This window comes from Micromonospora sp. WMMD754, assembly GCF_049315235.1.
Lineage (GTDB): Bacteria > Actinomycetota > Actinomycetes > Mycobacteriales > Micromonosporaceae > Micromonospora > Micromonospora sediminicola.
Window position 1 is genome coordinate 6,571,583 of record NZ_CP186058.1, and the last position, 57,671, is coordinate 6,629,253.

A 57,671-nucleotide genomic window follows, 5' to 3' on the forward strand; every position below is an offset into this window, starting at 1 on the left:
TGGCGAACGAGACCAGCCCCAGGTTGTAGCTCTCCGGCAGCTCGCCGACGAACTGCTTCGCGGCCTCCTGCGCGGCCTCCAGTCGGTTCGGCGCCACGTCGTCGGCCTGCATGGACAGAGACACGTCGATGGCGAGCATCACGGTGGCCCGTTCCAGCGGCTCCCGGGTGTCGATCGCCGGCCGGGCCAGCCCGGTGGCCAGCACCAGCAGGCAGAGCAGGAACGCGGTGGCCGCGGCGTGCCGCCGCCAGCCGAGCCCCTTGGGCGCCAGCGTGCGCAGCAGGTCGACGTTGGTGAAGCGCAGCGCGTACTGCCGGCGGTGCAGCTGCCGCCAGACGTACGCGGCGGCGAGGGCGAGCACCGGCAGCACGGCCAGCAGCCACCACGGTTGCAGAAATCGGATCATCGGGTCGTCCCTCGGGTACGGGCGTGCCGCTGCGCGGCGACGAAACGCACCATGTCCAGCAGCCAGTCTCGGTCGGTACGCAGGCGCAGGTGGGCCGCGCCGGCGGCGCGCAGCTCGGCGGCGATCGCCCCGCGCTGGGCGGCCGCCGCCTCGGCGTAGCGGCGGCGCAGCCCCGGGTCGGCGGTCTGCACCTCGTGCAGCTCCCCGCTCTCCGGGTCGACGACCGGCAGCACGCCCACGTCGGGCAGTTCCAGTTCACGCGGGTCGACGATCTCGACGGCCAGCACGTCGTGCCGGACCCGCAGCTTGCGCAGCGGCCGACCCCACTGCTGCGGCGGGGACAGGAAGTCGGAGATCACCACCGCGACGCCCCGCCGGCGCGGCGGCCGGTTGAGCATGTCCACCAGCGCGCCGAGGTCGCTGCGGCCGGGCTGGATCTCGGTGCCGGCGACCGCCCGCAGCAGGCCCTGCGCCTCCTTCCGCCCGGCCCGGGCGGGCAGCCGGTGCAGCGAGCCCGGCCCGGCGGGTGGAGAGGCGCCCCGCCACCGGCCGGGCGTCGCCGGCGCCCCGGTGCCGACCACCGCGCCGATCCGGTTGCCGCCGCGCACGGTGAGGTGGGCCAGCGCGGCCACCGCGGCGACCGCCACGTCCCGCTTGAGCCACCGCCCGGTGCCGAAGTCGAGGCTGGCCGACAGGTCGACCGCCAGCCAGGTCTCCAGCTCGCGGTCCGCCACCGTACGCCGCACGTGCGGCATGGTGGTGCGGGCGGTGACCGGCCAGTCCATCCGGCGGACGTCGTCGCCGGGGCGGTACTCCCGGGACTCCCCCGCCTCGCTGCCCGGGCCGGGCAGCAGGCCGGCGTAGTCGCCCTGGAGCAGCCCGTCCAGTTTGCGGGTGACCATGAGCTGCAGCCGGGCCAGCACGGCGCCCGAGCGGTCGCCGGTGGCCGGCAGCCGGGTGGGCGGGGTCACGGCCGCTGCCCGGGCCAACCGTTGTGCGGCACGGCCACCGGTGGTGGCGTGGCCTGCTGGCGGGGCGCGACCGCCGGCAGCGGAATGGTCGACATCACCCGGTGCACGATGTGGTCGGCCGGCACGTCGTCGGCGAGCGCGTCGTAGCTGAGCACCAGCCGGTGGCGCAGGATGTCCGGCGCGATGTCCTGCACGTCCTGCGGCAGCGCGTAGTCCCGGCCGCGCAGCAGCGCCAGCGCGCGGGTGGCCCGGACCAGGCCGAGCGAGGCACGCGGGCTGGCGCCGTACTGGATGAGCTGGGCCACGTCGGGCATGCCGTGCTCGGCCGGGGCGCGGGTGGCGAGCACCAGCCGGACCGCGTAGTCGACCAGCGCGTTGTGCACGAAGACCTGGTCGGCCTTGTGCTGCAGGGCGATCAGGTCCGGGGTGTCGAACACCCGGGTCGGCTCCGGCGGCGCCACGCCCATCCGGTAGACGATCTCGCGCTCCTCGGCGTCGGTGGGGTAACCCACCACGATCTTCATGAGGAAGCGGTCCCGCTGCGCCTCGGGCAGCGGGTAGACGCCCTCCTGCTCGATCGGGTTCTGGGTGGCCATCACCAGGAACGGGTCGGGCACCCGGTGACTCTCGCCGCCGATGGAGACCTGCCGCTCGCTCATCACCTCCAGCAGCGCCGACTGGACCTTGGCCGGCGCGCGGTTGATCTCGTCGGCGAGCAGGAAGTTGACGAAGACCGGGCCCAGCTCGACGTCGAACTTCTCGCTGGACTGCCGGTAGATCCGGGTGCCCATGATGTCGGCGGGCACCAGGTCCGGGGTGAACTGCACCCGGGCGAAGGAACCGCCGACCACCCGGGCGAGCGTCTCCACGGCGAGCGTCTTGGCCACCCCGGGCACGCCCTCCAGCAGGCAGTGCCCGCGGGCCAGCAGCGCGACGAACATCCGCTCGACCATCCGGTCCTGGCCGACGATCACCCGTTTGATCTCGAACAGCGCCCGCTCCAGCAGCGTGGCGTCCTGCGCCGGCGTGGTGGTCGCCGCCGGCGGCGGCGCGTCCGGCTCCGCCTCGGTCGGGTGCGGCACGTCGGGCGTGGTCGGCTGGGCCACCGGTCCTCCACAGCTGGGTCGTCGTCGTGGCGTGGTGCGCATTAAGACTGTCATGCCTTGCTGAGAGCCGAGGGCGGGAGAGGCACGATTCCGCCGCGCCGTCCCACCGCGCGGAAAACGCTGAACACGGGTGGACAACAAGGGGTCCGGCGTGTGTACGATTCACCCCGTCGCCGGGCGGCTCCCCCCGTGGCCGCCCGGCGCTCAAACTCCCGGCGTGCGGCCCTAGACTCGCCCCGGTGACGACTCCCATCCCGGACCAGGCGCTGATCTGCTCGGCGCGGGGATGTCGCGCCCCCGCGGTGTTCCAACTGCGCTGGCACAATCCCCGGCTGCACGCCCCCGAGCGGCGCAAGACCTGGCTGGCCTGCCCGGCGCACCGCGCCTCGCTCGGTGACTTCCTCGACGCGCGCGGCTTCCTGCGCGAGGTGGTGCCGCTGCCGGAATCGCCTACGCTCGAATCGTGAACGAGCAGACCGTCCGACCACCCGCCGTCCGCCGCCACGGCGGGTCCGCCCGGTGAACGGTGCCGACCGCGCCGGCCCGCCGCCCACTCCGCCCGGGCCGCTGGAGCCCTGGCCGGAGACGGTCCGCTGGCAGCCGATCTCCCGCGACCTGATCTGGGTGGAGCTGATCCGGCTCGGCATCCTGCTGGCCGTGGCGCTGGTGGTGCTCGGCGTGATCTGGGCCGTCGCCGGGCACTGGCTGCTCGGCGCCGCGATCGGCGTGGCGCTGCTGCTGTCCGCGTGGCGCGCGGTCACCATCGTGCGCGCGGTCCGCGCCTGGGGGTACGCCGAACGCGACGACGACCTGCTCGTCCGGCACGGGCTGCTGGTCCGCCGGCTCTCCATCGTGCCGTACTCCCGGATGCAGTTCGTCGACGTGAGCGCGGGTCCGCTGGAGCGCGCCTTCGACCTGGCCACGGTGCAGCTGCACACCGCCGCGGCGGCCAGCGACGCCCGGGTGCCCGGCCTGCGCCCGGCCGAGGCGTCCCGGCTGCGGGACCGGTTGACCGCGTTGGGCGAGGACCGGGCGGAGGGCCTGTGAGCGGGCGGAGCGAGCCGGAGTCCGGCGGCGCTCCCCCGCCCCGGGAGGACCGGCCCGCCGATGCGGAGCCGACGACGAACGGACACCCCTGGCCGCCCGCGACCGGCTACGGCCCGCCCGCCCCGCCGCCGGGCCACGAACCACCGCCGGGCCACGAACCACCGCCCGGTCACGGACCGCAACCGGGGTACGGGCCGCCACACCCGGGGTACGGGCCGCCACACCCGGGGTACGCGGCGCGACCGGCTGCCGGGCCCTGGGCCGCGCCGGCCGCGCCCCCGCCCGGCCCGTGGGGTCCGCCGGCCGGCGGCGAGGAGCCGCGGCAGCGCCTGCACCCGTTGAGCCCCGCCGTGCACGGCGCGAAGTCACTGGTCGTGGTGATCGCCGGGCTCTCCTGGTCGACGCTGTCCCGGGTCGGGTTCGGCTGGTTCGCCGCGCTCGTCGCGGTCTTCGTCCTCGGCGCCACCGTGCTGTCGGTGATCAGCTGGTGGAACACCGGCTACCACGTGGTGGGCCGGGAGCTGCGGGTGTACGAGGGGCTGCTGTGGCGGCGCACCCGGGCCATCCCGCTGGAGCGGTTGCAGGCGGTCGAGGTGGTACGGCCGTTGCTGGCCCAGCTCACCGGCCTGGCGGAGCTGCGGCTGGAGGTGGTCGGCGGGGGCAAGACCGAGGCGCCGCTGGCCTATCTCAGCGTGGCCGAGGCCACCGCGCTGCGGCAGCGGCTGCTCGCCGTGGCCGGTCGCGCGCCGGCGTCCGTGCCCGCCGATCCGGCCACGCCGCCGGCGCCCGCTCCGGCCGGCCGCCGGCTGCACGCCGTGCGCAACCAGGACCTGCTGGTCAGCCAACTGCTCACGCCGCAGGCGTTCCTGCTGCCGTTCGGCCTGGCGTTCGTGGTGGCGCAGTTCCTGTCCGAGGGTTCCTGGTCGTTCATCGCGGTGGCCAGCACGCTGACCGCGATGGCCGGTGTGCTGCTCCAGCCGATCCGCCGGGTGCTCGACGACTGGAGCTTCCGGCTGGACCGCGACGACGGCACCCTGCGGGTGCACAACGGGCTGCTGGAGACGCGGATGCAGACCGTGCCGCTGCACCGGGTGCAGACCGTCGGGGTGACCTGGCCGCTGCTCTGGCGGGTCAAGGGCTGGCTGCGGCTGCGGCTGGAGGTGGCCGGCTACTCGGCCGGTGAGCCGGACGACCGCAACCGCCCGGACCGGCTGCTCCCGGTCGGTGACACCGGCACCGGCGAGCTGGTCGTGGCCGAGGTGCTGCCCGGCGTACGGCTGGGGGCGTTGCCCGCCACGCCGCCGCCCCCGCGGGCCCGCTGGCTGCGCCCGCTGAGCCGGGCGGCGGTCGGCGCCGGCCTCGACGACGAGGTCTTCGTGGCCCGCTCCGGGCTGCTGACCCGCCGGCTGACGCTGGTCCCGTACGCCCGGATCCAGAGCGTGCGGGTCACCCAGGGCCCGGCACAGCGCCGGCTACGGCTGGCCACCGTGCACGCCGACACCGCCGGCGGGGCCGGCGCGGCGGCGGTCGACCGGGACCTGACCGACGCCTGGGAGTTGGCGGCCGAGTTGACCGCGCGGGCGCGCCACGCGCGCCGGGCGGCGTAGGGAAGGGCCGCCCGGAGGACGGTCAGCGACGTTCGGCGGGAACGGCGTCCCGGTCGGCCCCGGGTGTGGCGTCGGGGCCGGCGGCGGGCGCGGTGACGCCGGTCACGGCGGTCGGGGTCCCGTCCCGGCGGGACCGTCGGGCCCGCCACCAGCGCTCGGCCAGGCCGACGACCAGGAACGTCATCCCCACGTACGCCCAACCGACCAGCACGTCGATCAGGTAGTGCTCGCCGCTGTACATCAGGGTGAACGTCATGGCCAGCGGGTACGCCAGCATCAGCGGCCACCACCGCCGGCGCACCGAGCGCAGGAAGAACAGCACCACGAACAGCGCGAACGCGGTGTGCAGCGACGGCATGGCGGCCACCGGGTTGGAGGCGATCTGCCCGGCGTTGAGCAGGTTGCCCGCGCCGTGCATGCCGATCTCCTTCCACCCCCGGGTGGAGATCCGCGCCACCTCGGTGAGCAGCCCGTTCTGCGCCGCCCACCACGGCGGCGCGGCCGGGTAGGCGAAGTAGGTGACCAGGCCGGCCGCGCAGAGGAAACCCCACCGCGACATGTACGCGATCCAGCGCCCCCGGTTGCGCATCCACAGCACGGCGGCGGCGGCGAGCGTCGCCACGAAGTGGGAGAAGTAGATCCAGCTCACCAGGACGTCCCACCAGCGCACCTGGTCCGGGTCGTAGAGGTGCTGCTGGAGCCAGATCGTCGGCACCTCGCCGCCGGTGACCCACCCGGTCAGGAAGCGGTCGGCGACGATCAGCTCCATGGCGTGCGGCGTGGCGCCGTTGTCGGCGAACCCGCGGGACAGGTTGTACGCGGCGAGCAGCAGCACCACCGGGATCCAGTCCCGGGCGAAGCGCAGGTGGCTGCGCCACGGCCGGGCCGAGTTCCAGGCGACCGTGCCGGCCCAGATCCACAGGAACGCGTACGCCGGGTCGGTGGGCAGGCCGATGGCGAGCCACGCGGCCACGAAGGCGATGCCCCAGACGGTCATCGCGATCACACGACGACGCCCGCCGTCGGGGGACGCGGTCGGTCCGGCGGGGGCGGGGGGCGGGGGATCTGTCAGCACGGCCATCGCGGACAAGGTTAACGGCGGGCGACCGGCGGACCGACGCCGACCGTCGGTGGGCCGGCCCGGAGCGGGGTCGGCGGGGGGCCCGGACGCCGGACGGTCCGCCGTCGGCTGCACTAGGCTCGGCCGCATGCAGGAGCAGCCGGAGTCGCCGTTCGCGCCGGGCCTGACCGCCCGCGTCGAGCTGACCGTGACCGACGCCGACACCGCCCGGGCGCTCGGCTCGGGGGACGTGCCGGTGCTCGGCACCCCCCGGGTGCTGGCGCTGGCCGAGGCGGCCACGGTGGCGGCCCTGGCGCCCCGGATGCCGGCCGGGTCCACCACCGTCGGAGTCCGGGTCGAGCTGGAGCACCGCGCGGCCACCCCGGTCGGGCGGTCCGTGTCGGCCCACGCCGAGCTGGTCAAGGTCGACGGGCGCCGGCTGGTCTTCGAGGTGACCGTGACCGACGGCCACACGGTCGCCGCGCAGGGGCGCGTCGAGCGGGCGTTGGTCGACCGGCAGCGCTTCGTCGAGCGGGCCGTCGGCGCGTCATGACCGCTCGCTTCGAGGAGATCGCCGCCGGCGTGCACCTGCTGCGCGAGCCCCTGCTGCGGGTCAACGTGGTGCTGGTGGTGGGCGACGGAGCCGCGCTGCTGGTGGACACGCTCTCCACCGCCGGGCAGGCCCGCGAGCTGGCCACGGCCGCCCGGGCGGTGACCCCGCACCCGTGGACGATCGTCAACACCCACCACCACTTCGACCACTGCTTCGGCAACGTCACGCTGGCCGCCGAGCCGGGCACCGAGGTGTACGCGCACGCCCAGGCGGTGGCGGTGCTACGGGACCACCCCGACGCGCTGCGCCGGGCGGCGTACGAGGAGATGCGCGCCGAGCAGCCGGCACTCGCCGACGAGCTGGCGCGCACCGAGCTGGCGACGCCGACGCACGCGGTGCACGAGCAGACCGTGCTGGACGTGGGCGGGCGGCGGGTGCTGCTGCGCCACCCCGGGCACGGGCACACCGACGCCGACCTGGTGGTGCACGTGCCGGACGCGGACGTCCTGGTGGCCGGTGACCTGGTGGAGCAGAGCGGGCCGCCGGCCTTCGAGGAGTCGTACCCGTTGCAGTGGCCGGACGCGGTGGCCGACCTGCTGCGGCTGACCACGCCGGCCACGGTGGTGGTGCCGGGCCACGGTGAGCCGGTCGACGCGGACTTCGTACGCGAGCAGCACGCCCGGCTCGCGCGGCAGGCGTGGCTGATCCGGGCCGGGCACACCGGCAGCGCCCCGCCGGAGCGGGTGGCGGCCGAGTCGCCGTTCGGGGCCCGGCCCGGCCTGATCGCGGCCCGCCGCGGTTACGCCGAACTCGACGGCACCGCCTGAGCACGCGGCCGGCGACGGCCGGCCGGTGCGGCGGCGGCCGGTCGGTGCGGCGGCGGCCGGTCGGTGCGGCGGCGGCCGGTCGGTGCGGCGGCGGTTGGTGCGGCGGCGGTCGCGGGTCAGGGGCGGTTGCGCAGGGCGGTGAGCAGCGCGTCGAGGTGCGGGGCGGCGGCCAGGACGGCCGAGCGGGCCGCGGGATCCACCTCGGCGAGGGACTCGGTCAGCAGCGCGGCGCGGTGGACCTCGTAGTCGGCCATCCGCCGGCGGGCCGCCTCGGTGACGTGCAGGCGGACCACCCGGCGGTCGGCGGGGTCGCGCTCGCGGGCCAGCAGCCCGGCGTCGGTGAGGTCGCGCACCAGCGTGCTGACCGTGTTCGGCGCGGTGCCGAGCCGGCGGGCCACCTCCTTGCCGCTGATGCCCGGGGCGGCCCGCACCAGCAGGAGCAGCTCCACCTGGGCCTCGGGCAGCGGCTCCCGAGCGGCGCGGGCGACGGTCCGGCGGCGCAGCAGCCGGTGCAGCTCCCCGAGCACGGCGCCGAAGCGCGCGATCTCCTCGTCGGTCGCCACGGAGTCACCTGCTTCACATCGCAATAGTTCTGACTACAGAGATAAGGTTACCCGGAACGCACCAGATCCAGGGGGAACCTCCGTGAGCCAGACCGTGCGGGCCACCGCGCGCCCGACCGTCGACCGGCCCGCCGCGGCCGGCGGCGGCATCACCCTGCTGGTGCTGCTCGGCACGCTCACCGCGATCGGCCCGCTCTCGCTGGACATGTACCTGCCGGCGTTCCCGGCGATGACCCGCGAGCTCGGCGCCGACCAGGCCGGCATCCAACTCTCCCTGACCACCTGCCTGGTCGGCCTGGCGCTGGGCCAACTCGTCACCGGTCCGCTCAGCGACCGCTGGGGACGGCGCCGTCCCGTGCTGATCGGCGTGGTCGCGTACGCCGTGCTCGCGCTGGCCTGCGCCGCGGCGCCGAACGCTCCCCTGCTGGCCGCCGCGCGGTTCGTCCAGGGCGTGGCCGGCGGCATGGGCGTGGTGGTCGCCCGCGCGGTGGTCCGGGACCTCTACTCCGGTCGGGACGCCGCGAAGTACTTCTCCCGACTCACCCTGGTCTTCGGCGTGGCGCCGGTGGCCGCGCCCAGCGTGGGCAGCCTGGTGCTCCGGTTCGGCTCCTGGCGGGCCGTCTTCGTCGCCCTGGCCGTCATCGGCGCGTTGCTCGCCGTCGCGGTGGCGCTGCGGCTGCCGGAAACCCTGCCGGTGCAGCGCCGCAGCACCGGCGGCCTGGCCGCCACCGCGCGCACCATGCGGTCGCTGGCCGCCGACCGGGTCTACCTCGGGTACGCGCTGACCCAGGGCTTCGCGTTCGCCGGGCTGTTCGCGTACATCTCGGGGTCGTCGTTCGTGTTCCAGGACGTCTTCGGCGTCTCCGCCACGGTGTTCAGCGTGATCTTCGGGGTGAACGCGCTCGCCCTGGTCGCCACCGGGCAGCTCAACGCCCGGCTGCTCGACCGGTTCAGTCCGCGCCGGCTGCTGGTCACCACGCTGGTGGTCGGCCTGGTCACGGCGGCCGGCGTGCTGACCGGCGCACTCGCCGGCAGCCTGGCGGTGACGGCGGTGGCGCTGTTCGCCTTCGTCGGCTCGCTGGGCATGGTGATGCCGAACAGCACCGCGCTGGCGCTGGACGCGCACGCCCGCCACGCCGGGACCGCCGCCGCGCTGATGGGTGGCGTCCAGTCGGTGGTCGGCGCGCTCGCCGCACCCCTGGTCGGTCTCGGCGGCGAGGGCAGCGCCCTCCCCATGGCCACCGTCCTGGCCGGCGCCGCCACCCTCTCCCTGACGGCGGTCCTCACCCTCACCCGCCCCCGCTGACCTCCGCCGCCCGAGGGCCGGTGTGTTAACAGGGGGCCCCTCCTCTACCGGAGGCGTTAAGAAGGGGCCCCTCCTTTCACGCGAAGCGGGCGGTGACGGCGGGGCGGGTGGGCATGGCGGTGGCGCCGCCGGGCGACTCGCACACCAGCCCGGCCACCCGTAGCGCGAACGCCACCCGCTCCCGCCAGCCGAGCGCGTCGGCCGGTTCGCCGGCGGCGAGCAGCTCGGCCACGAGCGCGCCCATCACCGAGTCGCCGGCGCCGGTGGCGTCCACCGCCTCGACCTTCGGGGCGGGCACGCGCACCACGTCGTCGGCGGCGGCGACCAGGGCGCCGTCCGCGCCGAGCGTGACCACGACGGTGGTCGCGCCCAGTTCCCGCAGGTACGCCGCGACGCCCGCGACCGGCTCGTGCGGGTAGAGCACCCGGGCGTCGGCGCTGCTGAGCTTGACCAGGTGTGCCCCGGCGGCGAACTCCGCGACCACCCCGCGCAGCCGGTCCAGCGCGTCGGGCGCGGTGAGCAGGCTGGGGCGGACGTTCGGGTCGAACACCCGCAGGCCGCCCGCGATCGCCCAGGCGCGGCGGGCGGCGGCCAGCACCGGCGGGTCGAGCAGCACGATCGAGCCGCAGTAGAGCACGTCGGCGCCCTCGACCAGCGCCACGTCCAGGTCGTCCGGGCCGAGCAGGGCGTACGAGCGGGGCTCGCCGTAGAAGCGGAACTCCGGCTCCGGACCGGCGAAGGTGGCCACCGCCAGCGCGGTCGGGGCGGGCACGGTCACCGCGCCGGCCACGCCCACGCCGGCCCCGGTGAGGAAGGCCCGGATCCGTCCGGCCAGCGCGTCGTCGCCGAGCGAGCCGACGAACTGCACGTCCCCGCCGAGCCGGGCGACCGCCACCGCCACGTTGAGCGGCCCGCCGCCGACCGCCTGCCGGTAGACGGGTTCCCCGTCGTGCTCGGCGTCGAGCAGGTCGACAAGCGCCTCGCCGAGCACCACCGCGTACCCCATCCTGGCTCCTCTCCTCGTCCTCCCCCGATCCTGGCGCATGCCGGGATCCGGCGCGACGGGACCCGGGCATCGACCAGCGGCTATTGCATACGGCGGCCGGACGTGATGGGATGGCGCTGCCGGGAGGGCGCGGTGGGCTGCCGCGCCGCCGGGTCGAGCCGACGCGAGGGCACCCACGGTCCGTGGCACGGACCGCAGGCGGTGCGCGTCCCCCGACGGTTCCGGCCGCACGCCGACCGCCGGGCGCGGGCACCGCGATCGTCGCATCCGCTCGTCGCAGCGGGGCGGGCCGAGAGCAGGTCGCGCTCCGCCAGTCAGGAGATCCCCGTGCACCGATCCCGTACGGCCGCGCTGGTCACCGCGGCCCTCACCCTGGCCCTGGGCGCGTTCGCCCTGGCCTCCCACTCCGATCCGGCCGCCGCGCACGGCGCGGCCATGACGCCGGGCGCCCGGACCTACCTGTGCTGGAAGGACGGCCTCTCCGGCACCGGGGAGATCCGGCCGAACAACCCCGCCTGCTCCGCCGCGGTCGCCCAGAACGGGGCGAACTCGCTCTACAACTGGTTCAGCGTGCTGCGCTCGGACGCGGGCGGACGCACCGTCGGGTTCATTCCCGACGGCAAGCTGTGCAGCGGTGGGAACCCGAACTTCAGCGGCTACGACGCGGCGCGCAACGACTGGCCGATCACGCACCTGACGGCCGGGCGGTCGATGGAGTTCCGCTACAGCAACTGGGCCCACCACCCGGGCACGTTCTACTTCTACGTCACCAAGGACAGCTGGAGCCCGACCCGCCCGCTGGCCTGGAGCGACCTGGAGGAGCAGCCGTTCCTGCAGGTGACCAACCCGCCGCAGCGCGGCGCGGTCGGCACCAACGACGGGCACTACTACTTCACCGGCAACCTGCCGACCAACAAGAGCGGCCGGCACATCATCTACTCGCGCTGGGTCCGCTCGGACAGCCAGGAGAACTTCTTCGGCTGCTCCGACGTGACGTTCGACGGCGGCAACGGCGAGGTGACCGGGATCGGTTCGGGCGGCGGCACGCCGACGCCCACGCCGACCACCCCGACGCCCACGCCCACCACCCCGACGCCCACGCCCACCACGCCGACGCCCACGCCCACCTCGACGCCGACCATGCCGGCGGGCACCTGCATGGCGGTGTACAAGGTGGTCAGCGCCTGGCAGGGCGGCTTCCAGGGCGAGGTCATGATCATGAACCACAGCACCCGGACGTACGCCGGGTGGACCGCGAACTGGACCTGGCCGAGCGGCCAGACCATCAACCAGGTGTGGAACGGCACGTTGAGCGGCAGCGGGGCGTCGGTGACGGTCACCAACGCCGCCTACAACGGCAGCGTCCCACCGGAGGGCACCACCACGTTCGGCTTCACCGCGAACACCTCCGGCACCAACACCCTGCCGACGGTCACCTGCACCGGTCGGTGACCCCGCACCGGTAAGGGCCCCCGGGGGAACACCCCGGGGGCCCTTCACCGCGTACGGGTCAGCGCACCATGCTGCCGACGACCGGCTTGGTGAGCAGCGCGGACTGGTTGCGCTGGATGCCCGGATCGAGCGTCTTCGCCACGAAGATCGCGTGCCAGATGCAGAAGATCAGCACGGTCCACACCTTGCGGGAGTGGTCGGCCTCCTCCCGCTTGTGCTCGTCCAGCAGCCGCAGCGCGTACGACAGGTCGACCAGGTCGCCCGCTCCGGAGGTGGACAGCACGTGCCGGGCCCACTCGTACATCTCGCCGCGCAGCCACACCCGGGTCGGGGTGGGGAAGCCCAGCTTCTTGCGGTTGACGATGGCCGGCGGCACCACGCCCTGCAGCGCCTGGCGCATGGCGTACTTGGTGGCCTCGGAGCGCGGCGGCAGCTTCAGGTCGACCGGGATGCCGGCGGCGACGTTGAACACCTCCCGGTCCAGGAACGGCACCCGGACCTCCAGCGAGTGCGCCATCGAGATCCGGTCGGCCTTGACCAGGATGTCGCCGCGCAGCCAGGTGTAGAGGTCGACGTACTGCATCTTGGTGACGTCGTCCAGCTCGGTGCACTCGGCGTAGATCGGCGCGGTGACGTCGGTGTAGCGCACCGAGGGGTCGTAGCGACGCAGCAGGTGCTGCTTCTCCTCCTCGGTGAACATCCGCGCGTTGCCGTAGTAGCGCTGCTCGATCGGGGTGGTGCCGCGCTCCAGGAAGCTCTTGCCCTTGACCCCCTGCGGGATGGCCTTGGAGACCGCCCGCAGCCCCTTCTGCACGCCGTCCGGCAGGCCGTTGACGGAGCTGAGCGAGAGCGGCTCGCGGTAGATCGTGTAGCCGCCGAAGAACTCGTCCGCGCCCTCGCCGGAGAGCACCACCGTGACGTGCTCGGCGGCCTTCTTCGCCACGAAGTAGAGCGGCACCAGGGCCGGGTCGGCGACCGGGTCGTCCAGGTGCCAGACGATCTTCGGCAGCGCGTCGATCATGTCCTGCGGCCCGATCTTGGTCGGGATGGTGGTCACGTCGAGGTGCCGGGCCGAGTCCTGGGCCACGTCGATCTCGGAGTAGCCGGGCACGTCGTAGCCGACGGTGAAGGTGAGGATGTTCGGGTTGAACTCGCGGGCCAGCGCCACCACCGCGGTCGAGTCGATGCCGCTGGACAGGAACGAGCCGACCGGCACGTCCGAGCGCATGTGCATCCGGACGCTCTCGCGCAGCGTCTCCCGGATCTCGTGGTAGAGCTTCTGCTCGTCGGAGACGGGCGCCGGACGGAACACCGGCCGGTACCAGCGGCGCACCTCGATCCGGCCGCCCGGGGTCCAGGTGAGGTACTCCCCCGACCCGATCCGGCTGATCCCCTTGTGCAGCGTGCCCGGCTCCGGGACGTACTGCAGGGTCAGGTAGTGGCTCAGGTTGGCGGTGTCGATGCCGGCGTCGCCCTGGTAGGCGGAGTGCGCGAACGGCAGCAGCGCCTTCTTCTCCGAGGCCAGGTAGAGGCCGTCCTGAGTCTCCAGGTAGTGCAGCGGCTTGATGCCGAAGTAGTCCCGGGCGCCGAAGGCCCGCCGCTCCTGCCGGTCCCAGATCACGAACGCGAACATGCCGCGCAGCTTGGTGAGCACCTGCTCACCCCAGTAGTGGTAGCCGGCGACGATCACCTCGCCGTCGCCGTTCGTGGCGAACTGGGCCCCGTGGTCGCGGATCAGCTCGTCCCGCAGCTCGATGTAGTTGTAGATCTCGCCGTTGAAGGTGAGCAGGTAGCGGCCGCCGGCGTAGGGCAGGGGCTCGTGGCTGAGCGCCACGTCGATGATGGCCAGGCGCTTGTGCGCGAACACGCCGTCCGCGTACCGGCCGGAGGCGTCGCCGACCACCTCGACCCCGGTCTCGTCCGGGCCACGGTGGTGCAGGCACTCCAGTGCGCCGGCGATGTGGTCGCGGTGGGCGGCGGCGTCGCCGCGCGCGCTGAAGAAGGCCAGGAGTCCGCACATGGGGGCCATCTTTCCACGCGCCGGAAGCCACCGTCGCGGCACCGCAGGCACCTCCCGCTCCCGTGCGCGCGGTACCGTCTGGACCAGCGACGAGGCGCAGGGAGGGCGGATCATGGCCGAGGAGCGGACGCAGCAGGGCAAGCCGGCGGACGGCACGGAGTCGCACGACCCGGACTTCCCGGAGGCGTTCCTGTCGTTCATGCGGCAGGGCTGGCGGGACACCGAGCTGTCGGTCACCCCGAGGCCCGAGGTGCCCAACCACGCCAAGCGACGGGCCGCGCTGGCCGAGGCCTTCCCGGGCGAGACGCTGGTCATCCCCACCGGCACCGAGAAGGTACGCGCCAACGACACCGACCACCGGTTCCGGCCGGGCAGCGACTTCGCCTACCTGACCGGCGACCTGGAGCCCGACAGCGTCCTCGTGCTGCGGCCGGGCGGCGAGGCGACACTGTTCATGCGGCCCCGCTCGTCCCGGGCGACCGACGAGTTCTTCCGCAGCCGCCACGGCGAGCTGTGGGTGGGCCGGCGGCCGACGCTGCGGGAGAAGTCGACCGAGCTGGGCCTGCCGACGGCCGACCTGAGCGAGCTGGACGCGGCGCTGGCCGACCTGGCCCCGGGGCGTACCCGGGTGTTGCGCGGCTTCGACGCCCGGGTGGACGCCGCGGTGCGCCGGTACGACGGGCCACGCGCCGAGGGCCAACCGGGCCGCGACCGGGAGCTGGCCATCGCCATCTCGGAGCTGAAGCTGGTCAAGGACGAGTGGGAGATCGCGCAGCTCCAGGAGGCGTGCGACGCCACCGTGCGGGGCTTCGAGGACGTGGCCCGCGCGCTGCCGGCCGACCGGGCGGTCTCCGAGCGGCTGCTGGAGGGCGTCTTCGCCCTGCGCGCCCGGCACGACGGCAACGACGTGGGCTACGGCTCGATCGTCGGGGCCGGCGAGCACGCCACGATCCTGCACTGGGTGCACAACCACGGCGCCACCCGTCCGGGTGATCTGCTGCTGATGGACATGGGCGTGGAGAACCGCAACCTCTACACCGCCGACGTGACCCGGGTGCTGCCGGTCGACGGCCGGTTCACCCCGTTGCAGCGCCAGGTCTACGACGCCGTGTACGCCGCCCAGCAGGCCGGCATCGACATGTGCAAGCCGGGGGTGGGCTTCCGCGACGTGCACCTGGCCTCGATGCGGGTGCTGGCCGAGGCGCTGAAGGACCTCGGCCTGCTGCCGGTGAGCGTGGACGAGGCGATGGACCCGGCCTCCACGGTCTACCGCCGGTGGACGCTGCACGGCACCAGCCACATGCTCGGCATCGACGTGCACGACTGTGCCAACGCGCGCAAGGAGACCTACCGCGACGGCCCGCTCGGCGAGGGCTACGTGCTCACCGTCGAGCCGGGGCTCTACTTCCAGCCGGAGGACGAGCTGGTCCCCGAGGAGCTGCGGGGCATCGGCGTGCGGATCGAGGACGACATCCTGGTCACCGCCGACGGTCCGGTGAACCTCTCGGCCGGGCTGCCGCGCCGCTCGGACGAGGTGGAGACCTGGCTGGCCGAGCAGCGTGAGGCGGGGCCCCGCCTGCCCGGCTGAGCCTCCGGGCCGCGTTCCACGGCGGGCCCCACCACCGCAGGACGGTGGTGGGGCCCGCCTTTTGCGCCTTCAAGGTCCGAATGCGGGCTTTTTTCGGATACGTCTGCCTCGCGAGGAACCTTCTCATACGGTGTCGAACAGAGGCTACAACCGGTTTGTAGCTGGTCGCCCGGCCTGGGGCGGTGCGACCCGTTTGGGAAGAACCGAAAGGGCGGAAGGCTCTCATGTCCAACGACGTAACGACACCCGACGGCGGGGCCCCGACGGGCACCCCGCCGACGAGCAGGCGGCGGGCGCTCTGGGTCGCCACCGGCGTGGCCGGGCTGACCGGCGTCGTCGGTCTGGCGGCGCTGGGTGGCCTCGCCGCTCGGGACGACAAGTCCGGCGGCACGGAGCCGGTGGCGGACAACCACGCCGCGGCGCCGCAGCACTCCGACAAGGACTCCCGCGAGGAAGGCAAGGGCGACGAGCACGGCAAGGACCATGGCCAGGAAGGCCGCGAGTGGGGTGACAAGGGTGACCACGGCAAGGTCCGCGAGGTGCCCTGCGACGACGACGCCCTGGTCGACGCCCTCGACCTGACCAACCGGGACCACGGCGGCACCCTGAAGCTGGCCGAGAACTGCACCTACGAGGTCGGCGTCAAGGACCGCAAGTTCGGCGCCGCCCTGCCCGAGATCAAGCAGGACGTCACCATCAAGGGCAACGGCTCCACCATCAAGCGCGACGCCGAGGACACCTTCCGGATCTTCCGCGTCGTCGACGGCGGCGCCCTGACCCTCAAGGACCTCACGGTCTCCGGCGGCAACGCCAACGAGTTCAAGTACGGCGGCGGACAGGGACCGGCTCCGGCCAACGGCGCCCCGACCGACGGGGCGGCGCTCACGCCGATGGCGTCGGGCCCGATGGGTGGGGACGAGAAGCGGGGCGAGGGTGACGGCGGCGCGCTGCTGGTCGAGCGCGGCGGCAAGGCCCACCTGTCCCAGGTCAAGCTCACCCACAACAACGCCGAGGGCAACGGCGGCGCGATCGCCAACTACGGCCGCGTCTGGGTCGAGGACAGCAAGGTCTACGACAACCACGCCCAGGGCGACGGCGGCGGCATCTTCAACCAGGGCGTCCTCAAGGTCGAAGAGTCCCACGTCGACGACAACACCGCCGGCGGCAACGGCGGCGGCATCGCCAACGGCAACGGCGAGCAGCACGGCGGGCACGGCCCGGCCGACCTCGCCGGCGCCGAAGCGGAGAAGGACGCCAAGGGCGGCCACGACAAGCACCACGCCGGCACGGTCGAGATCATCGGGGCGCACGAGGGCAAGGACGCCTCCCTGAGCACGCTGAGCCACAACCGCGCCGGGAAGAACGGCGGCGGCCTGTTCAGCAGCGGCGGCTTCGTCACGGTCTCCTTCACCGCGATCGGCGGCAACACCGCCTGCGGGAACGGCGGTGGTGTCTACGCCGAGAACACCGACCTCGACCTCGACAAGGTGCACGTCGCCGGGAACCACGCCGACGGCAACGGCGGCGGCGTGGTGGTCACCGGCGGCAAGCACTGGGCCGGGAAGGACAACGGCGCGGCGGGCGCCACGATCTCGGACAGCGTCATCGTCGACAACACCGCCAACCGCTTCGGCGGCGGCATCTTCAACGGCGAGTGGCTCGTCAAGATCGAGGACGGCTTCCTCACCCGCGAACACGACGAGGACGACAACGCCACCCTCACCATCCGCGACACCCTGGTCAAGGGCAACACCGCCCTCAACGGCGGCGGCATCTTCAACAACAAGGCGAAGATCACCCTCACCAAGACCCACGTCACCAAGAACACCGCCACCGACTCCAGCAAGCTGCACCGCGTCGCCGGCGGCGTCCTCAACAACGAAGGACACGTCAAGCTCGACGACGAGTCCCTCATCAGCAACAACGACCCCACCAACTGCGCCAACACCGTCGAGGACTGCTTCAACTGAACCACCACATAACCGCCGGAACTCTCCTCCCGCCACCGCGGCGGGAGGAGGGCTCCGGACCCGGCATCGCTGTCGCGGTTCGTGCCCTGTGGGGTCAGCCCGGGGACCTCGACGCCGCTGGGCGTGTCGCGGCGGCTTGCCGGACGCATCACGAACGATATGACTCCTGGTCATAGGTATGACTGAGCGGTATATCGCTCTCCGGCCCTCATGTCCGCCGCCCGCCGCCCGACCCGACCGTCACCACCTCCCGCACCGCCCGTCCCGGCGCGGTGTCCCCGGCCGGGGCCTCCCGTACCTGCTGCGTCGGCGCGACCCACCCGCACCCTTATGCGGGTTTTTTTCGTATATGGCCACGAGGCGAAGAAGGCTCTCATACGGTCGTGTTCAGCAGCTACAACCGATTTGTAGCGAAGGCCGCCTCGCTGTGGCGAAGCGACCTTGTCAGGTACAAGGAGAGGGCAGAGAGCTCCGATGTCCAACTACCTTCGCAATAACGATGACGCCACCCGCGAGACCGTTTCCCCGCTCCGGCGCCGCCGGCTCTGGCTCGCCACCGGCGTCGTGGGCCTGACCGGAGCGGTCAGCCTCGCCGGCGTGGCCTACGCGACGACCGGGGTCACCGGTCCGCACCGGCTCGCCGACGTGAAGTGGTCGACCGCGCAGCAGCTCAGCGACGACGCCCACGGCGACGACGAGGGCGGGTACGGCGAGGACGAGTACGGCCGGGACGAGCACGGCAAGGACGGCAAGGACCGTGGCCAGGAAGGCCGCGCCAAGGGCGAGTGGGGCGAGTGGGGTGACAAGGGCGACCACGGCAAGGTCCGTGACGTGCCCTGCGACGACGACGCCCTGGTCGACGCCCTCGACCTGACCAACCGGGACCACGGCGGCACCCTGAAGCTGGCCGAGAACTGCACCTACGAGGTCGGCGTCAAGGACCGCAAGTTCGGCGCCGCCCTGCCCGAGATCAAGCAGGACGTCACCATCAAGGGCAACGGCTCCACCATCAAGCGCGACGCCGAGGACACCTTCCGGATCTTCCGCGTCGTCGACGGCGGCGCCCTGACCCTCAAGGACCTCACCGTCAAGGGCGGCAACGCCAACGAGTTCAAGTACGGCGGCGGACAGGGACCGGCTCCGGCCAACGGCGCCCCGACCGACGGGGCGGCGCTCACGCCGGCCCAGCCGGCCGCCCCGGCCGCTCCCGCGGTCGCGGGGGCTCAGGCCGCCACCGCGGCGCAGGCCGCCACGGCGCCGGCGCAGGCCGCTCCGATGGCGGCGGCCGCTCCGGTGGCCGTGGCCGCACCGGTCGCGGACGCGCCGGGCAAGGAGGAGAAGCGGGGCGAGGGTGACGGCGGCGCGCTGCTGGTCGAGCGCGGCGGCAAGGCCCACCTGTCCCAGGTCAAGCTCACCCACAACAACGCCGAGGGCAACGGCGGCGCGATCGCCAACTACGGCCGCGTCTGGGTCGAGGACAGCAAGGTCTACGACAACCACGCCCAGGGCGACGGCGGCGGCATCTTCAACCAGGGCGTCCTCAAGGTCGAAGAGTCCCACGTCGACGACAACACCGCCGGCGGCAACGGCGGCGGCATCGCCAACGGCAACGGCCTGTCCGGCAAGCACGACGCCGAAGCCTCTTCGCTCAAGGGCTACGACCCGAAGGGCAAGCACGACGAGGCCGGCACGGTCGAGATCATCGGCTCCGACCACGGCAAGGACGGCGTCAAGTCCACCCTGTCGCACAACCGCGCCGGCAAGAACGGCGGCGGCCTGTTCAGCAGCGGCGGCACCGTCACCGTCTCCTTCACCGCGATCACCGACAACACCGCCTGCGAGAACGGCGGTGGTGTCTACGCCGAGAACACCGACCTCGACCTCGACAAGGTGCATGTCGCCAAGAACCACGCCGACGGCAACGGCGGCGGTGTGGTGGTGACCGGCGGGAAGCACTGGGGCTACCCCAACAACAAGGACGAGGCCAGCGCCACCATCTCGGACAGCGTCATCGTCGACAACACCGCCAACCGCTTCGGCGGCGGCATCTTCAACGGCGAGTGGCTCGTCAAGATCGAGGACGGCTTCCTCACCCGCGAACACGACGAGGACGACAACGCCACCCTCACCATCCGCGACACCCTGGTCAAGGGCAACACCGCCCTCAACGGCGGCGGCATCTTCAACAACAAGGCGAAGATCACCCTCACCAAGACCCACGTCACCAAGAACACCGCCACCGACTCCAGCAAGCTGCACCGCGTCGCCGGCGGCGTCCTCAACAACGAAGGACACGTCAAGCTCGACGACGAGTCCCTCATCAGCAACAACGACCCCACCAACTGCGCCAACACCGTCGAGGACTGCTTCAACTGACCTGACGGTCCCGGGGTACGGACCGGCCCCCCTGCCACGAGTGGCAGGGGGGCCGGTCCGCCGGTGGATCAGCTCTGGACGAAGACCGCCACGCTGCGCGCCGGCACCGTGAAGGTGCCGCCGGCCCGGTCGAACGAGGCCGTCCGCAGCGCCGGATCGGCCGAGTCGCGCAGCACCGGGTGCAGCGCCACGGTCGCCCCCCGCAGACCGCTCACGGTCTGCTTCGCCGTCTCCGGGGTGGCGTTGAAGACGACGGTCACCGACTTCCACTTCCCGTCCAGCCCGCGGGCGTCCAGGGTCATGGTCAGCACGCCCGGGGTCTCCTTCTCCCCGGACAGCGGGAACGCGACCCGCTTCTGCACCTGCGCGGCGGTGGACAGGCCGAACACCGGCGAGGAGCGCCGGACCCGCAGCAGCTCCGCGTACCGGGCGTCGGCCAGCTCGACCGCCGCGCAGTCCGGCACCAGCTTCGGATCGGCCAGCAGCGGCTTCGCGTACGGCCACTTGTCCTTGTTGTCCTGCTCCGGCGGCAGGCCGGCGCCGAACCCGTTGCCCTGGGCGCAGTCCCAGCGGATCTGGTTGAACCAGTCACCGGAGTTGTACGAGTTGCGGTCCAGCGACTTCGAGCGCAGCCGCTCCGAGCCGGCCGTCACGAACCCGGTGCCCTGCCCGAGCGCGGTGGTGGCCAGCGCCAGCACCTGCATCCGCGCCCGGTCCTGCGCCGAGGTCCCCTGCGGCAGCTTGTACGCCAGCGCGTCGTAGAGGATCTCGTTGTCGTGCGCGTCGACGTACGTGACCGCCTCGCCCGGTGCTGCCGTGTAGCCGGCCGGGGAGCCGTTGTAGTCGACCTGGGCGCCGGTGACCGTCTTCCCGGCGGAGTCGGTGAACCGGTAGTCACGCAGGTTGCCGGTCAGGCCCACCTTGATCAGGTCGTGGCCGTGCAGCAGCCGGGCCTTCTGCTCGGCCGCCGAGCCGTTCACGGCGTCCCCGTTGGGGTCGGTGAACAGGCCGGAGGCGAAGCCCTGCACGCGCGGGTTGGCGTCGAACGGACCGCCGCCGCGCACCGCGTCGCGGAGCCGGTCGTTGAACGTGCCGACCCCGGTGCCGGCCATGTTGGCCTGGGTGGCCTGGACGAACCGGGCGTCGTTGGCGACCTCGCCGAAGTTCCAACCCTCGCCGTAGAGCAGGATCTTCCGGCCGTCCACCCCGTCGCGGGCGAGCGTGAGCTTGTCCAGCGCGGCCCGCACGGCCAGGATGTTCGCCTTCGGGTGGTGACCCATCAGGTCGAACCGGAAGCCGTCCACCTTGTACGCCTTGGCCCAGGTGACCAGCGAGTCCACCACGAGCTTGCCCATCATGGCGTGCTCCGGGGCGGTGTTGGCGCAGCAGGTCGAGTTGGCGACCGCGCCGTCGTCCAGCAGCCGGTGGTAGTAGCCGGGCACCACCTGGTCGAGCACCGACTTCGGGTCGGTCCCCGCGGCCGAGGTGTGGTTGTAGACCACGTCCATGACCACCCGCAGGCCGGCCTGGTTCACCCCGGCGACCATCTGCCGGAACTCGGTGGTGCGCTTCGCGCCGCTCGGGTCGACCGCGTAGCCGCCCTCCGGGACGGTGTAGTGCAGCGGGTCGTACCCCCAGTTGTAGCCGTCGGTCTCGGCCACCGCCGCGACGCACTTCTGCTGCTCCTCCGAGTCCGGCGGCAGCTTCGCCAGATCGCAGGCGGGCCGGGCCTGGTCGGCCCGCTTCTCCGGGATGGTGGCGAAGTCGAACGCGGGCAGCAGGTGGAGGTAGTTCACCCCGGCGTCGCCGAGCGCCCGCAGGTGCGTCATCCCGGCGGTCCTCGGGTCGGTGAAGGCGAGGTAGGTGCCCCGCTTCTCCGCCGGGACCGTGCTGTCGGCGATGGAGAAGTCGCGCACCGACAGCTCGGAGATCTGCGCCTTGGAGGCGGGCGCCGCCGCGGGCTTGCGCAGCTTCGACCAGCCGGCCGGCGCCAGGGCCGGGTCGCTCAGGTCGACGATCTGGCTGTGCGTCGAGTTCGGCGCGAGCGCCACCGAGTACGGGTCGGTCACCGACGCGGTGACCACCTTCTGCGCCGCCGGCTGCCAGGCCTCGACCTGGTAGCGGTAGTAGCGGCCGGTCCACGCCTTGGTGCCGCGCACCGACCAGACGCCGGTGCGGTCGTTGCGGCTCATCGCCACCGTGCTCGGCTGCGCCGTCGGCGAGTCGAACAGCTGCAGCGACACCTTCCGCGCGGTCGGCGCCCACACGGCCAGGGTGGGCACCCGGCCGGCGAACGTCGGGCCGAGCTTCGCCCCGGTGGCCGCCGCGTAGACGTCGTCGAGCACGCCCGGGATCTGCACCCCGGTGGCGCCGAGCAGGGCGCCCTCGGCGTCCCGCTCGGTGACCACGAGCTGCCCGCGCAGCGCCGCCGGCACCTTGGCCAGGTCGGCGCGGTCCAGCGTGAACGCGCGATAGGTCCAGAGCTGGGGGTACGCCTGCCGTTGCGCCTCGGTCAGCCCGTTGCGCTGCGCCCGCAGCGGCAGCGTGGTGTACGTGCCGGTCAGCTCGCCGTCGGCGATGCCGAGGCCGCCGGCCGGGGCGGCGACCAGCGCGTACCGCTTGCCGTCGGTCGGTCCGGTGGCCCAGGCGACGGTGGACCGGTCGATCCACTGCGCCTTCTGCTTGGTCAGGTCGAGGTCCTTGGCGGCGCCGGTGGTGGCGGCGGGCAGCAGCCGACCCTTGACCCCCGCCAACAACCAGACCTCGTGCCCGACGGCGGTCAGGTCGAGCCGCTGGTCGTCCGGCTGGTCCTTCTCGTCGCCACGGTGAATGATGTAGCTCAGCCCGGTCGCGCCGGCGGCGAGGGGCACCCGGAACACCGCGCCGTACGCGTCGATCTTCTCCGGCTTGAGCGGGGCGGCCCAGTCGGTCGGGTTGGCCGCGCCGTCCCACAGGTACAGGCCCCAGCCGTCGTAGTTGCCGTCGGCCTTGCGCCAGTGGATGACCGCGGTGCCCTGGTCGACCGGCGGGTCGGGCTCGCCGGTGGCGGCCTGCCGGGTCGGGTAGAGCGTCGGGTCGCCCTGCTTCACCCAGACCTCGCCGGTCTGGGTCACGTCGATGGTGCGGTCGTTCGCCACGTCCTTGTTGCCGTCTTTGTCGACCACGAGGAAGCCGACCGACTTCGCACCCGGCTTGAGCTTCACCCAGGCGAACCGGCCGTACGAGTCCTCACCGGCGAACGGCTGCCCCTTGGGCCACTCGGTGGCGTACGCCGGGTCGATGTCGCCCCAGGTGTAGAGCCCCCAGTCGTCGTACCCGCCGGCCGGGCGCTGGTAGTGCACGATCGCCCAGTCCCGGGACGCGCCCTGGGCCGGCGTGCCGACGGTGCCGGCGGTGCGGGCGGTGGCGGTCCGGCCCTTGCCGTCGCGGACCACCGCCTTGTACTCGACCTTCGTGCCGCCGGCCAGGCCGGTCAGGTCGTGGTGGACCGTGTACGGGGCCCGGTCGGCGGTGCCCAGCAGCGTCCACCTCCCGCCGGGGACCCGGGCGGCGAACGTGACGGTGGCCAGCGGGTCACCCTCGACCTGGGCGGTGATCGCGGTCCGGGTGGGGACCGGCGCGTCACCCGGCTCGGTGAGCGTGATCCGCGGGGCCGCGCCGGCCGCCGGGATGGCACGGTCGGCCTTGAGCACCACTGCCGACATCGCCGGCACGGTGAGGCTCAGCTTGCCGTCGCCGCCGGCCGTGGTGGTGGCGGCGCCGCCGTACACGCCGGTGAAGCGGCTGCCGGCCGACCACGTGTCCACGGTGACAGTCTGCGGGGTCGAGGCGTTGTTCACGGCCGCGACGTACTCCACCCGATCGGACGCCAGGACGCGGGAGAACGCGAAGACGCCCGGGCCGTCGGCGGCGTGGCGGGTGACCTGGACGCCGTCGCGCAGCGCCGGGTGCGCCGCCCGCAGCTTGCCCAGCTCGGCGATGGTCCGGTAGAGCGGGTGCCGGGTGTCGTACTGGTCGGCGGCGTGGGTGCGGGTGGTGCCGATCAGGTCGTCGTCGAGGTAGTCCGCGGTGCGCGAGGCGAACATGTCCTGGCGGGCGTCCTTGTCGCCGCCGGGGCCGGTGAAGCCCTGCTCGTCGCCGGAGTAGACCACCGGCTGGCCTCGGGTGAGGAACATCAGCTGGTGGGCGAGCTGGTCGCGGCGCAGTTGGGCGGCGTCGTCACCGCCGGCCGCGGCGATGAACGAGCCGATCCGGCCCATGTCGTGGTTGCCGAGGAACGTGGTCAGCCGGTTCGCGTTCGTGCCGCGGGCGGAGTAGAGGTCGTCCTTGGCGTACACGTCGGCGAGCGCCTTGGCCGAGCCGTCCGCGGCGGTGTAGCCGCGCGCGGCCTCCTGGAACGAGAAGTCGAGCGTGGCGGGCAGGCCGCCCTGCCGCACGTAGGTCGACTCGATCTCCTGGTCGGCGCTGTAGACCTCGCCGAACATGAAGAAGTCCTTCTTGCCGGCCTTCGCCGCGTAGGCGTCGATGCCCCGGGTGAACTGCGGCCAGAAGTCGAGGTTGGCGTGCTTGACCGTGTCCAGGCGGAAGCCGTCGACGCCGGCCTTCCCGATCCACTGGCCGTAGATGTCGGTCATGCCGCGCACCACCTCGGGACGCTCGGTCCACAGGTCGTCGAGGCCGAAGAAGTCGCCGTACTCGCTGTTCTCACCGGCGAAGGTGGAGTCGCCGCGGTTGTGGTACATGGTCGGGTCGTTGAGCCACGCCGGGACCTTGACCTTCGCGTCGGCCGGGCTGGCGAACGTCGGGGTGTACGGGAACGACGTCGAGTTCACCGCGGGGAACTTCCGCGTGCCGTCGGCGTAGTTGCGGTCCTCGAAGGCGCGCCCCCGCGTGTCCGTGTACGGCGCGGTCTTCTTGTCCACGTAGCCGTACTTGTCCTCGGCGTACCGGATGATGTCGGCGGTGTGGTTGACGATGATGTCGAGGTAGACCTTGATCCCGCGCCGGTGCGCCAGGTCCACCAGCTTCTTCAGCTCCGCGTTGGTGCCGAAGTGCGGGTCGACCTGGGTGAAGTCGGTGATCCAGTAGCCGTGGTAGCCGGCCGAGACGTCGGCGCCGGTGCCCTGCACCGGCCGGTTCTTGAAGATCGGCGCCAGCCAGATGGCGGTGGTGCCCATCCCCTGGATGTAGTCCATCTTGTCGATGACGCCCTTGAGGTCACCGCCGTGGTAGAAGCCCTTGTCCTTCGGGTCCAGGCCGGTGGCGAGCCGGTCGCCGCGGAGGCCGCCGGTGTCGTTGCGCTTGTCGCCGTTGGCGAAGCGGTCCGGCAGCACGAAGTAGAACTGCTCCGCCTTGGCGGTGGTCCGGCCGGCCTTGAGCAGCGTGTCGGCGGACGGTTCGCGGTCCCACTGCGGGGCGTTCCCGGCCGCGAGCACGTCGGGGGTGGTGGCGCGGTCGGTGCCGTCGGCGTTCAGCTGGTGGAGGGCCACCGGAACGCCGACGAGAGTGAGTACGAGGGAGGAGACCAGGGCGAGCAGCGCCTTGGGGGATATCGGCGGCGGTTTCATCGACGGCCTTTCTCTGGTCGCTGATTCGCCCGCACGCTAGCCCTTGCCGAAACATTCTGCAATACCTTGCAAACGATGCTGCAACAAAGCAGTCATCTTGCAAGCGAGGTGCCGGCGTCGCCGCCCGATCAGAGCCCGGCGCAGGTCACGCCGTCGACCGTGCAGCTCGCCGGACGGAGGCCCGCCCGTTCGATGTGGAACTGCACCGGCACCGACGCGCCCGCGGCCAGGTCGACACCGCTGCGGTAGGTGAACACGTCGTCGGCAAAGCCGAACGTGCCCTGCTCGGCGCCCTGCACCCAGGCCGTGACCAGCCGGCCCCCGGGGAACGTCAGCCGCACCGTCCAACCCCGCGCCGCGCCTCCGGTGTTGACCAGCCGCACCTCGCCGATGAAACCGCCGTCGAAGCTGCTCACCACCGCGTACCGGCCGGTCACGGCGGACGGCGGGGCCGGCGGCGGAGGCGGCGGGGCGGGTCGGCCGCCGGCGCGCGGGCTGCTCGTCGGCGCGACCGGCGTCGGCGCGGCGGGCAGCACGGTCGACCGCGGGGACAGCCCCGGGACCACGGGCCGCGCGGCGGTGCTCGACGGGGCGGCCGGGCCGCCGGACGGGGTGGGCGGGGACGACGGCAGCCCCGGCAGCGACATCACCGGGTCCGACGGCGCGGCCGCCGGGAACGTCCGCCGGCCCCGCACCGAGCCGAGCGCCACCACCAGCAGCACCACCATCACGATGACCCCGATCGCGACCAGGACCCAGGGCGACGAGGTGATGGCGGCCCCGGGCGAGGAGCCGGGGCGACGCGTACGGGACATGGTCCTCCGTTCGGCGGGCCGGGCCAGCGTAGCCACGGAGACCGGGGTACGGCGAGCGGTCCGCGGGGTCTGCCGCGCGACGGCAGGCACCTGATACGTTGCACGCCGATCAATGACCACAATGGCTCGTGCAGCCGGCAGGACGGGTGGCAGTGACTCAGTGGCAGGGCAACATCCGGCGAGCGTCCACGCAGGACGCCGCCGTCGTGACCGCAATCCTCGCCGAGGCGTTCATGCGCGACCCGGTGAGCGGCTGGATCTTCCCGGCCGACGACCACCGCGCGCGGGTGCACCCCGCGTTCTTCGGGCCGTTCGTCGCCCTCGCGCTGCGGACCGGTGAGGTCCACGTCGCCGGCGACGGTCTGGGCGCCACGCTCTGGCTGCCGGTCGGAGGCGACCACGCTGAGGACGAGGGTGAGGAGCTCGCCGACCTGGAGAGCGCGATCGGGCCGGAGGCGATGAAGCGCTTCGGCGTGCTCGACGAGCTGATGGCCGCCAACCACCCCGGCGAGCCGCACTGGTACCTGCCGTTCATCGGCGTGCACCCCGACCACCACGGCAGGGGTGTCGGATCGGCGTTGCTGCGCGACCGGCTGGCCGAGCTGGACCGGTCCGGCACCGCCGCGTACCTGGAGGCCAGCACTCCGCGCAACGCCGCGCTCTACGAGCGGCTCGGTTTCCGGCGCCGTCCGGTGACGCTGGACCTGCCCGAGGGACCCAGCCTCTACCCGATGTGGCGCGACCCCGCCTGAGCGGGGCGGTCCCGCCCCGGCCCGTCGGGGCGGGACCTCAGCGGCGTACCGTCGTGGTGCTGGCGTCGAGCGCGCCGACCACGGCGGCGAGCAGCCCGTCGAGCTGCGCCGGCAGGAACCGCCGGCAGTCCCGCATCCGGCCGCCCACTTGCGGGTCGAAGATGTGCGCGGCGAGCCCGACCGCCTCGGCGAGGCTGGCCAGCAGCAGCGTGCCCGGGTCCAGCTCGGCCGGGGACGAGTGCATCAGCATGGCGGTCAGCCGCACCCGGGGCGAGGCCGCCTGGTTCGGGTCGATGGCCGGCCAGCGGACCGACCGGCCGATGAGCTTGCCCTGCTCGCGTCGCAGGACGCCGGCGGTGACCAGCCGGGTGCCGACCCGCTCGTTGATGTTGAGCTGGGTGCGCAGGTAGCGGATCCACAGCCGGGCCGGATGCGCGCCCTCACGACGCAGGATCTCGGTGATCAGCAGATCGGTCAGCGGCTCCTGCCACAACCGTGGGTCGACCGCGGCGATGCCGCCACCGTCGAGCGCGATCCGCCCCTCGAACATCAGCTCGGCGAGCGCGGCACCGGCCAGCCCGCACTCCAGCCGGTCGACGGCGACGTGCGGCTTACCGGTGAACTCGTCGTGTCCGATGAGGAACAGCGCATCGGCGAGCCGGTACGTGGCTTGTGCCCCGGGGTAGGTCATGGTCCATCCTCGAACGGTGGCCGTGATCGTCGACACGGGACGGTACGGCATGACCACGCACAGCTCAATTCCGGTCGCACGCGCGCGCCCCAATCGATATCGAAGTGGGGTTGTGACGATCCGTGATCACCAATACCCTGCCTGAGGCTGTTCCGAAGTAGACACCCCTACCCCCTCACCCCCTCCCCTGGAGAAGCCTTGTCCTCCGATCCGTTCTTCTCCGACGGTGGGCTGCGCCGTGGCCGTCTCGGCACCGCCCATCTCGTCTTCTTCACCGTCGCCGCGTCGGCCCCGCTGACCGTTCTCGGCGGCGGCGTCACCACCATGTACGCCGTCAGCGGCAACATCGGCGCCGCGCTCGGCTTCCTGCTGCTCGCCGCCGTCCTCGCGGTCTTCGCCACCGGCTACGCCGCGATGAGCCGGTACGTCGCCAACGCCGGCGCGTTCTACGCGTACATCGCCAACGGCCTCGGCCGGGCCGGCGGGGTGGCCGGCTCGGCGGTCGCGTTGGCCGCGTACAACGCCATCCAGATCGGCCTCTACGGGCTGCTCGGCGCCATCGTCTCCGACTTCATGTCGGCCAAGGCCGGGCTGGACCTGGCCTGGTGGGTCTGGGCGCTGCTGGCCTGGGTCTTCATCGGCCTGCTCGGCGTGCTGCGCATCGACCTCAACGCGAGCGTGCTGGCGGTGCTGCTCGTCCTCGAGTGCATCGTGGTGCTGATCTTCGACCTGGTCGCGTTCGCCCACCCGGCCGGCGGCAGCGTCACCACCGCCGGCATCAGCCCCGGGCAGTTGTTCGGGGCCGGGTTCGGCGCCGTGCTCGCCTTCACCATCGCCTCCTTCACCGGCTTCGAGAGCGGCGCCATCTACAGCGAGGAGGTGAAGGACCCGCGGCGCACGGTGGCCCGCGCCACCTACATCGCGGTCGCCTTCACCGGTCTGTTCTACGCCTTCTCCGCCTGGGCGCTGACCGTGCTCACCGGGCCGGAGAACGCGCCGCAGGCCAGCGGCGAGGCCGGGCCGGGCGTCGTCTTCGGCGCCCTCGACCAGTACACCGGCGCGGTCGTCGCGGACATCGCCAACGTCCTGTTCATCACCAGCGTGCTCGCCGCCCTGCTGTCGTTCCACAACGGCGTCGCCCGCTACCTGTTCGCGCTGGGCCGGGAGAACGTCCTGCCCCGCTTCCTCGGCGCCACCTCCAGCCGCAGCGGCGCTCCGGTCGCGGGCTCGCTGGTGCAGAGCGTGCTGGCCGTGGTCGTCTTCCTGACGTTCGCGGTCACCGGCCGGGACCCGGTCATCGACCTGTTCACCTGGCTGTCCGGCTCGGCCGCGGTCGGTGTCGTGCTGCTGATGACGCTCACCTCCGCCGCCGTCGTCGGCTTCTTCCGGGGCCGCTCCGGCCCGGAGACGCTGTGGCAGCGGGCGATCGCCCCGGCGCTCGGCACGGTCCTGCTCACCGCCGTGCTGCTGGTGCTGCTGTTCAACTTCGACGCGCTGCTCGCGCCGGACACCGCGAGCTACCTCAAGTGGCTGCTGCCGGCGATCCCGGTGATCGCCGGTGCGCTCGGCCTGATCTGGGGCGCGGTGCTGCGGACCAGCCGGCCGGACACCTACCGCCGGATCGGCCAGGTGACCGAGGAGGGCCTGCACGAGCCGGGCCTGCACTCGGCGCCCGAGGCCGACCACTGGGTCGGCAGCCGCCGCTGACAAGTAAGGAGGGGCCCCTTCTTAACGCATGCGGTAGAGGAGGGGCCCCCGCTTAACACCCGGGGGCGGTTCAGGCGGTGCGGATGACGGTGCAGATCACCGGGCCCTCGTCGGTGGTCCGCAGCACGTAGCGGTAGCGCTCGCCCGGCACCGCGCCACCCTGGCTGTCCAGGAACTCCCACCGCACCGCCACCTCGGTGAGCAGCGCCGACACCTGCTGCACGTCCTCGATCTGGGCGTTCGCGGCGACCAGTTCCCGCTCCTGGTAGTCGGGTGCGGCGCCGACGAAGCTCAGCGCCACGGCGGCCGGTGAGGTGAACGAGAAGCTGTAGGTGTCGGCGACCACCAGCCCGGGCAGGGCGTAGCAGCCGGCGATGGCCGGCACGTCGGCGGTGGTCAGCGCCACGCCGTACCGGTCGAAGAAGTCGGTCAGCGTGTCGAGGTCGGTGGAAGCCGTCACGAGGCTCCTCATTACCGGCCGGCCGACCGGGCAAACCTGGTCAGCGGGGTGGGATGCGCACCTCGATCTCGGCGCCGAGCTGCGCGCCGCCGGTCAGGGCCAGGTCGTCGCCGCTCCAGAACCGCCCCGGGTCGTACCAGTTGGGGCGCCGGCCGGCGGGCAGCAGCCCCATCGCCTCGTAGGTCACCGCGACCACCTCCGCGCAGTACGCCGTCTCCAGCGCCCGGTCGCGGCCGGAGGTCCGGCCACCCTCGGTCGACCCGCTCCCGTCCGTCGGCAGGCCCCCGTCCGGGGTGGACGGACGGCGGCGGGGGTGCGGCACCCGACCCCGGGCCCAGCGCCAGGCGAGCTGCGCCGTCGACGGGAAGGGCGTTCCGTCGAGGCGGGCCACGGTACGCAGCACCGCCTCCTCCATCGCGGCGTCGACCGGCGGTTCGAGCTGACGCAGCCAGCCCCGCTGGCCGTAGCGGTTGGCCCAGACGCAGACCGCGTCGCGCAGGTCATGTAGTTGCACGCCGCGCTGGTGCGTGCCGGTCCACATGTCCGGCAGCGAGCGGCCCAGCTCCGCGTGCCACATCAACGGCGGCATGTCGTCCAGCACCACCGCCATGCCCACGTGGTTGACCGGGCTGTTGGTGGTGAACTGGATGGCCCGATCGGGCACGCTGCGTCCGCGGAACACCCACAGGTCGCCGGTGCGGGTCAGCTCCACGGCCTCGTCCAGGCTGATGCTCATGGAGGACTACCCTAAGCCGATGCGGCAACGAGTGCGGTGGTGGAAGCTGCTCGGCCTGGCCGGTCTCGCCGGCGTCGCGGCGACGGGCGTGGTGGTGGCCCGGGCGGAACGACGGCGGCGGGCGTACACGCCGGAGGAGATCCGGGACCGGCTGCGCGAGCGGCACGCGAAGGCTTCTTCCTCCTCCTGACTGGAGGGTTACGGGCGGCGGTGACCTGCCCTATCATCGGTGCGATGGGAAACAGTTTCTGGGAGACACAGTTTATTCTCGATCCGCCGGTTGCCCCGGTCGAGCGGCACGGCGACGTCGAACTGCACCTGCCCGCCGGCGACGGCCCTCACCCGGGGGTCGTGGTGGTGCACGGCGTTCCCGGGCCTCCGGAGGCGCCGGACGCCCGGGACTGGCCGCTCTACCGCGGCTACGGCGCCCTGCTCGCCGACCGAGGCGCGGTCGTCGCGATCCCCCGGCTCGCCGTGGCGAGCCCCGACGACCTGACCACCGTCGCCACCCGCGTCGTCGACGCCGCCGCCCTGCTCCGGGCCGATCCCCGCGTCGACAGCGACCGGTTGGCAGTGTGGTTCTTCTCCGGCGCGGGCCTGCTGCTCGGCGACTGGCTGCGCGACCCGCCCCGTTGGCTGCGCGGCCTCGCCGCGACGTACCCGCTGCTGGCACCCCTGCCCGAATGGCCCCCGATCGACCGGCGTTTCCACCCGCTCGACGCCCTCACCCCGCCCACTCCCACTCCCCCCGCAGCCGACGCCATCGGACCGGCGGGCGCGGTCGGCGCGGCGGGCACGGGCTCGGCCGGTGTGGTTTCCGCCGCCGGCGCTTCGCCGACGCTCGTGCTGACCCGGGTCGGGCGGGACCGACCCGAGGTCGCCTCCACCGTCGCGGCGTTCACCGCCGCCGCCGAGCGACAGGGTTGGCCGATGCGCGTGGTGGACGTACCGAACGGACGGCACGGATTCGACGCTCTGGACCACACCGAGGAATCCCGGACTGCCGTCCGCTCCGCCCGAGATGCCCTGCTCGACCTGCTCACCTGACGTCCCGATCCATGACGCCGAGGTGGCGGCGACACGGCGGGGTCTCGTCGCGGCGACGCGGCTGGTGTCGGGTGCCGACCCTCGGGTGGGACGCCCGGGGTGACCTGGGCCGGCTGTCGGTGCGTCGGACCGTGACATTCGCGTGTCCGCCACCCGGCCGCTGAACGCGAACGATGCCGGGCCGGTGGCTCGGTCGCCGCCCGCGCCCAGGACGGGTCGGCCACAGCCCGCGCCCGCAGCACTCGCCTCCGCAACGCCTTTCGAGCTGATATCAGAAACGACTCGGGGCGCCGGTGCCCGCCCGCTCCGGGAACGCGTGAGTCGCTGACGGCATCAGCTCGAAAGGCACCGTGACCGCGTTGACCGTGTCGAAGAACGGCACGTCGAGGGCGTCGCCCGGCCCGTGCCGGGTCCACCAGACGCCCCCGTCCGTGGCGCCCGCCGGCCCGATGCCAACTGCGCCGGCTGGGGTGAGCCGCCGCCTCGCCTCAGCATCGCTCCCCTGCGAGACACCCGAGATCGGTAGGAAACGGCCCCGATCGGGGCCGTTTCCTACCGAGATTTCGCGACCGCCGACCAGAAGCCGGCGTCGGCGCGGACAGCGTCGACGGCGATGTGCCCGTGATGTCCGGTTCGGCGAGCCGCCGCGTGCGGGGCTGCGTGCCATGAGCCGTTTGTCCGGTTCGGCCGTGGTCGGCGCCACCGTGAGCGTGGAATCGGTGCCGGGGGTCAGGCGTTGTACCGGGTAGACCGCGCGCCCCCCGACCGTCGCGTCGGCAGGCCAGGCCCGGTCGGAATGGATCGGCCGCCACTGGTGGTTACACACCCCGACCCCGGCAGGCCGCCCGGTTGGAATGACCGGCCCCCGGCCGGTGGTTACATCCCCCTTGAGCCGCCCGTGCAGGCCACCCGCTGGCCGCCGGACAGGCGCCCCCGGGCCGCCGGGCTTTCAGACTTCCCCCTCTTCGCACGGCACCCCCGTGCCGTGTCCCCCCAACCCCCCCTTGGGAGGCACCATCATGGCTACCACCCTGCTGCGTAAGACCGTCCTGACCGCTGCCGGTATCGCCGCGACCGCCGGTGGCATCGCCGGCCCCGCGATCGCCGCCCACGCCAGCCCGGCCGAGAAGACCACCACCATGGCCGCCAAGAGCGGACACGGTGAGCGGGAACTCGACGTGCGCTACGAGGCCCAGCCCAACTTCTACTACTGCGGCCCCGCCGCCGCCCGCAACGCCATCAGCGTCCTGGGCAAGAACATCGACGTCGACGCCATGGCCCGCGAAATGGGCACCACCGAAGCCGGCACCAACAGCATCAACGACATCACCCCCGTCCTGAACAAGGAAACCGGCAAGCCCTACCGCTCCGTCGAAATCAAGAGCGGTAAGGCCGACGACAAGCAGACCGACACCCTGCGCACCGACATCGTGCGCACCATCGACGACGGCCGCGCCATCGTCGCCAACATCGCCGGCACCGCCACCGACACCGACGGCACCACCCACTCCTTCGAAGGCGGCCACTACATCAGCGTCATCGGCTACCGCGACAACGGCACCACCGTCACCATCGCCGACAGCGCCAACCCGAACACCGCCACCTACCGGATGAGCATCGACAACCTCGCCGACTGGATCGCCACCCGCGGCTACAGCACCAGCTGACCCACCAACACAGCAAAGGGCCCGACCCCACCACGGGGCCGGGCCCTTTCTCAGCGTTCCGTCGCCCCGACCGGCTCGGCCTGGTCGGGCGTCTCGACCGGGCCCAGCCGCTTCGCGCGGCGGCGCAGCCACGCGGTGCTGACCAGGCCGGCCAGCACGGCGAGCACCAGCCCGGCCCAGGAGATGTCCTTGAGCCAGTGCTCGGCGGCCCGCCCGACGGAGAACAACAGGTAGGTGGTGCCGAACGCCCAGACCAGACCGCCGGCCGCGTTCGCCACCAGGAACCGCCGGTACGGCACGTGCAGCGCCCCGGCCAGCGGGCCGGCGAGGATGCGCAGCAGCGCGACGAACCGCCCGAAGAAGACCGCCCAGACACCGTGACGGGCGAAGCTCTGCTCGGCGCGGGCCAGGTGCGCCGGGCCGAGGTGCTTGGGGAAGCGCCGACCCAGCCGTTCGAGCAGCGGCCGGCCGCCGCGGCGGCCCACCGCGTACCCGATGGAGTCGCCGACGATCGCGCCGGTCGCGGCGGCGATGGCCACCCACTCGGGCTGGACCACCCCGGCGGCGGCGAGCAGGGCGGAGCTGACCAGCACGATCTCGCCGGGCAGTGGGATGCCCATGCTCTCGACGCCGATCACCCCGCCCACGATCAGGTAGATCACGCCCGGGGGTAGCGCGGAGAGCCAGTGCTGCACGTCGACCACACGCCGACCCTACCCGCGCGACGTCGCCTCCCGAGGGCCCGAAGGACACGTGTGGACCCGTCGCCGGCCGGGAGCCCTCCGCGTCCCGCACGCTGGCACGAGGTTGCGCGAATAGCAAGACGGACGTACGGTTTTGTAGAGACCGACGTAGGTAAGTGTCGCCTAAGCACGGCGGCGCCCCGGTCGGTGCGACAAACTGCTCAGGACTACTCACGGTCGCTGGTGTGAAGGAGTACGACGTGGCGAGCCTCGACACCTTCGGTGCGAAGACCCAGCTACGCGTCGGAGACGCGAGCTACGAGATTTTCAGGATCGACAAGGTGGAGGGCCACGATCGGCTGCCCTACAGCTTGAAGATCCTGCTGGAGAACCTGCTGCGGACCGAGGACGGCGCGAACATCACCGCCGACCACATCCAGCAGCTCGGCGCGTGGGACCCCACCGCCGACCCGAGCGTGGAGATCCAGTTCACCCCGGCCCGGGTGCTGATGCAGGACTTCACCGGTGTGCCCTGCGTCGTCGACCTGGCCACCATGCGCGAGGCGGTCCGCGACCTCGGCGGCGACGCCACCAAGGTGAACCCGCTCGCCCCGGCCGAGCTGGTCATCGACCACTCCGTCATCGCCGACCTGTTCGGCCGCGAGGACGCCTTCGAGCGCAACGTCGAGCTGGAGTACGAGCGCAACAAGGAGCGCTACCAGTTCCTGCGCTGGGGCCAGACCGCGTTCAACGAGTTCAAGGTCGTCCCGCCGGGCACCGGCATCGTGCACCAGGTCAACATCGAGTACCTGGCCCGTACGATCATGGAGCGCAACGGCCAGGCGTACCCGGACACGGTCGTCGGCACCGACTCGCACACCACCATGGTCAACGGCCTGGGCGTGCTGGGTTGGGGCGTCGGTGGCATCGAGGCCGAGGCCGCGATGCTCGGCCAGCCGGTCAGCATGCTGATCCCGCGCGTTGTCGGCTTCAAGCTCTCCGGCGAGATGCCGGCCGGCACCACCGCCACCGACCTGGTGCTCACCATCACCGAGATGCTGCGGAAGCACGGCGTGGTCGGCAAGTTCGTCGAGTTCTACGGCCCGGGCGTGAGCGCGGTGCCGCTGGCCAACCGCGCCACCATCGGCAACATGTCGCCGGAGTACGGCTCGACCGTGGCGATCTTCCCGATCGACGCCGAGACCGTCCGCTACCTGGAGCTGACCGGCCGCGACGCGTCTCAGGTCGCGCTGGTCGAGGCGTACGCCAAGGAGCAGGGCCTCTGGCACGACCCGGCGCGCGAGCCGGAGTACTCGGAGCGCCTGGAGCTGGACCTCGGCACCATCGAGCCGTCCCTGGCCGGCCCGAAGCGCCCGCAGGACCGGGTGCCGCTGGGCAGCGCCAAGACGCTGTTCCGCTCGGCGCTGACCGACTACGTGGCCGCCGACGAGACCGGCGGCGACCCGGGTCGCAAGCCCGGCGTGCCGCAGCAGGAGAAGCCGTTCGGCACCGACGGCCCGGCCGACGAGGCCAGCGCCGAGTCCTTCCCGGCCAGCGATGCCCCGGCCAACGGCGTCAACGACCCGGCGGACGCGCCGCGCGACCTGGAGACCGCCGCCGTGGGCGCGGGCGGCCGGGCCACCAACCCGGTACGCGTGACCGGCGCCGACGGCGTCGAGTACGAGCTGGACCACGGCGCCGTGGTGATCGCGGCGATCACCTCCTGCACCAACACCTCGAACCCGCAGGTGATGATCGGCGCCGCGCTGCTGGCCCGCAACGCGGTGGAGAAGGGCCTGGCCCGCAAGCCGTGGGTGAAGACCACCCTGGCCCCGGGCTCGAAGGTCGTCATGGACTACTACGACCGCTCCGGCCTCACGCCGTACCTGGAGAAGCTCGGCTTCAACCTGGTCGGCTACGGCTGCACCACCTGCATCGGCAACTCCGGCCCGCTGCCGGAGGAGGTCTCCGCCGCCGTCAACGAGGGCGACCTGGCCGTCGTGTCGGTGCTGTCCGGCAACCGCAACTTCGAGGGCCGGATCAACCCGGACGTCAAGATGAACTACCTGGCGTCCCCGCCGCTGGTGGTCGCGTACGCGCTCGCCGGCACCATGGACATCGACCTGGCCAACGAGCCGATCGGTGAGGACTCGCAGGGCAACCCGGTGTACCTGCGGGAGATCTGGCCGAACACCGCCGAGATCCAGGACGTCATCGCCTCGGCGATCGGCGCGACCGGCTTCAGCTCCGCGTACGCCGACGTGTTCGCCGGCGACGAGCGCTGGCAGTCGCTGCCGACCCCGACCGGTGACACGTTCTCCTGGGACGGCGAGTCGACCTACGTGCGTAAGCCCCCGTACTTCGAGGGCATGCAGCAGCAGCCGACCCCGGTGCAGGACATCGCCGACGCGCGGGTGCTGGCGAAGCTGGGCGACTCGGTGACCACCGACCACATCTCCCCGGCCGGCTCGATCAAGGCGGACTCCCCCGCCGGCACGTACCTGGCCGAGCACGGCGTGGCCCGGCACGAGTTCAACTCGTACGGCTCCCGCCGAGGCAACCACGAGGTGATGATCCGGGGCACGTTCGCCAACATCCGGCTGCGCAACCAGCTCGTCCCGGGGGTGGAGGGTGGCTTCACGGTCAACCACCTCACCGGCGAGCAGTCCTCGATCTACGACGCCTCGATGGCCTACCAGGAGGCGGGCGTCCCGCTGGTCATCCTGGCCGGCAAGGAGTACGGCTCGGGTTCGTCGCGGGACTGGGCGGCCAAGGGCACCATGCTGCTGGGCGTGAAGGCGGTCATCGCCGAGTCGTACGAGCGGATCCACCGCTCGAACCTGATCGGCATGGGCGTGCTGCCGCTGCAGTTCCCGGTGGACACCACCGCCGAGTCGCTGGGCCTGACCGGCACGGAGACGTTCTCGATCAGCGGCGTCACCGCGCTGAACGACGGCGACACCCCGCGCACGGTGAAGGTCACCACCGACACCGGCGTGGAGTTCGACGCCGTGGTCCGCATCGACACGCCGGGTGAGGCGGACTACTACCGGCACGGCGGCATCCTGCAGTACGTGCTGCGCCGCATGATCGCCAGCTGAGTTCGGATGTAAGGAAGGGCCCCTTTTTAACAGCGAGCTGTTAAAAAGGGGCCCTTCCTCTACCCCAGGCGTTAATAGGGGGCCCTTCCTTACACCCTCAGCGCAGCCGGAGGGCGACGGCGCGTGCCTCGGAGTCAGGTGAGCGGCGGGAACCACAGGAAGCGCCGCACGATCGCGATCGGTCAGCGGCAGCACCACCCGGGGGTACGCCGATGTCGGTGTCGGTTCGGTCATGCCTCCACCATGCCGAGGGTGCCCGAACAATCACACAGCGTTGTGCAATCTCCTTCGGACGGTTCTTTGCTCCGGGGAGGAACGGGCATGAACCATGCCTTCGTCACCGCGCTGGCCGGCGCCGGCCACACCGCCGAGAGCCTGGCGGAGCGGCTCGGCCTGCACCCGAAGACGGTGGCCCGGTGGGCGAACCCCGGGCACATCCCGCAGAGCCGGCACCGCGCGACTGTGGCGAACCTGCTGGGCCAGCCGATCGAGGCGCTCTGGCCGGACGTGATCCGCCGTCACGAGCCGGTGTGGTTCCGCCCGTGGGTGGACATCGAACGCGAGGCGGTCGCGCTGCGCGCCTTCCAACTGGCGTGGGTGCCGGGCCTGTTGCAGACCGAGGCGTATGCCCGGGCCACGTTCATCGGCCAGCCGCTGACCGCCGACGAGGTCACCGACCTGGTCACCGCCCGGCTGGACCGGCAGGGCATCCTCACCCGGGCGCGCGGGCCGCTGTACGTCGTGGTGCTCGACGAGCAGGTGCTGCGCCGCGCCGCCGCCGGCGACCGGGCACTGATGGCCGCGCAGGTGACCTATCTGCTCGCCTGCGCCGAGCTGCCGAACGTGCAGCTCCACGTGGTGCCGGTGGACACGCCGACCTATCCCGGGCTGGACGGCCCGTTCGTCATCGCGGAGCTGCGCGACGGCACTCGGGTGGCGCATGTGGACAGCCAGGCCCGCGCGCAGATCATCGAGCAGCCTTCGGAGATTGCTACCCTGGAGCGCCGGTGGGAACGCATCCGGGGCGAGGCGCTGCCCCGCGCGCGGACCCTGGAACTGTTGAGGGAAGCGGCGGCGGCATGGACCTGAGCAGCGCCCGGTGGCGCAAGAGCACCCGCAGCGGCGGCAACGGCGGCAACTGCGTGGAGGTCGCCGGCAACCTGCCCGGTGTGGTCGGCGTCCGCGACTCGAAGGACCTGGCCGGACCGGTGCTCACCTTCACCCCGGCTGCGTGGACCCGGTTCATGACGTCGACCCGACGCTGAGGTGGCCAGGGCTGCATCAGGCGAGCCTCACCAGCCCTGATCCGGGGCACATTTCCCTACCGGTCGCCAGGGAAGCACGGCCGGTTGTCGATCTCGTCAACGTTCATGCCCCGCGCCGGCCGTCGGACGTCACCAGCCGGATGTCAGTCTTCGCGGCTTCGGTCAGGAACAACGACGCACCCGACCTGCCGAGCGGCGACCGGACGCGTGGCCTCTGGGCCGCTGGGGACGAACGCCATAGGCGCCGCCCCCAACGCCGCCGTTTCCTGACGTGAACCTCAGGTGCCAGCCGGCCGGCCACGTTCCTTGCCCAGCGCCGCGACGAAGAAATCGCCCCCGTCCTTGTCGACCCCCGACACCTCGATCACCTCATCGCCGGACACGGTGATCGTTCCCAGGTTGACGCCCGTCTTCCACTCGACATTCTCGATGCGATCCAGCGAGGCGGAGACGAAGTCGTCACGGACGAGGCCGTCGAAGAAAAAGAAGACGCGCTGGCCGGTCAGGACCAAGAGGCCGTTACCGGGTCCATGCCTGCCGGCAACCAGGGCCTTGACCCGCTCCTCCGGCTGGAGATGGGATTCCAGCTCCTTGAGCTCGCGCCCTGCCCCGATTCGGGAACCCATCCGCTCGACGGCCGCCGCGACATCAACCGTGTGCTGTTCACTCATCCTCAATCAATCCTCGAGAGAGTAGGGACCACTGGCTGGCAGAAAACTTTGTCACAACCGCCCGCGCCGAGCACCGTAGGGAACGCCGACAAGCACGATGAGAATCAACACGCCACCGATAACCGCCATCGTGATCCCTCGGGAGTCACCATTGACGACTCTGACGACCCCCCACACGAGCACAATCAACGACAACACTCCCGTGGCTGCTGCCAGAGCACGCATCAGGCTCTTACTGTAAGGGCCACCAGAATCCGAGGTCGGGTGGTTGGCCATTCAATCCTCCCATATCTGGGTCGTCGCACGGATTGGGCGAGAGTGGTGGCGCCTCCAAACCATTTCTGGCATTTTCGGCGCCACCACTCGGCTAGCTACCCGATTGACCGTTGTGGCAAACTCGCCTCACCGGCCAGCGTCGTCGAGTTACGACACCGCATCGCCCGCCTTCGACGCCAGAGCCATGCACCCCAGCTGACCGATCACCATCGAGGCACCGGCTGTCGCGGGAGCAGCGAGACCCAGGACGAAGTTACAGCCGACTTCCACCGCAAGACTGACCGCAAGGGACGCAGCCTGGTCCTCAAGGGCGTCCGTATCCCCGCTGGCGAAGTTGACGGCGGCTTCGCCGAGGTCTCCATACCAACCGATGTCGCCGAGAATATCGGCAATGCTCTCCCCAGTCGGGTCGGTGTAGTTGACGGGGTTGGCACCCGCGTAGGCGTATCGGTTTCCGTTCCGCGGGTTGCCGATGAAGCTCAGGCTGTCCTGTTGCGTGAAGCGACCCTGCTGGGGGTTGTACCAACGCTGCCCCAACTTGGTGAAGCCGGTCGTGGAGTCGTAGGTGCCGCCGGTGTAGCGAATGAGGTTGCTGGCGCCGAGGTTGTACTCGTCCGTGGTGGTGGCGTTGCCGTAGGGGTCGTACCTGTACGTGGCAGCAAGGGTGCCATTGGCCTTGACGACCGCCACCGGCGTGCCGAGCCCGTCGAGGACGAAGGCGGTGTCGATGCCGTTGATCCTGAGGCCGAGCGGCGTGCCGAGGCCGTCGCGCTCCACGTAGACGGTCGTGCCACTGGCGGTCCAGGACTGGAGCCAGGGCATGCCGTGCTGGTCCTCGTAGCCGTACTGCATCGTGGTGGTTCCGACGCGGGTCAGCTCGACCTGGTCGGCGCCGGCGTAGGCGAACGTGCCGGAGTTCGCGGTGGCCATCTGGCTCGCGCCGTTGTAGGTCATCGGGTTGACCGACGGGTTGCTGGCGCGGGTCTGGTTGCCGCGGTTGTCGTAGGTGTTGTTCGTGGTGGTGACCTGGTTGGCGGTGTTGAACGTCAGGGTCTGGGTGGTGGTGCCGTCGACCTTGACGGTCTTGCGGTTTCCGTTGCTGTCGTACGTGTAGTCGTAGGTCTTGCCGTTGTAGTTGGTGGCCTTGGTCAGCCGGTTGGACTTGTCGTAGGTGAACTGGCTGATCGCGCCGGACGTCTCGTCCTTCTGCCACTGCCGCAGCCCGGTGTCGTCACCGCTGGCGGTGGAGCACGGTTGGCCGGAGGTGTACTTGGCGTAGCAGTAGGTCACGTCGAACACCGTCGCGGGGGCGGCGGAGTTGCGGGTGGCCGTGATCCGGGTGGGCCGGTCCGACTTGTCGTAGGTGGTCTTGACACGCAGGGCGTAGACGCTGTTGCCCTCGTTGCTGGCGAACCACATGTTCTCGCGGTTGCCGTCGTCGTCGTAGGAGTAGTTGTAGCGGGTGCCGCTGGCGGTGTCGGTGCGGACCAGCCAGTTGCGGCTGTTGTAGTAGTGCTTCGTGGTGCCGCGACCGTCGGTGATCCCGGTCAGGTTGCCCGCCAGATCGTGGTCGTAGATGAAGGTCGCGGTGCCGGGGTTCGTGCGCCGGTGAAGCCGGTTGAGTGCGTCCCAGTCGTAGGTGGTGGTGCCGGTGGCGTCGGTGCGGGTGACCAGGTTGCCGGCGCGCCCATACTCGTAGGTGACGTCGGACATCGTGCCGCAGCCGGAGTAGCTGGTCTTGCGGACCCGGTCGTCCTTCGTCCACTCGAAGGTGGTGGTGCACGCGCCCTGGGTCACCGTGGCGATGCGGCCGAGGATGTCGTAGGTGAACGACTTGACCGCCAGCCCGTTGCCGGTAGGCGGGGTGACCGTCTTGATCTGCTTGTCGCCGTCGTAGGCGTAGGTGGTGGGGTTGCCGGTGTTCGCCGGGTCGGTGGAGGTCTTGACCGTGCCGTCGGTGTTGTAGTCGACCTCGGCCTTGGCGGCGAGCGCGTCGGCGGTGGAGGTGCGGTTGCCGGCGCCGTTGTAGGTGTAGGTGGAGGAGTTGTTCTGGGCGTCGGTCGCCGAGGACGGCTGGAAGTTCGCCGTCGGGTTCGTCGAGGTCGCCGCGTTCGCGTACGCGGCCGACGCGCTGGCCCCGGACGGCGACGCCGACTTCGTCAGCGACTGCTCGGCGTTGGCGCCGAAGGTGTTGGTGACCGTGCTGCCCTTCGGGCTGACGTCGGTCTTGACGTCCTGCCACGGCGTGTAGGTCTTGGACCGCTCGTTACCGGCCGGGTCGGTGGCCTTGGTGACCCGCTTGTCGCTGTTCAGGTCATACGTGGTGTGCGGCACCGAGGCGACCGGCTGGGACAGGTCCTGCCGGGGGTCGGCCACCATCGTCTGCGACGACGTCGGGTACGCGAACCGGGTGGTCGCGCCCTGGCCGGTGGCGTTGTCGGTGACCTGGGTGAACGAGGTGACCCGGTGCTGACCATCGTAGGTGACGGTGCTGAAGGTGTCGTCCTTGTTCCAGATCTTCACCAGGTCGCCGGCGGTGTTGTACTCGAACGCCCACTGCCGGGTCGCCCCCAGCAGGTCGATCGCCTGGAGGCGGTTGTTGGTGTCGTACTTGTAGGACACCTCGCGGATGACGGTGTAGCCGTCGGTCTGCTCGTACTTCGTCAGCCGACCGTTGGCGAACGTGGCCGTGGCCTTGCGCGCGTACTGGCCGCCCCTGTCGGAGACGACCTGGGTGAGCTGGCCGCCGCTGTAGGAGTAGTCGGTGACGTTGTCGTTGCGGTCCTCGGTCTTGTCGAGCAGGCCGTCGGAGGTGAAGAACAGCTTCTTGCCGCTCTCGTTCTCGGTCAGCTTCCAGCCGGTGCCGTTCTTGACCAGCTTGGCCTTGAACTCACCCGGCGTGGTGTAGGCCGACCCGGACCAGGTGAACTTGCCGACCACCCCGTCGGCGGCGGCGTAGGTGACCGACCCGTCGTCGGCCGGGTACAGCTTGACGTCCTGCCCGGCCCGGGTCCGCCAGCCCGGCCCGTGCGCGCCGGCAGACAGGTCGCTGCCCAGCATCAGGCTGTTGAACGACGCGCCCAGCGTCACGTTCCCGGCGATCCCCGGCAGCGTGAGGTCCGTCGTGTTCACCATCAGGTTGCCGGACCCGACGTTGACCTTCACCTCCATCCGGTCGGCCAGCGAGAACGACACCTGCGTGCCGCTGCGTACCGGCCCGGTGCCCTTCGGCACCGACGGCGCCGCCCCCGCGGCGGCCCGTGCCACCGCACGCTGCGGCGAGTCGTACAACCACACCTTCGACGACGACCGGGGCGACACCTCGGGCGCCGACTCCGTCGCCTTCGGCGCGGCGGGCGCGGCGGACGCGGCCGGCGGAACCGCCAGCACCGACGTGGCCAGTAGCGCGGACGCCACCCCCACGACCACTTGACGTTGACCCATCGACACTCCTCACCAGACAGTTTCCCGGCGGACCTGTTTCCGCCGGAAAATGGACGCACCGCACCGTGCCGACCACGACGGAATTCGTGGCAGCACAGGATTCGACGCATCTGCAAAAGCGCAGGCGTCATCGCGGAAAGAGAAAAGAAAAAGCGGATCGGTCAGTACGGGTGACGCAGCCGCCAGGGGCGCGGCTCACGCGCCGCACCAGCATCCACCAGCACGGTCAGGTCCCCACCAAACCGGGGCGCCGCGTCGGCGCACGCCGGAAAAGACTCACTCCAGGGCCGGAAGGCCCCGAGGAATGAGTATGCCGAGACGGCTCAATGGCGCCGCCACACACGCGGCCAGCGCCGCAGGACCTCACTCATGTCATCCCCGTGGTTGTCATCGGTCAATCAACGTGACGACGACGCTATCCACCACACAAACGGGAGTCAATGAAAACTACATCCGGAAAGGAGCAAAGCCGCGAATCCGGGCACAAGTAATGGACAGATCGCGCTGCGTGACCGGCCGTCCATCGACCTACTCCGCCGACTCCAGCACGGCCTTGAGCCGGGCCAGGTCGGCCTCGACCAGCGCGGTGTCCCGGGCGAAGTCGGCGTCGCTCATGCCGGGGCCCCGCCGGAGGCTGAACACCACCTCGGTGCCGTCGCCGTTCGCGATCGCGCGCAGCGGCACGTACACCGTCTCGCCGGACGGCGTCCGCACCTCGTGGTCGAGCACGCCGAAGTCGTTGGCCGGCGCGAACGTCAGCCCCGCCCGCCCCTCGGGCGTCTCGACATACCAGCGGCCGTCCTCGCGCGTCACCGAGCCACCCAGGCCGGGCGCCCAGCGGGGCAGGTTCGCCGGGTCGGACGCGAACGCGTAGACCTCCGCGACCGGGCGGTCGATGTGCACACTGAGGTGCCGGGACGGCGTACCCACGCCGCCGATGATGGCACGCCCGTCCGGCCGGTGCCACGACCGAGCCGGTCGCCGCATAGGGTGCGGGCGTGGGACTCGACGCGTTCGTGCACTGCCGGTGCTGGCAGGACGGCCTGGCCGCGCCGTGCCCGGTGGGACCGGTCGGCTACGACGACGAGGGCTGTCTGATCCTGCTGCCCGGCGACGGGTACGACGCCGCGGCCGAGAACGCCTTCTACGCCTGGAAGGCCGAGGACGCCTGCCCGCACCGCCACATGGAGCTGGTCAGCGAGGGCCTGGCCAACTGGACCGGGGTGCGCATGTTCCAGCAGGCGCTGCGCGCGGCCGGGGCGCACCGCTTCCCGACGCTTGTCGCCGGCCTGCCCGACGGCAACGACGGCGGGCTGACGGTCGAGCAGGCGGCGACGGCGCTCGCCGAGCTGGACGCGTTCCGGGAGAGCCGGATCGCCGACGAGACCGCGCTCGTCGACGAGGCGACCGGGGAGGTGGTGATGCAGTACATCGAGGATTACCACGGGATCTTCATGCACGGGTCGGGCTGGCACGCCGGCGTAGATCCGGCCGGGTTCTTCGTCGTCGACACCGTCGCGCAGCCACCGTCCACGCTGTTCCGCGCCACACGGTTCACCCAACGCGTGCTGCCCGACGGCCGGGTGGACCTCGTCGGCGACGACGGGACACGGGCCACCGTGGCGATGAGGCCGGTCGGCGAGCACGGCTCGCCGGCGCCGGAGCGGCTCGCGGTACGGACCGGACCCCGGTGCGCCGACGACTACGCCTACATCGTCGAGCCGCTGCGCCGACTCTGCGCCGCGTCGGTCGCCACCGGCAACCCGGTCATGTGGTGCTGACCGGGCCGGTCACCACGGCACCACGCCCGCGTCCTCGAAGAAGCCGCCGGTCGGCCCGTCGTCGGGCAGCGTCGCCAACCGGATCGCGACCGCCGCGCCCTGCTGCGGCGTGCGCACCCCGCGGAAACCGTTCAGGTCGGTCGCGGTGAAGCCGGGGCAGGCGGCGTTGACCAGGATGTTCGTGTCGGCCAGCGCCCGGGCGTACTGGATGGTGACCGCGTTGAGCATCGACTTCGACGGCGCATAGGCGACGGACAGCGGGCCGGTCTGCTGCTCGCCGGCGGAGGCGCTCTGCCGGGCGAGCGAGCCGACCCCGCTGGACATGTTGACGATCCGGGGGGACGCCGAGCGGCGCAGCAGCGGCAGCGTCGCCTCGGTCACCCGGACCACGCCGACCACGTTGACCTCGACCGCCGCCCGCACGGTGGCCACGTCGACGCCGCCGGGCTGCTGCGGCATTCCGCCGGTCACGCCTGCGTTGTTGACCAGCACGTCGAGGCCGCCGGCCCGCTCCTCCAGCAGGCGCGCGGCGGCGGTCACGCTCGCGTCGTCGGTCACGTCCAGCGGTACGCCGAACGCGTCCACGCCGGCCGCGCGCAGCGTCGCCACGGCGGTCTCCCGGCGCCCCTCGTCCCGGGCGCCGACCCCCACCCGCCAGCCGAGGGCCCCCAGGCCCGCCGCGATCTCGTACCCGATTCCCTTGTTCGCGCCGGTGACCAGCGCGACGGTGCGTTCGCTCATGCGGTCGATCCTGGTCGCGCCGCGATCGGGCGGCCAACACCGTCTCGGTAGTGTGCGATACCCGCCGGGTATCGATCCGGGGGTACGGTGGCCGGGTGGAGACCCGGGAGCTGCGCTACTTCGTCGCGGTCGCCGAGGAGCTGCACTTCGGCCGTGCCGCCCGTCGCCTCGGGATCGCCCAGCCTCCGTTGTCGCGGGCCATCCGCCAGCTCGAACGGCGGCTCGGGGTGACGCTGCTGGACCGTGACCACCGCGCCGTGGCGCTGACCCCGGCCGGCGCGGTGCTGCTGCGCGAGGGACGGGCCGCCCTGGACGCGGTGGCGGCCGCCGACCGCCGGACCCGTCGCGCCGCCGCGGACGGCGGTCCCGGCCTGGTCCTGGCCACCAAGGCGGGCGCGTCCCACGAGCTGCTGCCGAAACTGCTCGACGCGTACGCCGCGGAGCCCGACGCGGTGGCCGTGGAGGTGCTGCTGTGCGGCATCGGCGAGCAGGAGCGGCTGCTGCGCGACGGGCGGGCCGACGTGGCGCTGCTGCACCTCCCGTTCGACTCGACCGCCGGGCTGGACACCGAGGCGCTGGTGACGGAGCAGCAGGTGGCGGTGGTGCCGGCGGGGCATCCGGTGGCCGGCCGGACGCAGCTGCGGCTGGCCGACGTCGAGGCGCTGCCCGACCTGCCGTTGCCGCGCTGGCCGCAGCGCGACGGCACCTATCCCGAGGGTCCCGGCCCCCAGGTCCGGGAGCACGCCCAGCTGTTCCAGCTCATCGCGCTCGGCCGGGCCGCGGCGGTGCTGCCGGAGTCGTGCCGGCCCCTGCTGCGCCCCGATCTGGCCGCCGTGCCGGTGCCGGACGCGCCCGCGGTGACCACCGTGATCGCGTGGCCGCCGCACAGCCGGTCGCGTCCCCTGGCCGCGCTGGTCCGGACCGCCACCCGCCTCTAGGCGAGAAGGTCCTTGCGCATGTGCTGGGTGACCACGCGATAGCCCGACGTCCGGTAGAGCGACGCGGCCCGCTCGTTGGCCCCGAAGACGTTGAGTTCGAGCGCCCGGGCGCCCCGCTCCCGGGCCACCGCCTCGCCGGCGGCGAGCAGCGCCCGGCCCAGGCCCGCGCCGCGCCGCTCGGGCGCCACCTCGATGTCGTAGAGGAAGGCACAGTCCGGGACGCCACGCGGATGGGTCAGGCCGATCCACAGGTGGCCGACCGGGGATCCGTCGGCCGTCTCGCCGATCAGGAAGAGCATGCCGGGCGTCTCCATGCCCTCGGGCAGCAGTGCGGCGTTGGCCTCCCGGGCCCGGTCGAGCGCCTCCTCGGCCGGCCAGTTGCCGGCGGCGACCTGTTCCTGGGCGTAGCCGGCGGCGAGTTCGTGCTGCCAGTTGTCGAACTCCTGCGGGGACATCGCCCGGACGGACACCTCGGTCATGTGCGTCAGACTCTCACGGATGCCGCTGGTCGGCCGGCCCCGGTGCCCGCGGGCCAGAGGCTGGCGCCGCGGCGTGTCGACTCCGATCGGCGCAGGCCGTGACGAGCGATATACCTCAGTGTCATATTTATGACGCTCAGGTATATCCCGGAAGAGTGATGCCTTCTTCCGTGCGTGGTGACTGTCAGTCGCCGGCGGCTCGTCGGCGTGCCTCCCGCAGCTTCATGGCGTGCTCCAGCAGCGTGATCAGCACCTCCTTGGCCGAGTCCCGCTCCCGCGCGTCGCACAGCACCACCGGCACGCCCGGGTCCAGGTCCAGCGCCGCCTGCACCTCGTCGAGCCGGAACGTCCGGGCGCCCTCGAAGCAGTTCACCGCCACCACGAACGGCGTGCCCCGGCCCTCGAAGTAGTCGATCGACGGGAAGCAGTCGGCCAGCCGGCGGGTGTCGGCGAGCACCACCGCGCCGAGCGCGCCGAGCGCCAGCTCGTCCCAGACGAACCAGAACCGGTCCTGCCCGGGCGTGCCGAACAGGTAGAGCACCAGGTCGTCGCTGATGGTGATGCGGCCGAAGTCCATCGCCACGGTGGTGGTCGACTTCTCCTCCACACCGGACAGGTCGTCGATGCCGATGCCGGTCTCGGTCAGCACCTCTTCGGTGCGCAGCGGCCGGGTCTCGCTGACCGCGCCGACCAGGGTGGTCTTGCCCACGCCGAACCCGCCGGCGATCAGGATCTTGATCGCGGTGGGCAGCGGCGCCGCTCCCGCCGGCCGCTCAGAGCGCCCGTAGTCCATTGATTACCGCCTCGAAAACGTGCTCGTCGGGAAGGCCGGCGGGGGTGGCGCGCGGCTCGCGTACCTGCACCAGGCTGCGGGCGGCGAGGTCTCCGAGGAGGACCCGGACCGTGCCCACCGGCAGGTTGAGATGGGCGGCGATCTCGGCCACGGACTGGATCCGCTGGCAGAGGCCGACGATCGCCACGTGCTCCGGGCCGAGCCCGGACTCCGACCCCACATCCGTGCGGGTCGCGCTGACCAGGGAGATCAGGTCGAACGTCCCGGTGACCGGGCGGGCCCGGCCTCCGGTCACGGCGTACGGGCGCACCACCGGGCCGGCGTGGTCGTCCACCCACTCCTGCTCCGCGGACTCCCCCGGGCCGGTCATCGCGCCGTGTTCTCGCCGAGGGGCTGTTCCCGGGTCGGTGATGCCACGAACCGGCCGACCCGGGTGACCAGCATGGCCATCTCGTACGCGATCAGGCCGACGTCCGCGTCCTCCGCCGCCAGCACCGCCAGGCAGGCGTTGCGGCCGGCCGCGGTGACGAAGAGGAAGGAGGACTGCATCTCGATGATGGTCTGCTGTACCTGACCGCCGCCGAACCGCTTGCCCGCCCCGCGCGCCAGGCTCTGGATGCCCGCCGCCATGGCCGCCAGGTGCTCGCCGTCGTCCCGGCTGAGGCCGCGGGACGAGGCCATCAGCAGTCCGTCCGTGGAGAGCGCCACGGCGTGTTCCGCCTGCTTGACCCGGCCGACCAGGTCATCCAGCAGCCACGCCAGATCCGCGCTCGAAGCCGTCTTCTGCGCCACTCGTCGTCCTCTTCTCCCCGGCTGGTGCCGTTCTCGTCCCGGTCCCGTCGCGTCGACGGCCCCGGTCAGGTGGCCTGCTCGTTCTCGTCGGCGGGCGCGCCGCCGGCCCCACGCGCCCCGCCGAGCAGGCGTGCCGCGTCGGTGCGGCCACGTCGGGTGCCGCTCTGGTAGGAGCTCATCATCCGGCGCACCTGCTCCGGCGGGCGCGCCGTGTCGTCCGCCCCGTCGTCCTCCGCCTCGCTCTGGTCGTTGCGCAGCTCCGGATTGAGGCTGGCCTGGCGTACCCGGACCGGCAACCCGGCGTCGGTCACCGCCGGGACCTCCTCGGTCGCGGACGGCGCCGCGGGGGGTTCGACCACGGCCAGCTCCGCGGTCGGCGCGGCGACCGCGGGCTGCCGTTTGCGGGTACGGGCCGGCAGCCCGGAGGGAGTCAGCCGAGGCGCCTGCGGTTCCGGTTCGGCCGCGGTCGTACCGTCGTCGGTCGGCTCGGTCGGCTCGGTCGCGGCGTCGCCGGCCGCGGCGGTCGGGGCCGCGACCGGGTCCGCGGCGGGCGGGGCGGCCGGCTCGGCGGCCGCCGGCAGCGCCGGGGCGACCGGGCCCGCCGTCATGTCGACGGACCCGCCCGGGTCGCCGTCCACGGTGATCAGTTCGCGCGGGATCAGCACCACCGCTGTCGTGCCGCCGTACGCGGACTCCCGGAGCTGGACCTTCACGCCGTGCCGCTCGGTGAGCCGGCTGACCACGAACAGGCCGAGCCGGGCCGCGTCCGCCAGGTTCAGCTCGGACCGGTCGACGATGCGCGCGTTGGCGGCGGCCAGCTCGTCGCCGCTCATGCCGAGGCCACGGTCCTCGATCTCGATGGCGAAGCCGTTGCCGACGAGCTGGCCGCGCACCTCCACGGTGGTCTGCGGCGGGGAGAAGGAGAGGCCGTTCTCGATCAGCTCGGCCAGCAGGTGGATCACGTCACCGACGGCCCGGCCGGTCAGCGACACCGGGCCCAGCGGTCGCACGGTCACCCGGGTGTAGTCCTCGACCTCGGCGACCGCGCCGCGCACCACGTCGACCATCGGCACGTTGCGCCGCCAGGCACGGCCCGGCGTCGAGCCGGAGAGCACGATCAGGTTCTCCGCGTTGCGCCGCATCCGGGTGGCCAGGTGGTCGACCCGGAACAGGTCCTCCAGCTCCTCGGCGTCGTGCTCCCGGCGTTCCATGGCGTCGAGCAGGGTGAGCTGGCGGTGCACCAGCGCCTGGGTGCGCCGGGCCAGGCTGAGGAACACGTCGCGGACGCTGCGGCGCAGCTCGGCCTGCTCGACGGCGGTGCGGACGGCGGTCTCCTGCACCCGGTTGAAGGCCCTGCCGACCTGGCCGATCTCGTCGTCGCCGAACTGCAACGGCGGCGCTTCCCGGGCGACGTCCACCTCCTCGCCGTGCCCCAGTCGCTCCACCACGCTGGGCAGCCGCTCGTCGGCCAGCCGGATGGCGGCCCCGCGCAACCGTTCGAGCTGCCGGACCAGCGACCGGGCCGTGGTGATCGAGACGATCACGGACGCGACGACGGCGATCAGGCCGAGACCGGCGGCGAGGACCAGCCGGACGATGACGCCGACGGCGACCGGGGTGGCCCGCGCGACGATGTCCTCACCACCGGCGAGGATCACCTCGCGCAGGTCGGCCATCGCCGGCTCGGCGGCGGCCCGCCAGGCGGCGGCGGTGATCGGCGGGCGCACGTCCTCACCCTTGGCCGCCAGCACCCGGTCCTGGAGGGTCCGGAGCGCGACGAACGCCTCGCCGTCGACCATCTGCTGGTAGCGGGTCCGGTCGGTCGGGGCGAGTTCCCGGGCGGTGCGGTCGGCGAGGAACCACTGGGCGCCGACCAGCCGGGCGAACGCGGTCTGCTCGGCGACGGTCAGCCGGTTGGCCGAGACCGCGCCGGTGAGCAGGGCGTCCTGTTGGGACAGCAGCTCCCGGGAGCGGTTCAGGTCGATGAGCGCGGCGGTGTCCCGGGCGATCTGGTCGTCGTCGAGGCCGCCGAGCGCGTCGAAGACGGCGAAGATGCCGTCGACCGCCTCGTCGTAGGCCGCCAACGTCGCGGTCCGGTCGATGGTCTTGCGGCCGACCTCCTCGCGGACCTGGACGAGCTGACCCAGCTCGGTCTTCAGCTCGGCGAGCCGCTGCTCCAGCTCGTCGCTGGCCGGCACCTCGGTACGCCAGTCCTGCACCGAATCCCACAGCGCGGTGGCGGTCTCGTCGGTGCGCGCCCGCTGGGCCTGCAACTCCTGCAACTGCCCGGGGTCGGACTCACCCAGGTAGCGCAGCGACAGCCGGCGCTCGTTCTGCAACTCGAGCAACAGCGGATCGCTCGGCTCGAACACCCGGGCGTTGAGCGCCTGCACGCCGAGCAGGTTGAACCCGTCGCGCACGGTCACCCAGGCCGCGAACGCCCAGAGCGCGGTCAGCGACGCCAGCAGGGCGATGATCTTCGTACGGAGATTCGTACTGCGGGAACGCATCACACCGTCCTGGCCCGGTCTTCGGTCGGTCCGAAATCCGATCGACTCCGGCGCACGCTAGCAGCCGTCGTGAACTCCATTCAAGCGATCCTGATCATGGTGGCCTCCGGGTGCGCCGACGCCCGACCGGCGTGCCCCGAGGCGGCCAGCACCGCCGCGCGCACGATCAGCGTCGGGCGGTAGAGGTCCTTGTCGTGCCACAGTGCCGGACCGCCGTCGCGTCCGTCCAGGTCGGACAGGAGAGCCCGCCCCCGGGCCAGCGCCGCGCCGATCCGGGCATCGCCCGCGCGGCCCGCGCCGGCCAGGGCGAGCACCGCGTACGCGGTCTCCTCGGCGGTGCCGCGCCAGCGTCCCCAGGAGCCGTCCGGCCGCTGGGTCGCCAGCAGCCAGCCGACGCCCCGCTCGACCGCGGTCCGCGCCGCGCCGTCGGGCGCGTGGTCGGCCAGCGCGAGCAGCACCGCGTACGTGGCGTAGTAGGCCGAGGCGTGCCACCGGTCCTCCCACCGCCCGTCCGGCTCCTGCCGCCCGACCAGCCAGTCGGTGACCCGGCGCCGGGCCGCCGTCACGCCCGGCCGGCTCGGGTGCTCGCCGAGCGCGTCGAGCACGTGCGCGTTGGTGGTCAGCGACGCCCCGTCCTCCCCCGGCCAGGTGCAGAAGTGCCGCCCGGTGTCGTATCCGGCGAGCGCGCCCACGCCGGGCGACCGGCCCAACCGGGCGAGCGCGTAGAGCGCCACGGAGGTGGTGTCGGCGTCGGCCGGCAGCCCGGGCGCGGTGGCCGCGCCGGACGCGCCGACGGCGGCGCGCAGCCCGGTCAGCACCCGCTCGGGCACGCGCACCGGGACGCCGGCCCGGACCAGGACGGCGAGCACCCACGCCCGCTCGAAGACGGTGATCGGGCTGGCGCAGGGCACCGGACCCGACCGGGCGACCGCGTACAGGTAGTCCAGGGCGGGGCCCGGCTCGGGCCGGCCGAGCCAGGCGGCGGTGGCGGCCGGTGAGGCGCCCACCGCCCCGCTGGCCGAGGGACGCACACCCGGCGCCCGGTACGCCAACTCGCCGGCCACCTCCAGGGCGTGCGCCAGTTTCTCCGGCACGGGCCGCCCGGCGGCCAGCAGTCCGCGTACCCGGGTCAGCCGGTTCGGGTCCAGACCGGCCGGCAGCGGCAGGCGGGGCCGGCCGGCCCAGTCGGCCAGCCCGGGCGGCGGACCCGCCGGCGCGTCGACGAGCCGGTCGACGGCGGCCAGCAGCGCCGGCACGATCAGGTCGGTGGCCGGCAGGTCGGGCGGGGTCTCGGCGCGCAGCGCGGCGGCCAGGAACGCCAGGCCCCGGTGCGCGGCGGCGGCCACCGACTGCGGGGCCGGTCCGCCGCGGCGCAGGTCGGTCAGGAGCGCCTCGACCGCGCTCAGCGTCGGCACGATCGCGTAGCCGCCGGGAGCGCCCCACCCGCCGTCCGGGCGCTGCCCGTCGAGCAGCCAGGCCAGCCGCTCGCCGTGGCCGGGCAGCCAGGGCGCCAGCGCGACCAGCCGACCGGTCTCGTACACCGACGGCGAGGTCCCTCCCGCCGAGTCGTCCACGAGCGCGCCGACCGGCTCGGGCGCGGGCCCGACCCGGGTCTCCGGCTCGGCGGTGAGGCTCACCGCACGCCCCAGAAGTCGGTGTGCCGGTAGAACCCGGTGGTGAAGCCGAGCTGCCGGGACAGGAACTCGGCCTCCCGGGGCGACTCGTCCGCCAGCTTCGCCAGCCGTACGCGGCAGTGGTCGACCTGCTCGGCGAACCGCCGTTCGACCTCGGCCGGGTCGTCGACCAGCAGCAACGCGTTGAGGTCGCCCGACTCCGCGTCCCGCCGGTGCGTGCCGAGGTCGTTGACCAGCCGTAGGGCCCGCTGCACCTCGTCGGCGACCTCGATCAGCCGGTCCAGCGCGGCGGGGTCGACGACCGATCCGGTGTGGATCCAGTGGGCCACGTCGACCACGGTGGCGGCGAGGTTGTCCGCGTTGTCGAGGTAGTCGGCGAGCGTGGGCCGGGTGGTGCGCCGCCAGGTCCACTCCCGGGCCATCGCCCGCACCGTGCGCTCCATCGTGGCCCGCCAGCGTCCGCGCAGCGCCGGGTAGGCGGGCGCGGCGGCGACGTCGTCGCGCAGCTCGGCGAGGAACCGGCCGAGCGGGTCGTCGGCGTCCGCGCCGTCGAGCACGGCCAGGCAGGTGTCGGAGATCCGGTCGACCTCGGACCGACTGGTCGCCTCGTGGTCGACCAGCCAGTCGACGGCGAACCCCCAGAGCACCGCGCGGTTGGTGACCGCCAGCTCCGCGGCGGTGTGCCAGGGGGCGCTGAACGCCATCGCCGAGGCGATGCTGCTGAACAGGGTGGCGTCGAACGGCTCGCCGGGGAACAGGTCGGGGTGCGCGGCCGCGGCCCGGCGCAGACCGCGCTGACCGTGCGCGGCGAGCGCGCAGATCCGTCCCTGCTCGGCGGCGGCGGCGATGGGATCCGGCAGCGGTCCGCCGGTCACGCCGGCTCCGCCCGGCCGGCGGCGAGCAGGGTCAGCTCGACCCGCCGGCGTGGCCGCAGCGCCGCCGCCAGCCGCAACCCGGGCACGTCGGTGCGGTCCAGCCGGAAGCGGTAGCGACTCAGCATCGTGGCGAGGATGAGCTGGGCCTCCAGATAGAACAGGTACATGCCGAGGCACTGGTGCGGACCGCCGCCGAACGGGAAGTGGGCGTAGCGGTGGCGGGCGCGGACCCGCTCCGGGCGGAACCGCTCCGGGTCGAACTCGTCCGGGCGGTCCCAGAACTGCCGCATCCGTTGGGTGATCAGCGGGCTGACCGCCATGGTGGCGCCGGCCTCGATCGGCACGCCGTCGATGACGTCCGCGGCGACCGCGCGACGCGGGATGATCCAGCCGATCGGGTAGAGCCGCAGCAACTCGTCCAGCACCATCCGGGTGTAGGTGAGCCGGTTCAGGTGCTCCCGGCGTACCGGCCCGGCGCCGACCACCTCGTCGATCTCGGCGTAGAGCCGCTCGGCGACCTCGGGATGCTGGTGCAGGTGCGGCCAGGCCCAGGTGAGCACGTTGATGGTGGTCTCGGTGGTGGCGGCGAACATGGCCACGGTGTCGTTGCGGACCTGCCGCTCGTCGAGCTGCCGGCCGTCGTCGGTGCGGGCCCGCCAGAGCGTGGAGATGATGTCGTCGCCCTGGTCGGCGGCGTCACGGGTCTGCCGGACGATCGGCACCAGCACGTCGTCGACGACGCGTACCGCGCGGCGGAACGCGCGGTCTCCCGGCATCGGCAGCGACAGCGGCGCGAACGGCACCACGATCCGCGGGATGACGGCGGTGGCGATCCGGTCCTGGGCGTCGATCACCCGCATCGCGTCCGGCACCGAGATGCGGTCGGCGAAGAGCACCTTCATGATCGCCCGGCTGACGATGCGGGCCTGCTCGACGCCGATGTCCACCGGCCGGCCCGCGCGATAGGGCTCGTCCAGCTCGTCGACCGCGTCCCGGACGGCGTCCGCCATGCCGTCGACGAGCGCCTCGACCCGCTTCGCGGTGAACATCGGCTGGAGCATCCGGCGGCTGGCCGACCAGATCTGGCCCTCGCCGAGGATGCCCTCGCCGAACAGCCGCTTGACCGGGCGCCAGAACAGTCCGTCGCCGGCCCGCTCGTAGTTGTCCGCCCGGTCCCGCAGCACGTGCTGCACGTGCCGGGGGTGGGTGACCAGGTAGGGGCGGAACGAGCCGAGGTTGAGCCGGACCAGGTCGCCGCCGGTGCGGTTACCGACGTCGATCAGCGCCCGGGCCGGGTCGCGCAGGACGGCGGGCAGGATCTGACGCAACGGCACGGTGTGCGGGCGACCGGCAGGCCGGTGCGGGCCGGACGAATCGGCCACCTGAACGCTCCCTCGGGTTGCTGAGGGTCGCCACCCCATCGCGACCCGTGAACGTTGCTCGTGAGCATGCCATCCTGAGCGACGAATCAAAAGACGGGACGGAGGATATTTCACGTAACAACATTCTCTTTGTCGAGAATGGAGCCAGTGGGACGTGCGTCACGCGGGAAGTCTTTCTGGGGCTCGCGCGTCGTCCCCCGGGAACGCGGGCGCGGGCGCGTCCGCTGTGCCAAGCTTCGGGCATGGACGACAAGACCATCCTGAGCCGGATCTCGGAACTCGTCGACGAGGAGCACCGGCTGCGCTCCGACGCGCAGCAGCACGAGGCCGGCACCGACGACGAGGCCCGGGAGCGGCTGCGCGCCCTGGAGGAGTCCCTGGACCAGTGCTGGGACCTGCTCCGTCGCCGCCGGGCCGCCCGGCAGGCGCACGGCGACCCGGACGCCCAGGGCGAGCGCCCGGTGCCGGAGGTCGAGCGCTACCTGCAGTGAGCCGAGGTCCCGGGCGGGACGACTCCCGCCCGGGACACCCGGTGGTCAGCGGATCCCCGCCTCCCGGAGCAGCACCTCGGTCAGCGCCACCGGGTCGGTGTCGGCGGCGGGCAGTCCGCGGGCGGTGAACCAGGCGGCCACCACCCGCACGTCGCGGGCCAGGAACTCGGCCCCCTGCGGATTGGCCACCACGTCGACCACCTGCGGCAGATCGATCATGACCAGCCGGCCCGCGTGCACCAGGAGGTTGTACGGCGACAGGTCGCCGTGGGCGTACCCGGCCCGGGCCAGCACCAGCAGGGCCTCGACCAGCTGCTCCCACAGGTCGCGCAGCCCGTCGTCGGTGGGTCGGACCTGGGCCAGCCGGGGCGCGGCCTCCCCCGCCTCGGCGTCGCCGACGAACTCCAGCATCAGCTCGGTGCCGAGCAGCTGGACGGGATAGGGCACGGCGATCCGCCCGGAGGCGGCGCCGATCTCCCACAGCCGGGACAGCGCGGCGAACTCGGCCGCCGCCCACTGCCCGGCGATCATCTGCCGGCCGAACGCGGTGCGGCCGGCCATCGCCCGCATCTCCCGCGACCGGCGGACCCGGCGGCCCTCCAGGTAGCCGGCGTCGCGGTGGAAGAGCCGGTGCTGGGCGTCGCGGTAGCGCTTGACCGCCAGCAGACAGGCACGGTCGGTGTCCGGCACGGCACGGCGGACCAGGTGGACGTCCGCCTCCTTGCCGGTCTTCAGCACCCCGAGTTCGGTGTCCCGGGCGGCCAGCTCGGTGACCAGCCAGTCGGGATGCGGCTCGGGGCCGTGGACCGCCTGGTCCCAGGAGGACCAGCTGTCCTCCGCGTCGGGCTCGGCGTCGGGGTCGGTGAGGGTCGGCGGGGCGTGCCGCCCCCGCTTCAGGAAATCGGGCTCGTCGTCGTCGAAGCGGCTCTTGCCGCGGCCACGGCGCTGCGGCGCCGGGATGTCGTGATCGCGCACGGGTGGATCTGTCCTTCGATCGAGGCTGGTGGAGGCAGGTGGAACGACCCTGCAAAGACGGCCATGACCGACCTCCTCTCCTCGACCGGGCGACACCCGGCTGCGCCCTCGCGCGGCACCATGCTCGTGCGCCGCGCCGGACGGCGCAACCGGTTTTCGACCCCGCCGCGCTCAGCCCGCCAGCACGGCGGCCACGGCCGGGATCAGCCCGTCCTCGACCCGGGTCGGCGCGAACCGGGTGTCCGACCAGCGACGCCCCCGGTGCAGCCAGACGCTGGGCAGGCCCACCGCGGTCGCGCCGCCGATGTCCGCCTCCGGACTGTCGCCGATCACCCACGCGCCGCGCAGCGGCATCCGGGCCCGCTGCGCGGCGAGCGCGAAGATGCGCGGGTTCGGCTTGCTGACGCCGGCCTCCTCGGAGATCACCCAGTCGGCGACGTAGCGGTCCAGACCGGTCTTGCGAATCTTGGTGTCGTCCTGCCGGGCGGTGCCGTTGGTGACCACGACCGGCACCCAGCCGGCGTCGGCGGCGATCCGCAACGCGCACGCCACCAACGGGTCCAGCCGCATGAGCGCCCCCACCCCGTCGTGCAGCTCGTCGACCAGGTCGATCGAGGGGATGCGCAGGCGGTAGCGGTCACGGATGGCGTCGGCCACGTCCCAGCGGTTGGTCAGCCCGTCCGCGTCGACGGAGACCAGCCAGTCGAGGTCGGTGGGCGGCGCGCCGATGCCCTCCAGGAAGCGTTCTCCCCAGGAGCGGAACGGCCCGTCGCGGTCCAGCAGGGTGTTGTCCAGATCGAGCAGGAGCAACGGCACTTGGGCACCCTACGGGAAGGGTCGGAGCACCGACAGGGCCGAGGGTCCCCCCGCGCGCTCAGGCGACGAGTGACGCCCGCGGGTCGCCGCCGTCGGCGGGCCGGTCGAGCAGCATGGTGTGGGCCGCGCGGGTGGCCGCCAGAGCCTCCGGGTCCAGCGTGGCCACCAGCACGTCCTCGCCGGTGTCCGCGCCCCGGGCCAGCGGTCGGCCCTCCGGGTCGTAGACCGCCGCGCCACCGTTGAACCGCCAGGGATCGGCGCCGCCGACCGCGTTGGCGAAGACCACGTACATCGTGTTGTCCAGCGCGCGGGCGGCGTAGTAGAGGTCGCGGCGGTGCGCGGAGCCGGCCAGGTAGCCGCTCGGGCAGAGGTAGCCGTGCGCGCCGTCGCCCGCCGCGGCCCGGCCGTGCTCCGGGAAGCAGCCGTCGTAGCAGATGCCCAGGCCGAACCGCCACTGCTCGACCACCAGCGTGGCGCCCCGCCGGCCGGCGTCGAACAGCTCGCGCTCGCCGCTCCAGAGCTGCTGCTTGTCGTACCCGACGGTGACCGCGCCGGTCGGGTCCACCACCAGCGACGAGATGGTGCGCCGTCGGTCGGGCTGCCGGACCGCCGCCCCGATCACCACCGCGGCTCCCGCCTCCCGGGCGGCGTCACGCAGCGGGTCCAGCCTCGGGTCGTCGACCCGGCCGTCGGGGTCGGCGGCCACGTCCGTCCCGGCCGAGTC

General features: G+C 72.5%; 49 protein-coding genes (2 of these 49 running past the window's edge). 21 read left to right on the forward strand and 28 right to left on the reverse strand.

Annotated elements, in window-relative coordinates; translation table 11 throughout:
* The 3 genes in view from ACN27B_RS30690 to ACN27B_RS30700 are tightly spaced (each overlapping or abutting the next) and all read right to left on the reverse strand, a layout consistent with a single transcriptional unit that may run on beyond the window.
* A protein-coding gene (locus ACN27B_RS30690; RefSeq protein WP_091573473.1) for a VWA domain-containing protein crosses the window boundary here: on the reverse strand, positions 1-406 show its beginning. It extends 545 nt beyond the left edge of the window; the window shows 406 of its 951 coding nt (coding positions 1-406); its start codon is at positions 404-406; its stop codon lies off the left edge, out of view.
* Positions 403-1,395, reverse strand: a complete 993-nt coding sequence (locus ACN27B_RS30695; RefSeq protein WP_172967966.1) for a DUF58 domain-containing protein — start codon at positions 1,393-1,395, stop codon at positions 403-405. Before ACN27B_RS30695 ends, ACN27B_RS30690 begins: the two co-directional genes overlap by 4 nt.
* Entirely contained in the window at positions 1,374-2,483 is a 1,110-nt protein-coding gene (locus ACN27B_RS30700) for an AAA family ATPase (RefSeq protein WP_099164438.1), read from the reverse strand. The genes ACN27B_RS30695 and ACN27B_RS30700 overlap by 22 nt, the downstream gene beginning before the upstream one ends.
* A gap of 239 nt (positions 2,484-2,722) precedes the next feature.
* Here ACN27B_RS30700 and ACN27B_RS30705 point away from each other — a divergent pair, with 239 nt between their 5' ends.
* From ACN27B_RS30705 to ACN27B_RS30715, 3 genes are all read left to right on the forward strand, one after another.
* Positions 2,723-2,950, forward strand: a complete 228-nt coding sequence (locus tag ACN27B_RS30705) for a hypothetical protein (RefSeq protein ID WP_091573470.1) — start codon at positions 2,723-2,725, stop codon at positions 2,948-2,950.
* 52 nt (positions 2,951-3,002) lie between these two features.
* Complete coding sequence (locus tag ACN27B_RS30710; protein ID WP_099164437.1) at positions 3,003-3,530, forward strand: PH domain-containing protein; 528 nt, start codon at positions 3,003-3,005, stop codon at positions 3,528-3,530.
* Between the two features lie 329 nt (positions 3,531-3,859).
* Positions 3,860-5,137, forward strand: coding sequence for a PH domain-containing protein (locus ACN27B_RS30715; protein WP_099165018.1), 1,278 nt, complete (start codon positions 3,860-3,862; stop codon positions 5,135-5,137).
* 22 nt (positions 5,138-5,159) lie between these two features.
* Here the strand turns inward: ACN27B_RS30715 and ACN27B_RS30720 are convergent, their stop codons facing one another.
* On the reverse strand, positions 5,160-6,218 hold the full coding sequence (locus ACN27B_RS30720) for a phosphatase PAP2 family protein (RefSeq protein WP_099164436.1): 1,059 nt from the start codon (positions 6,216-6,218) through the stop codon (positions 5,160-5,162).
* Positions 6,219-6,345: 127 nt separating this feature from the next.
* Between ACN27B_RS30720 and ACN27B_RS30725 the strand changes: the two genes are divergently transcribed.
* The gene (locus ACN27B_RS30725; protein ID WP_098747968.1) at positions 6,346-6,750 is read left to right on the forward strand and encodes a thioesterase family protein; all 405 of its coding nucleotides are present in this window, start codon (positions 6,346-6,348) and stop codon (positions 6,748-6,750) included.
* Positions 6,747-7,577 carry an MBL fold metallo-hydrolase gene (locus ACN27B_RS30730; protein WP_099164435.1) on the forward strand — a complete coding sequence of 277 codons (831 nt, stop codon included), beginning with the start codon at positions 6,747-6,749 and terminating at the stop codon, positions 7,575-7,577. The genes ACN27B_RS30725 and ACN27B_RS30730 overlap by 4 nt, the downstream gene beginning before the upstream one ends.
* Positions 7,578-7,693: 116 nt before the next feature.
* On the opposite strand, the gene ACN27B_RS30735 is transcribed toward ACN27B_RS30730, so the two are convergent.
* The gene (locus tag ACN27B_RS30735) at positions 7,694-8,140 is read right to left on the reverse strand and encodes a MarR family winged helix-turn-helix transcriptional regulator (RefSeq protein WP_098747972.1); all 447 of its coding nucleotides are present in this window, start codon (positions 8,138-8,140) and stop codon (positions 7,694-7,696) included.
* Positions 8,141-8,222: 82 nt separating this feature from the next.
* On the opposite strand from ACN27B_RS30735, the gene ACN27B_RS30740 reads away from it, so the two are divergent.
* Positions 8,223-9,446: a multidrug effflux MFS transporter gene (locus ACN27B_RS30740; protein WP_422742833.1), complete on the forward strand. Its 1,224-nt coding sequence runs from the start codon at positions 8,223-8,225 to the stop codon at positions 9,444-9,446.
* 76 nt (positions 9,447-9,522) lie between these two features.
* Here ACN27B_RS30740 and ACN27B_RS30745 read toward each other — a convergent pair whose 3' ends face one another.
* Positions 9,523-10,452, reverse strand: coding sequence for a carbohydrate kinase family protein (locus ACN27B_RS30745; RefSeq protein ID WP_099164433.1), 930 nt, complete (start codon positions 10,450-10,452; stop codon positions 9,523-9,525).
* Positions 10,453-10,779: 327 nt separating this feature from the next.
* Here ACN27B_RS30745 and ACN27B_RS30750 point away from each other — a divergent pair, with 327 nt between their 5' ends.
* Positions 10,780-11,904 (forward strand): lytic polysaccharide monooxygenase auxiliary activity family 9 protein, encoded by a 1,125-nt coding sequence (locus ACN27B_RS30750; protein WP_099165017.1) that lies wholly within the window; start codon positions 10,780-10,782, stop codon positions 11,902-11,904.
* Positions 11,905-11,962: 58 nt separating this feature from the next.
* On the opposite strand, the gene asnB is transcribed toward ACN27B_RS30750, so the two are convergent.
* Positions 11,963-13,924, reverse strand: coding sequence for an asparagine synthase (glutamine-hydrolyzing) (gene asnB / locus ACN27B_RS30755; RefSeq protein WP_099164432.1), 1,962 nt, complete (start codon positions 13,922-13,924; stop codon positions 11,963-11,965).
* 112 nt (positions 13,925-14,036) lie between these two features.
* Here asnB and ACN27B_RS30760 point away from each other — a divergent pair, with 112 nt between their 5' ends.
* The 3 genes from ACN27B_RS30760 to ACN27B_RS30770 all read left to right on the forward strand — a co-directional run bounded on the left by ACN27B_RS30760 (position 14,037) and on the right by ACN27B_RS30770 (position 19,858).
* Positions 14,037-15,512 carry an aminopeptidase P family protein gene (locus ACN27B_RS30760; protein ID WP_099164431.1) on the forward strand — a complete coding sequence of 492 codons (1,476 nt, stop codon included), beginning with the start codon at positions 14,037-14,039 and terminating at the stop codon, positions 15,510-15,512.
* A 224-nt stretch (positions 15,513-15,736) separates the two neighbouring features.
* Positions 15,737-17,482, forward strand: a complete 1,746-nt coding sequence (locus ACN27B_RS30765) for a hypothetical protein (RefSeq protein ID WP_422742837.1) — start codon at positions 15,737-15,739, stop codon at positions 17,480-17,482.
* A 474-nt stretch (positions 17,483-17,956) separates the two neighbouring features.
* Positions 17,957-19,858: a hypothetical protein gene (locus tag ACN27B_RS30770; RefSeq protein WP_422742839.1), complete on the forward strand. Its 1,902-nt coding sequence runs from the start codon at positions 17,957-17,959 to the stop codon at positions 19,856-19,858.
* A gap of 68 nt (positions 19,859-19,926) precedes the next feature.
* Here the strand turns inward: ACN27B_RS30770 and pulA are convergent, their stop codons facing one another.
* Entirely contained in the window at positions 19,927-25,425 is a 5,499-nt protein-coding gene (pulA, locus tag ACN27B_RS30775; protein WP_422742841.1) for a pullulanase-type alpha-1,6-glucosidase, read from the reverse strand.
* A 128-nt stretch (positions 25,426-25,553) separates the two neighbouring features.
* Positions 25,554-26,240 (reverse strand): cellulose binding domain-containing protein, encoded by a 687-nt coding sequence (locus ACN27B_RS30780; RefSeq protein WP_422742845.1) that lies wholly within the window; start codon positions 26,238-26,240, stop codon positions 25,554-25,556.
* A gap of 146 nt (positions 26,241-26,386) precedes the next feature.
* Here ACN27B_RS30780 and ACN27B_RS30785 point away from each other — a divergent pair, with 146 nt between their 5' ends.
* Positions 26,387-26,992, forward strand: a complete 606-nt coding sequence (locus ACN27B_RS30785; RefSeq protein WP_253866275.1) for a GNAT family N-acetyltransferase — start codon at positions 26,387-26,389, stop codon at positions 26,990-26,992.
* 37 nt (positions 26,993-27,029) lie between these two features.
* On the opposite strand, the gene ACN27B_RS30790 is transcribed toward ACN27B_RS30785, so the two are convergent.
* Positions 27,030-27,683 (reverse strand): GOLPH3/VPS74 family protein, encoded by a 654-nt coding sequence (locus tag ACN27B_RS30790; protein ID WP_099164425.1) that lies wholly within the window; start codon positions 27,681-27,683, stop codon positions 27,030-27,032.
* Positions 27,684-27,881: 198 nt separating this feature from the next.
* Between ACN27B_RS30790 and ACN27B_RS30795 the strand changes: the two genes are divergently transcribed.
* Entirely contained in the window at positions 27,882-29,390 is a 1,509-nt protein-coding gene (locus ACN27B_RS30795) for an APC family permease (RefSeq protein ID WP_099164424.1), read from the forward strand.
* A gap of 70 nt (positions 29,391-29,460) precedes the next feature.
* Here the strand turns inward: ACN27B_RS30795 and ACN27B_RS30800 are convergent, their stop codons facing one another.
* Positions 29,461-29,850, reverse strand: a complete 390-nt coding sequence (locus tag ACN27B_RS30800) for a hypothetical protein (protein WP_091573452.1) — start codon at positions 29,848-29,850, stop codon at positions 29,461-29,463.
* A gap of 40 nt (positions 29,851-29,890) precedes the next feature.
* Complete coding sequence (locus ACN27B_RS30805) at positions 29,891-30,586, reverse strand: hypothetical protein (protein WP_099164423.1); 696 nt, start codon at positions 30,584-30,586, stop codon at positions 29,891-29,893.
* A 19-nt stretch (positions 30,587-30,605) separates the two neighbouring features.
* Here ACN27B_RS30805 and ACN27B_RS30810 point away from each other — a divergent pair, with 19 nt between their 5' ends.
* From ACN27B_RS30810 to ACN27B_RS30820, 3 genes are all read left to right on the forward strand, one after another.
* A complete protein-coding gene (locus ACN27B_RS30810; protein WP_172967964.1) occupies positions 30,606-30,776 on the forward strand; it encodes a hypothetical protein in 171 nt (56 codons plus the stop codon).
* A gap of 44 nt (positions 30,777-30,820) precedes the next feature.
* On the forward strand, positions 30,821-31,633 hold the full coding sequence (locus ACN27B_RS30815; RefSeq protein WP_422742849.1) for a hypothetical protein: 813 nt from the start codon (positions 30,821-30,823) through the stop codon (positions 31,631-31,633).
* 1,019 nt (positions 31,634-32,652) lie between these two features.
* Positions 32,653-33,300 (forward strand): C39 family peptidase, encoded by a 648-nt coding sequence (locus tag ACN27B_RS30820; RefSeq protein ID WP_422742851.1) that lies wholly within the window; start codon positions 32,653-32,655, stop codon positions 33,298-33,300.
* 50 nt (positions 33,301-33,350) lie between these two features.
* Here the strand turns inward: ACN27B_RS30820 and ACN27B_RS30825 are convergent, their stop codons facing one another.
* On the reverse strand, positions 33,351-34,004 hold the full coding sequence (locus ACN27B_RS30825; protein ID WP_099164420.1) for a DedA family protein: 654 nt from the start codon (positions 34,002-34,004) through the stop codon (positions 33,351-33,353).
* A 224-nt stretch (positions 34,005-34,228) separates the two neighbouring features.
* Here ACN27B_RS30825 and ACN27B_RS30830 point away from each other — a divergent pair, with 224 nt between their 5' ends.
* The 3 genes from ACN27B_RS30830 (at position 34,229) to ACN27B_RS30840 (ending at position 38,349) form a co-directional block, all read left to right on the forward strand.
* Positions 34,229-37,084 (forward strand): aconitate hydratase, encoded by a 2,856-nt coding sequence (locus ACN27B_RS30830; RefSeq protein ID WP_091573447.1) that lies wholly within the window; start codon positions 34,229-34,231, stop codon positions 37,082-37,084.
* 321 nt (positions 37,085-37,405) lie between these two features.
* Positions 37,406-38,173 (forward strand): Scr1 family TA system antitoxin-like transcriptional regulator, encoded by a 768-nt coding sequence (locus tag ACN27B_RS30835; RefSeq protein WP_422742854.1) that lies wholly within the window; start codon positions 37,406-37,408, stop codon positions 38,171-38,173.
* A complete protein-coding gene (locus ACN27B_RS30840) occupies positions 38,164-38,349 on the forward strand; it encodes a DUF397 domain-containing protein (protein WP_422742856.1) in 186 nt (61 codons plus the stop codon). Before ACN27B_RS30835 ends, ACN27B_RS30840 begins: the two co-directional genes overlap by 10 nt.
* A 278-nt stretch (positions 38,350-38,627) precedes the next feature.
* On the opposite strand, the gene ACN27B_RS30845 is transcribed toward ACN27B_RS30840, so the two are convergent.
* From ACN27B_RS30845 to ACN27B_RS30855, 3 genes are all read right to left on the reverse strand, one after another.
* The gene (locus tag ACN27B_RS30845) at positions 38,628-39,020 is read right to left on the reverse strand and encodes a PH domain-containing protein (protein WP_099164417.1); all 393 of its coding nucleotides are present in this window, start codon (positions 39,018-39,020) and stop codon (positions 38,628-38,630) included.
* A gap of 423 nt (positions 39,021-39,443) precedes the next feature.
* Positions 39,444-42,740, reverse strand: a complete 3,297-nt coding sequence (locus ACN27B_RS30850) for an RHS repeat-associated core domain-containing protein (RefSeq protein WP_253866274.1) — start codon at positions 42,738-42,740, stop codon at positions 39,444-39,446.
* A gap of 528 nt (positions 42,741-43,268) precedes the next feature.
* Positions 43,269-43,670, reverse strand: a complete 402-nt coding sequence (locus ACN27B_RS30855; protein ID WP_099165016.1) for an SRPBCC family protein — start codon at positions 43,668-43,670, stop codon at positions 43,269-43,271.
* 68 nt (positions 43,671-43,738) lie between these two features.
* Here ACN27B_RS30855 and ACN27B_RS30860 point away from each other — a divergent pair, with 68 nt between their 5' ends.
* Positions 43,739-44,521, forward strand: a complete 783-nt coding sequence (locus ACN27B_RS30860; protein WP_099164416.1) for a hypothetical protein — start codon at positions 43,739-43,741, stop codon at positions 44,519-44,521.
* A gap of 9 nt (positions 44,522-44,530) precedes the next feature.
* On the opposite strand, the gene ACN27B_RS30865 is transcribed toward ACN27B_RS30860, so the two are convergent.
* Positions 44,531-45,262, reverse strand: coding sequence for an SDR family NAD(P)-dependent oxidoreductase (locus ACN27B_RS30865; RefSeq protein ID WP_099164415.1), 732 nt, complete (start codon positions 45,260-45,262; stop codon positions 44,531-44,533).
* A gap of 95 nt (positions 45,263-45,357) precedes the next feature.
* Between ACN27B_RS30865 and ACN27B_RS30870 the strand changes: the two genes are divergently transcribed.
* Positions 45,358-46,200 carry a LysR family transcriptional regulator gene (locus ACN27B_RS30870; RefSeq protein ID WP_099164414.1) on the forward strand — a complete coding sequence of 281 codons (843 nt, stop codon included), beginning with the start codon at positions 45,358-45,360 and terminating at the stop codon, positions 46,198-46,200.
* Here the strand turns inward: ACN27B_RS30870 and ACN27B_RS30875 are convergent.
* The 8 genes from ACN27B_RS30875 to ACN27B_RS30910 form a co-directional block, all read right to left on the reverse strand.
* Positions 46,197-46,679 (reverse strand): GNAT family N-acetyltransferase, encoded by a 483-nt coding sequence (locus tag ACN27B_RS30875; RefSeq protein ID WP_099164413.1) that lies wholly within the window; start codon positions 46,677-46,679, stop codon positions 46,197-46,199. The two genes, ACN27B_RS30870 and ACN27B_RS30875, sit on opposite strands and share 4 nt — an antisense overlap.
* Before the next feature lie 184 nt (positions 46,680-46,863).
* Positions 46,864-47,472, reverse strand: a complete 609-nt coding sequence (locus ACN27B_RS30880) for a GTP-binding protein (RefSeq protein WP_091573442.1) — start codon at positions 47,470-47,472, stop codon at positions 46,864-46,866.
* The gene (locus ACN27B_RS30885; RefSeq protein ID WP_091573441.1) at positions 47,453-47,842 is read right to left on the reverse strand and encodes a DUF742 domain-containing protein; all 390 of its coding nucleotides are present in this window, start codon (positions 47,840-47,842) and stop codon (positions 47,453-47,455) included. The genes ACN27B_RS30880 and ACN27B_RS30885 overlap by 20 nt, the downstream gene beginning before the upstream one ends.
* Complete coding sequence (locus ACN27B_RS30890) at positions 47,839-48,264, reverse strand: roadblock/LC7 domain-containing protein (protein ID WP_091573440.1); 426 nt, start codon at positions 48,262-48,264, stop codon at positions 47,839-47,841. Before ACN27B_RS30890 ends, ACN27B_RS30885 begins: the two co-directional genes overlap by 4 nt.
* A 65-nt stretch (positions 48,265-48,329) precedes the next feature.
* Positions 48,330-50,774 (reverse strand): nitrate- and nitrite sensing domain-containing protein, encoded by a 2,445-nt coding sequence (locus tag ACN27B_RS30895; protein ID WP_422742861.1) that lies wholly within the window; start codon positions 50,772-50,774, stop codon positions 48,330-48,332.
* 80 nt (positions 50,775-50,854) lie between these two features.
* Positions 50,855-52,411, reverse strand: coding sequence for a prenyltransferase/squalene oxidase repeat-containing protein (locus ACN27B_RS30900; protein WP_099164411.1), 1,557 nt, complete (start codon positions 52,409-52,411; stop codon positions 50,855-50,857).
* Complete coding sequence (locus ACN27B_RS30905; protein ID WP_099164410.1) at positions 52,408-53,283, reverse strand: terpene synthase family protein; 876 nt, start codon at positions 53,281-53,283, stop codon at positions 52,408-52,410. The genes ACN27B_RS30900 and ACN27B_RS30905 overlap by 4 nt, the downstream gene beginning before the upstream one ends.
* Positions 53,280-54,617 (reverse strand): cytochrome P450, encoded by a 1,338-nt coding sequence (locus ACN27B_RS30910; protein ID WP_396824704.1) that lies wholly within the window; start codon positions 54,615-54,617, stop codon positions 53,280-53,282. The genes ACN27B_RS30905 and ACN27B_RS30910 overlap by 4 nt, the downstream gene beginning before the upstream one ends.
* Positions 54,618-54,907: 290 nt before the next feature.
* On the opposite strand from ACN27B_RS30910, the gene ACN27B_RS30915 reads away from it, so the two are divergent.
* Positions 54,908-55,156: a DUF2630 family protein gene (locus tag ACN27B_RS30915; RefSeq protein ID WP_091573435.1), complete on the forward strand. Its 249-nt coding sequence runs from the start codon at positions 54,908-54,910 to the stop codon at positions 55,154-55,156.
* 45 nt (positions 55,157-55,201) lie between these two features.
* On the opposite strand, the gene ACN27B_RS30920 is transcribed toward ACN27B_RS30915, so the two are convergent.
* The 3 genes from ACN27B_RS30920 to ACN27B_RS30930 form a co-directional block, all read right to left on the reverse strand.
* Positions 55,202-56,131 carry a serine protein kinase RIO gene (locus ACN27B_RS30920; protein WP_099164408.1) on the reverse strand — a complete coding sequence of 310 codons (930 nt, stop codon included), beginning with the start codon at positions 56,129-56,131 and terminating at the stop codon, positions 55,202-55,204.
* Positions 56,132-56,302: 171 nt separating this feature from the next.
* Positions 56,303-56,947, reverse strand: a complete 645-nt coding sequence (locus tag ACN27B_RS30925; protein WP_099164407.1) for an HAD family hydrolase — start codon at positions 56,945-56,947, stop codon at positions 56,303-56,305.
* Positions 56,948-57,005: 58 nt separating this feature from the next.
* Positions 57,006-57,671: the 3' portion of a carbon-nitrogen hydrolase family protein gene (locus ACN27B_RS30930; protein WP_422742865.1), read on the reverse strand. It continues 174 nt past the right edge of the window; only the last 666 of its 840 coding nucleotides appear in the window; its start codon lies off the right edge, out of view; the stop codon is at positions 57,006-57,008.

Coding starts and splice junctions, on each gene's coding strand:
- ACN27B_RS30895 (WP_422742861.1), bottom strand. CDS start 50,774: ATGCGTTCCCGCAGTACGAATCTCCGTACGAAGATCATCGCCCTGCTG.
- ACN27B_RS30745 (WP_099164433.1), bottom strand. CDS start 10,452: ATGGGGTACGCGGTGGTGCTCGGCGAGGCGCTTGTCGACCTGCTCGAC.
- ACN27B_RS30885 (WP_091573441.1), bottom strand. CDS start 47,842: ATGACCGGCCCGGGGGAGTCCGCGGAGCAGGAGTGGGTGGACGACCAC.
- ACN27B_RS30875 (WP_099164413.1), bottom strand. CDS start 46,679: ATGACCGAGGTGTCCGTCCGGGCGATGTCCCCGCAGGAGTTCGACAAC.
- ACN27B_RS30915 (WP_091573435.1), top strand. CDS start 54,908: ATGGACGACAAGACCATCCTGAGCCGGATCTCGGAACTCGTCGACGAG.
- ACN27B_RS30865 (WP_099164415.1), bottom strand. CDS start 45,262: ATGAGCGAACGCACCGTCGCGCTGGTCACCGGCGCGAACAAGGGAATC.
- ACN27B_RS30805 (WP_099164423.1), bottom strand. CDS start 30,586: ATGAGCATCAGCCTGGACGAGGCCGTGGAGCTGACCCGCACCGGCGAC.
- ACN27B_RS30815 (WP_422742849.1), top strand. CDS start 30,821: ATGGGAAACAGTTTCTGGGAGACACAGTTTATTCTCGATCCGCCGGTT.
- ACN27B_RS30835 (WP_422742854.1), top strand. CDS start 37,406: ATGAACCATGCCTTCGTCACCGCGCTGGCCGGCGCCGGCCACACCGCC.
- ACN27B_RS30725 (WP_098747968.1), top strand. CDS start 6,346: ATGCAGGAGCAGCCGGAGTCGCCGTTCGCGCCGGGCCTGACCGCCCGC.
- ACN27B_RS30845 (WP_099164417.1), bottom strand. CDS start 39,020: ATGAGTGAACAGCACACGGTTGATGTCGCGGCGGCCGTCGAGCGGATG.
- asnB (WP_099164432.1), bottom strand. CDS start 13,924: ATGTGCGGACTCCTGGCCTTCTTCAGCGCGCGCGGCGACGCCGCCGCC.
- ACN27B_RS30820 (WP_422742851.1), top strand. CDS start 32,653: ATGGCTACCACCCTGCTGCGTAAGACCGTCCTGACCGCTGCCGGTATC.
- ACN27B_RS30730 (WP_099164435.1), top strand. CDS start 6,747: ATGACCGCTCGCTTCGAGGAGATCGCCGCCGGCGTGCACCTGCTGCGC.
- ACN27B_RS30790 (WP_099164425.1), bottom strand. CDS start 27,683: ATGACCTACCCCGGGGCACAAGCCACGTACCGGCTCGCCGATGCGCTG.
- ACN27B_RS30880 (WP_091573442.1), bottom strand. CDS start 47,472: ATGGACTACGGGCGCTCTGAGCGGCCGGCGGGAGCGGCGCCGCTGCCC.
- ACN27B_RS30760 (WP_099164431.1), top strand. CDS start 14,037: ATGGCCGAGGAGCGGACGCAGCAGGGCAAGCCGGCGGACGGCACGGAG.
- ACN27B_RS30765 (WP_422742837.1), top strand. CDS start 15,737: ATGTCCAACGACGTAACGACACCCGACGGCGGGGCCCCGACGGGCACC.
- ACN27B_RS30770 (WP_422742839.1), top strand. CDS start 17,957: ATGTCCAACTACCTTCGCAATAACGATGACGCCACCCGCGAGACCGTT.
- ACN27B_RS30840 (WP_422742856.1), top strand. CDS start 38,164: ATGGACCTGAGCAGCGCCCGGTGGCGCAAGAGCACCCGCAGCGGCGGC.
- ACN27B_RS30780 (WP_422742845.1), bottom strand. CDS start 26,240: ATGTCCCGTACGCGTCGCCCCGGCTCCTCGCCCGGGGCCGCCATCACC.
- ACN27B_RS30850 (WP_253866274.1), bottom strand. CDS start 42,740: ATGGGTCAACGTCAAGTGGTCGTGGGGGTGGCGTCCGCGCTACTGGCC.
- ACN27B_RS30810 (WP_172967964.1), top strand. CDS start 30,606: ATGCGGCAACGAGTGCGGTGGTGGAAGCTGCTCGGCCTGGCCGGTCTC.
- pulA (WP_422742841.1), bottom strand. CDS start 25,425: ATGAAACCGCCGCCGATATCCCCCAAGGCGCTGCTCGCCCTGGTCTCC.
- ACN27B_RS30720 (WP_099164436.1), bottom strand. CDS start 6,218: ATGGCCGTGCTGACAGATCCCCCGCCCCCCGCCCCCGCCGGACCGACC.